Below are 56,699 nucleotides of genomic sequence, written 5' to 3'. Positions count from 1 at the left end.
CTGATGCTTGTTCGGATCGAGTTTCTCGCCCTGTGCCGGCATGATTTCCAGCAGACGGTTCTTCTCGAAAGCGGAATTGAGCTGTTTCAGCGTCATTTCCACGCCTTCCTTGAGCGATTCCAGCGTAGGCGCTTCCACTTTCAGTGCCATTTCCAGGCTGTCCTTCACCGGCACCATGGCTTCGGCGAAGCTTTCTACCGCGAATTTGTGGGCTTTAGCCACATCTTCCTGCGCACGGCGGCGGATGTTCTCGCCTTCGGCTTTGGCGCGCATGAAAGCGTCCTGCATTTCCGCCAAGCGGGCTTCGGCGCTGGCCAGCTGCTCTTCCAGAGATGGCTGGTCAGGAGTCGATGGCGGAACCGGTGCAGCGGCTTCTGCCGCTTCTGGATTAGGTACGGCTTGATTTTCCTGATCTTGCATCTAAAGACTCCTACTATCGTATTTGTTTGACAAAACTTCTAACGGCACTGACCGCAAATGGGGCGCGAGTCCCTGTTTTCAAGGGCGCCAGCGCTGCGGCTATGCCACTAGGACATCGCCAGTGCAGTTTCCGGGAGGAAAAATCACGCGCGCAACGAACTGCGCAACTCCCGACAACTGACTATTTTAACAGGCTAGCACTCACCGACGGCAAGTGCTGATTACGCAGTTGCACGGGAATTGAACTATCATTGCATTTCTCTTAACTATTACAGAAAGCGTAAGAGACTCATATGAAATTCAATCAAGTCATCACCACCCTCGCGTTCTGCTGTGCCGCGAACGCCACGTGGGCGCAGGAAGCTGCGCCTGAACCTGAACAGGACGCCGGACAAGTTCTGGTGCATGGGCAGCGCCCCGGCCCCGGCATGTGGAAAGTCTCGAAAGACGAGCATGTGCTGTGGGTGTTTGGCCGCTACGGTCCGCTGCCCGCGAAAATGGAATGGCGTTCGCACGAAGTAGAAGCGGTGCTGGCCAAGTCGCAGGAATATCTGGCGGAACCCGATGCGTCGGCCAAGGTCGGCATCTGGGGCGGGATTAAACTGGCCGCGTCACTGCCGCAAATCTGGAACATCCAGAAGAACCCGGACGGCGCCGTATTAAAAGATGTGGTGTCGCCGGAGACTTACCAGCGCTGGTCCACACTCAAGGATAAGTACATGAATCAGGACGACGAGGTAGATCGTTACCGCCCGTTTTTTGCCGCGAGCAAACTGTACAACGCCGGACTAAAGCATATAGGTCTGTCGAACAAGGATGAAGTAGGACCGGCTATTAACAAGCTCGCCAAGCAATATAAGCTCAAGTTCACGCCATCCTCGGTAGAAGTCGACTTGTCCGATGCCAGCAAGCTACTCAAGGAATTTAACAAGTCCGGTCTGGACGACGCGGCCTGTTTCTCCAGCACACTGGCGCGGCTGGAGGCCGATATCGACCACATGCGCGTGCGTGCCAACGCGTGGGCGATAGGCGATATCGATATGATCCGCAAGCTGGACTATAACGACCATGAGGGCACCTGCCGTGCCGCCCTCGAAGGCAGCGCGGCCTTCCAGAGCCGCCCCGATCTGCGCGAGGCGCGCACCAAGACGCGCGAGATCTGGCTACACAATGCACAGCAGGCACTGGAAAACAATACCACCACCTTCGCCATGCTGCCCCTGAAGGAGATTCTTTCGCCGACGGGATTACTCACGCAGCTGCAGGCCAAGGGCTACAAGGTGGTAGCGCCCGAATAGGCCAGCAGAACTAGTCGGTCGCGCCCCGCCCCAGCGCGGCGGCGCGGGCTAGCTGCGCATCTTTTTGCTGGGCTTCCCGTTCCGACGCAGCCAGACGGGTCGGCCAGCCGATCAGGTGCGGCTCGATGATATCGGCCATGGCGGCGATCCATGCGGGACTATCGTTCAGGCAGGGAATATAGTGGAACTGCTGGCCACCGGCCTGTTCGAACTCGTGGCGCACTTCCAGCGAAATTTCTTCCAGCGTTTCCAGACAGTCGCTGGTAAAGCCGGGGCACAGCACATCGAGACGCTTGACGCCATCGCGCGCCAGTTGCGCCACGGTAGGTGCCGTGTAAGGCTGCAGCCACTCGGCCTTGCCGAAGCGCGACTGGAAGGTGACCATGTACTGATCGGGCGTCAGTTGCAGCGCTGCCGCCAGCAGACGCGCCGTTTTCAGGCATTCGCAGTGATATGGATCGCCCAGCATCAGAGTGCGCTTGGGCACGCCGTGGAAGCTCAGTACCAGTTTATCGGGCTGGCCATGCTGATCCCAGTGCGCCAGCACGCTGTCGCGCAGCGCGTGGATATACGCTTCGTTATCGTGATAGTTGCGCACGAAGCGCAGCTCGGGGATGTTGCGCACCGTGCCGTAGTGCTGGAACGCGGCATCGTAGATCGAGCCGGTGGTGGTGCCCGAATACTGCGGATAAGCCGGCAGCACGGCGATACGATTGATGCCTTCGGCCTTCAACTGCTTGAGCACTTCCGGCAGCGCAGGCGAACCGTAGCGCATCGCCATCACCACTTTCAGGTCGCGGTGGCCACGCTGGGCCAGCGTCGCCTCCAGCTTTTTTGCCTGCGCGGCCGTGTAGACTTTGAGGGGCGAGCCTTCCGGCGTCCAGATGGTCTGGTACTTGGCTGCCGACTGGCCGGAGCGGAACGGCAGAATGATCAGGTTAAGGATGAACCACCAGACGGCGCGGGGAATTTCCACCACGCGCGGGTCAGACAGGAATTCCTTCAGATAGCGCCGTACGGCAGAACGGGTGGGCGCATCGGGGGTGCCCAGATTGACTAAAACGATGGCACTACGACTAGCACTACCGTGCTGGTAAGAAGGTTCGGTCTGAAAACTCATGGGCCTTGTGCTCGAAATGTCTAGGACAAAATTGGATTATAGTGAAGAAGCGCACTGCCTGTCTGCGGGCGACGCGCCTTTCGCCTCAGGATGCTAGCAGTTCGCGGGCGTGCTTGCGCGTCGTGGCGGTAATTTCCAGCCCGCCCAGCATACGGGCCACTTCTTCCACCCGTGCTTTGGCATCAAGCACTTCGATGCGCGAAGCGGTCTTGCCGTTCTCCAGCGTGCCTTTGGCCACCTGGAAGTGCTGGCCCGCCTGACTGGCCACTTGCGGCAAGTGGGTCACGCACAGCACCTGCCGCTGCTGGCCCAGACGGCGCAGCAAGCGCCCCACCACTTCGGCCACGCCGCCGCCGATGCCGCTATCGACTTCGTCGAAGATCAGCGTCGGCACGGTAGTGGCATTGGAGGTAATCACGGAAATCGCCAGCGCGATACGTGCCAGTTCGCCGCCGGAAGCCACTTTGGCCAGCGAGCGTGGCGCCACACCGGCGTGGCCGGCGACTAGAAACTCCACCTGCTCCAGCCCGTGCGCGCTAGGCTCGCCCGCATGCAGAGCGATGTCGAAGCGCCCGCCCGTCATGCTCAGATCCTGCATGGCCTGCGTCACCGCATCGGACAGCTGGCGTGCCGCCGTGCTGCGCGTGGCCGACAGCTGCTGCGCCTGCGCCATGTACTGTGCCTTGAGCTGCTGCTCCTGCTGGCGCAAGCCATCGATATCGCTAGCGTCGGCCATCTGCGCCAGCCGTGCCGACAGCTGTTCGTATTCTTGCGGCAGCTGGTCTTCGCTGACGCGGAATTTGCGTGCGGCCGAGTGGATCGCTTCCATCCGTGCTTCCACCGACTGCAAGCGCTGCGGATCGAGATCGACCCGATCCAGATAGTCGTTGAGCGCATACACGGCTTCCTGCAGCTGAATGCGCGCCGGTTCGATCAGATCGACGATGGCCTGCAGGCCGCTATCGACACCAGCCAGCTTGCCCAGCTTCTGGTTCAGGCTGGAGAGCTGCGAGATAATCGGCTGCTCGTCGGCTTCCGACAGCAGCGCCAGCGCTTCCTGCGCCCCTTCCAGCAGGCTGGCCGCATGCGACAGGCGGCTATGCTCGTTACTGACTTCGCTCCACTCGCCCGTTTTCACGGCCAGCTTTTCCAGTTCGTTGACCTGCCACTCCAGCCGTTCGCGCTCGTACAGCACATTGGCCGCATTGGTTTCGAATTCCTCGACCTGCTTGGCCAGTGCCCGCCATGCCTTGTAGGCCGCACTGACAGCACGCACCTGCGCATCGGCACCAGCCTGACCATCGAGCAAGCCGCGCTGGGCATCGGTTTTCAGCAGCGACTGGTGGGCGTGCTGGCCATGGATATCCACCAGCAGATCGCCCAGGTCGCGCAACTGGGTAGCAGTAGCGGCGATGCCATTGATATAGGCCTTGCTGCGACCGGCATTGTCGATCACGCGGCGCAGCAGCGCGCCGCCCTCTTCCACCGCAAACTCGTTGGCGGCCAGCCATGCGTCGGCCGCTGCATTGGCCGCGAAATCGGCCGTGATATCGGCCTTGGCCGCACCTTCGCGCACCACCGACGCATCGCCACGGCCGCCCAGCGCCAGCGTCAGCGCATCGATCAGGATGGATTTACCGGCGCCCGTTTCGCCCGTAAAGACCGTAAAGCCGGCGGAAAATTCCAGTTCGATGGAGTCGACAATAACGAAATCACGGATGGACAGGGTGCGCAGCATAGCGATGAATAAAATTAATTGAGTTTGCCGTCGTGCGAAGGATGCTCGTTCCAGTGCAGCTTCTCGCGCAGCGTGTTGTAGTAGCTCCAGTCTTCCGGATGCAGGAAGGTGATGGTGTGCGGCGAACGCCGGATCACGATCTGGTCCTGCCACGCCAGACTGGCGAAGGTCTGCATATCGAAGTTCACGCTGATGTCGCGACCGCGCACGATCTCGACCACGATCTCGCTGGTTTCGGATAGCACGATAGGCCGGTTGGACAGCGCGTGCGGCGCAATCGGCACCATCACGATGCCGCCCAGACTAGGATGCAACAGCGGCCCGCCAGCCGACAGCGCATAAGCGGTAGAACCGGTAGCGGTAGAGATGATCAAGCCGTCGGAGCGCTGGTTGTACATGAAGTGGCCGTCCACATCGACGCGCAGTTCGGCCATGCCGGCACCGGCGCCACGCGCCACCACCACGTCGTTCACGGCCAGCCCCAGATGAATGGTGGCGCCATCGCGTACTACGCGTCCTTCCAGCAGCGTGCGGCGGTCGGCCTTGTAACGGCCGCCCAGTATCTGCGCCAGCACGTCGAGCATGCCATCGAGCGGAATATCGGTCATGAAACCCAGCCGGCCCTGATTGATACCGATCAGCGGCACATCGAACGGCGCCAGCTGGCGCGCAATGCCCAGCATGGTGCCGTCGCCACCCATGACGATGGCGGCATCGCAGTGTGCGCCGATTTCGGCTGCCGTCATCACCCGTACTTGCGGCAGGCTCAGTGCCAGATGCTCGGCCGTCTGCGCTTCGAACACTACGGCATGGCCAGCGTTCTGCAGGAATTCCACCACGCTGCGTACGGGAGCGGCAATACCGTCCGTATTCTGGCGCACGACCAGAGCAATGGTTGGAAAGGCGGCTGGCGTGGCAGTCATAGAAATCTCGGCTAAAAGGTGGGTCGGGGTCGGCGACACGCAGGAGAGTAACCCATATCGCCTGCTTGTGCCATGATCCACCCTGCAACTGTATATTTAAACAGTATTTCGCGCAGTATAGTGTGGCCGCCGCCAGACTGCAAGCCGGGGCGACGGCTCAAGCGTTTTAATGGCCGATGGTCATGATCCCGGCCAGCATGGAACCGCCCACGGCCAGTCCGATCAGAATCGAATAGAAGAACATCAGCAGCAGCCAGCGCACAAACGTCGTGCCGCGCCCGCTGTTGTAGACACGCCGCATGGCCCATGGCAGATAGCCGAGCAGCCAGCACCACAGCACGAAGTGGACGAAGCCCGACGACACCAGCAGCATCACGATGAAGATGAAATAGGCGAAGGCATTGGTATGCAGCGCGAACAGCAAATGATCGCCGAAGCGCCGTCCGGAACCCAGATACAGCACTTTCAGCAGCAGGGCGAACACCGGCATCAGGGCGAAAATCGCATACGGCGCATAGTGATAGAAACCGTTCTGGAACACTTTGATCTTTTCGGCCGATGGCAGCTTATCGAAAGCATCCATCTGATGACGCACCGCAGGCCAGCGCTCCAGATAGACCTGGAGCTTCTCGTTGCCATCGATGTCGATACGGTTGTCATCACTTGCTGGGTCTTTTTCGGCAGCAGCCTGTTTAATGGCTGCCTTCAGAGCCGCCTTCTCGCTCGCTTTGTCCTGCGCTTTGCCGGCCACCGCAGCATGTTCCTGCGACGCTTCGCTGCCTTCCGTCATATTCGGCGAGAACGTACCGGAAAATTTCAGCAGCGCGAAGAACAGCAGACTTAGCGTCAGATACAGGCGCAGCGGCTGGACGAAGCGCACGCGCCGGCCGCGGATATATTCCAGCGTGAGCGCACCGGGGCGAAACAGCAAACGCATTACCGTGCCCCACAGCTTGCCTTCGAGTGCCACGTAATGGCCGATGAATTCGTGCAGGAACTCGCCCACGCTGGCGTGATGGAGGATAGCCTCCTGCCCGCAGTTGGAGCAGAAATGCCCTGTCAGTACGGTGTCGCAATTAGGGCAATTGGCGGGCACCGCGTGGGCGTGCTCGACCGGCGTAACGGCAGTATTCATGCAGGCTATCCAGAAAAGGGAAACGGTAGACCAGAACGGGCTGACACCTGCCATGACAGCAGGCGCCAGTGTGGCCTAAATGATAACCGCATCCCCGCGCGATTGTCACGAAGCAGTCCGCTGCATACGTGGCAAATCAGTGATAGATCACCTGCAGTGCAGGGCGGTAGGCAGCGTTGCTGTTTTCCCGCGTGGCGTATTCCACCTTGCCGTTGGCGTTGTAAGGACTGGTGGACAGCACGGCCAGCGACAGCCGCCCGCTCGCGCCTTTAGCAGCCTGCGCGGCGCTACTGACATCGAGGCTAACAGACGTATTCACCGCCGGTACGGCAAACCCTGCCAAAGACTGCCCCAGTGCGGGAAAGCTACCCCAGTTGACGCTTGCTTCACTCCAGTCATCGGTGCGGGTCTGATAAAGCTGGTGATTCAGCCCCGCCATGCCCACCATCGTTGGCGTCAGCGTCAGGCTGGCGCTATCAACTGTACCGGCTAAGCCGGACAGATCGAACTTGAGCAACCCTTTGCGCGCATAGCGTACTGTGTCGTTTTTCACCGACAGATAACTGCGTCCGCCATTATTCACATCCTGCGTCGCATCGTCCCACACGAAGGTATCCGCCACGGGAGCCAACATCGCCACATTGTTGGCCGTGAAGTGGCAGGCAAACGACTTGCCCGCACTGCCGTTCACGTTGACCGCCAGCTTGATGGTCGGGCTGCGCTGCAGAATCGTAATGGCCGGATCGCAGGACAGCACCGCGCTAGCGCTGCGGTGCAGTTCCAGCCGGATCTGTCCTGTATTGCTCTGGGTCGGATCAGCCACGGCCAGTTGCACATCGGTGCCGCGCTGCTGCACGGTGACCGCGGATTTCTTATCGCTGCTCAGATAAGGCTGGCCCGCCAGCGCCAGCGTCTTGCTGGCATCGGCCCAGAACACCACGCCTGTCAGCCCCTGCTCCTTATCCTGCACAGCACTGGCGCTGACCGAATTCTCCACCACCGTGATGGGATTGGCGCTGGCAAAAGCGGCCGTGGCTGCCACGCTACGGTTGGGCAGCACGATATAGCTGTAACTGCCGGCAGTCGGATTGCTGCCGTGGCTCAATGCCAGCGTCAGATAGCGGTCGTTCACTGTGGCAGTCGGGCCGCCCGTGTTGATCTGGCTCCAGCTGCCAATACGGCTTTCGCGCAGGCCGTTCAATACGGGACTGGCAGGGAACACATAACCAGTATCGGAGCCGCTGGCAGTATTCCCCGCCAGATGCGCCCAGCGCGTCGCCGCCATGCTGGCACGCCAGCCCGTCGTCACGGGTTGGCTGACATCGTTCACCGTCAGCACATTTTCACCGACACCAGCCAGCCGGCGGTTCTCAACAATGGTTTCGATCTCCACGTTATCGCTGCTGCTGATACCCGTACCCAGCGCGATGATGCGGTCGCCGAACAAAAACCACGCCTTCTTGCCGCTCAAACTAGTCCCCGTCACGCCGCTCATGGCAAAGTCCATAGCTAGCGTGGCGAACTGCCGGTTCAGTTCCGCACCGCCTACCAGATTGCGCGTATTCGGATACTTCTTGAAGCCGCCCGGTGTGCCGCTGCCGCTGCGGTCGGTGGTGGTGCCGGCCAGCCGCAGCGGATCGACCGTGGCCCAGTAGCTGCCGCCGTACTGGCCCAGATCAGCGTTATATAGCTGGGTCATGCCTATCCCCGTCCACCAGCCACGCAGGTTCTCGCCATTGCCGTATTCGAAAGCGCTGATACGGGGCGAGAACAGTGCCACCGCATAGGCATAGCCGTCACGCCGCTGCAAGGCGCGATCGGCCGAAGCGAAGATACGGGTCTCTTCCGGCTCCGGTCTGGCCACGATGCTGCCATCGTTGAGAATATCTTTGACCAGCGCCAGATCGAGCGGCGAAATGGTCTGCAGTTTGTTACCGTTACCAGCTACCGGCGTGAAATAGCTGCTGCCAAAACTGCTGTCGCGCTGCGCCCAGCCTTTGATCAGACTTTTCAGTTCGCGCGCGTCGGCCGCGGACAGGCTCTGGGTCAGCTCGGCTAGCGCCATGATGGTGCTGCGTCCTGCCACATGGTCGGTGGCAGCCCAGCGGCTGATGGAACGGCCGCGCTGGTTGTCCATCAGCGCGCCGTTGTAGATGAACGGTGCAAACGAATTGATGGCCCAGTGGTAGGGATTGTTGTACAGCGGCGTACCGTCGATAGGCCAGCTGGAACCGGCCAGCACGTAGTAGAGCCGCGCGATATCGTTGATCAGCACCGAGCCGTAGCCGCCGATGTAGGGTACGTAAGTATGCTGAATAAAGGAACCGTCCGCATAGAAACCATCGCCGCTGGTGACGTCCGGCAGCGCGGCCGGTATCGCATCGCGCCCTGCCCGAACCTTGTCGCCGTTCTTACCGATGATGCCGCGCATGACCACCACAAACGCTTTATCGAGCAGATTCGCGCCCGTTTCCAGCAGCGTCGAGACACTGCCGTTAGGCGCCGTGCGCCGCGTTGGGTCAGGCACATAACGGTCGATGGCAGCACAGACGGCAGCAATGCGCGCCGGCGTGAGCGCATCGTAGGTACTCAGCATCAGTTTGTTCAGTGCTTGCGGCGTGCCGATCTGCCAGTCCCACCAGTTATCGAAAGCCGTCGCCGTGGCGGTGTAGCGGGTGGCGATAAAAGCATCCAGACCGGCCTGCAATTGCTGCATCACGGCAGCCTGATGATAGTAGGGCGAACGGGGATCGGCGTAGGCATCGGCGATGCTCTGCAAGCGCTCCACCGTGCTGGTCAGATTGGCCGATACCTTGTCCAGTGGCAGGTCGCTCCACAACTGCCCTGCCGGCAAGCCCAGCGCAGCCGAACTCTGCAGCGTGGCATAGTGATCGGGCGCGCCCGCCTGCGCGGCCTGCTGCATCAGCAGATCGGGATCATCGGGCGGCAGTGGCGCCACGCTGCTGGTCCGGTTCAGCCAGCGCAAGCGCATATCGTCGAACCCGTCGGCCTGCGCCGTCTGCCAGCCTAGTGCGCATAGCGCTAGCGCCAGCCATTTTCGCTTCATCGTCACCACTGTCTCCTCCCATTATTAGGAAATATTGTGAGTTAACGTTATCACTCAAAAATGCAAGTTGCAACATTTTTTAGCAACGCTGCCCTTTCACCGTATCGGGCGACAGCCGATGCAGCGCAGGACTAGCATCGAATTTCACCGCGCACGAGGAGAACGCCATGCATGACACCAAGATCAACACCCGCGCCAAGCGCCGCAACGATGGCGTGCCGCGTATGCCGCATGAACGCGACGAATCGCCCGAAAGCGAACTGACACCTCACCGCAGCGTGATGCGGCAGGCCGCCAGCGACATCGCAGAAGGATTGGTGGATACCGACCGGCACAACCAGCCCGGTGCGGAAACCACCCGCGCCGAGAGCGGCAAACGGCCGTCGGGGCAGGCACAGCCCCAGCCCGGCAGCAAACGCGACTGAGTCCGGCACGCCTGCGCCAAAACGCATAGAATTCTGTCTTTCCCGCACACCTGAGAAAGACCATTATGCGTATTCTGCACACCATGCTGCGCGTCGGCGACCTGCAGCGCTCGATCGCCTTCTACACCAACGTACTGGGCATGAAATTGCTGCGCACCAGCGATAATCCCGAATATAAGTACACGCTGGCCTTCCTCGGCTACGGCTCCAACCCCGAGCACGCCGAACTGGAACTGACCTACAACTACGGCGTGAGCAGCTACGATCTGGGCACGGCCTATGGCCACATTGCCATTTCGGCGGACAACATCTACAGCGCCTGCGACGCCGTCAAAGCCAACGGCGGCACCGTCACGCGCGAACCGGGCCCCGTCAAAGGTGGCAGCACCGTGATCGCCTTCGTCACCGATCCGGATGGCTACAAGATCGAACTGATCGAACGCAGCTTCGACGGCGCCGGCGCCGGCCTGTAAGCTAATTGGAAGTATTCCCGCAAGGGGCTTGCAAGACCTTCCGCAAGGAAGGCAGGTTTGGGGCAGCTATTGCATGCATCCAGACCTTAGAAAAAAAGGGCGCCTCGGCGCCCTTTTCGTTTCAATGCAGCTAGATCAGTGCACCAGCATGGCATTGATGGTTGCCAGATCTTCTTCCTTGAGCGAACCGGCGGCCGACTTCAGACGCAGACCGTTGACGATGGTGTCGTAACGGGCTTTGGACAGATCTTTCTGGGTCGAATACAGCAGCTTCTGCGCATTCAGCACGTCGATGTTGATACGCACACCGACCTGATAACCGAGCTTGTTCGATTCGAGCGAAGATTTGCTCGACACTTCCGCTGCTTCCAGTGCTTTCACCTGTGCCAGACCGCTGTTCATGCCCAGATAGGCGGCACGGGCGCCCTGCGCGGCAGCGCGCTTGGTAGCTTCCAGATCGTTGCGTGCCTTGTCTTCCAGCGCGATGGTTTCACGCACTTTGCTGGTCACGGCAAAGCCGCTGAAGATAGGCACGCTCCAGCTCACGCCGATGGCGTTGTTGTTGACGGTCTGGCCGGCCGTCTGGTTCTGGTGCGAGGAGCTCGCCACCAGATTCAGCGTCGGCATATGGCTGGCGCGGTTGCGCGAGATTTCGCGCTTGGCGATTTCCACATTCAGATTGGCCGCGACCACACCGTAGTTCTGGGTTTCAGCCGAGCTGACCCATGGTTCCATTGCCGCTGGCGACGGTGGCGTAATCGTCACACCGGTACGCAGCGGTGCCAGTTCACCCGGCATCTGGCCGATGATCACCTGCAGCGCCGCACGCTTGTTATCCAGATCGTTGATGGCGGCATATTCCGCTGCCACCACCAGATCGTAAGCGGCCTGTGCTTCGTGGGTATCGGTAATGGTCTGGGTACCCACTTCAAAGTTACGCTTGGCCGATGCCAGCTGCTCGGTAGTGGCCACTTTCTGCGCGCGGGTCGAAGTCAGGTTGTCCTGCGCCGTCAGCACATCGAAATACGCCTGTGCCACGCGAGTAATCAGATCCTGCTGGGCCTGCGCGAAGGAGGCTTCGGCAGTCGCCGTCGCCAGTTTGCTCTGCTGGTAGCTTTCCCAGTTAGCCCAGTTGAACAGGGGCTGGGTCAGCGATACCGTGTAGGCATTGCTGTGGTAATCGGTATCGTTCTTGGTGCGGATGCCTAAAATATTCGGCGCGGTGACATCACCACTGTTGCGCAGATTGCTGCCGCTGGCCGAAATGCTGGGCAGCAGACCGGCGCGCCCCTGAATGATGCGTTCCTGACCCGCGCTCAGCGACGAGCGGGCGCTGGCATAGGTGGCGTCGTTGGCCAGTGCCTGCTGGTAGATCTGGATCAGGTCAGCCGCCTGTGCCTCGGTCGTAACGTTCAGCGTCAACAGGGCGCTGGTGATCAGCACGGCGATAAGGGGTTTCTGCATTGCTTTCTCCACGGGAGTCATCAAAAAAAGACGGCCTTTCACACCAGTGCTGACGCCGCGCCGGCACTTCAGTATTTTGCCATCGTGCTATCGACCTGCAGCGCCCATGCATGGACACCGCCAGTCAGGTTGTACAGCTTGCCGAATCCATGATGCTCGAGATAGGCGGCCACCTGCAGGCTGCGCGCACCGTGATGGCAGATGCAGACGATGGCTGCATCTTCATCGAGATCATCGATACGGGCCGGAATGGTGTGCATGGGAATCAGCTGAGCCCCGGCAATATGACAGGTCTCGAATTCCCACGGCTCACGCACATCCAGCAGGACGGGATCAGGCCGGCCGCTATCTGCCAGCCAGTCCGCCAGTTCCAGAGCACTCAGATGCTGCATTGACGACTCCGCTCCGCTTAGAACGTGAACTTCGACGGTGCCACAGCCGAAGCCAGTGGTTTCACGTCGGTTTCGAACAGGGTGCGGGTGTCGTAACCAGCTTCACCGGTGCGGGTGATCAGCTGGGCCTTCATCGCTGGCGATGCGCCGATGATGACGACCAGACGGCCACCGATACTCAATTGTTGCAGCAGGGCCGGTGGCAGTTCCGGCAGCGAGCCCGAAACCACGATCACGTCGAACGGTGCGCCAGTGCTCCAGCCCTGGGCCGCATTGCCCAGTTCTACCGTCACATTGCTCACGCCGTTGTCGGCCAGATTCTTTTCTGCCAGCGCTTTCAGCTCTGGCGATACTTCTACCGTCGTCACATGACGCGCTTTGTGCGCCAGCAGCGCCGCCATATAGCCCGAACCGGCGCCGATTTCCAGCACGCTTTCGTGCTTCTTCAGGTTCAGATCCTGCAGCAGACGGGCTTCGATCTTAGGTGCCAGCATGTAAGCACCACCCGGCAGCGGCAATTCCACATCGGCAAAAGCCAGCGCTTTATGGGCTTCCGGCACGAAATTCTCACGTTTCACCACATGCAGCAGGTCCAGCACGTCCGCGGCGAGGACGTCCCATGGACGGATTTGCTGTTCGATCATATTGAAGCGGGCTTGTTCGATATTCATCTTTTGACTCGGGTCTGGATTAAACAAACCGTCATTTTATCGTTGAACTGGCATCGAGGCACATATTAACGATATGACGGGGTTTTCGCGGGAAATTGCGACAGTCTGCAGTTTAAGGGGGTTGAACCTACCAAAATGGCAAGTTTGACGCAGCCACGCCCCCTGCCCATCATGCTGGCGACACTTCCAGACCACGCAGGCTGACCTCGGTAAAGGTGGCCATAAAGGCATCCGGATCGATCGGTGGCATGCCGCAATCCGGCATGTAGGCGTGGGTCCACATCATCAGCATCAGCACGGGTGCCACCAGCACGGGGGTCATCACCAGCGGATCGACGGGGTGGAATTCGCCCCGTTCGATGCCGCGCACCAGCACGCTGGCGATCAGACGGTTGCCGCGCGCCACCACCTCTTCGTTGTAAAACTGCGCCAGTTCGGGGAAATGATTGCCTTCGGCCAGCATCAGCTTGGTGATGCCTGCCAGCGGCGTGGCACAGATCTGGTGCCACCACTTGAACAGGATGGCACGCAGCAGCGCGCCACTGGGGCCGTCGTGCTGGGCTGCTTCCAGTTCTGCTTCACCGATGGGGTGGACGATGTTTTCCCGCACCACGGCTTTGAACAGTTCTTCCTTGTTGGCGAAATACAGGTACAGCGTTCCTTTCGACACGCCGGCACTTTTCGCCACATCTTCCAGTCGCGTACCGGCATACCCCCGTTCGACGAACTGGTTCAGGGCAGCGGCCAGCAATTCCTGCGGCCGTGCATCTTTGCGCCGCTCCCAGCGAGGCTTGGTTTCTTGAGACGCTAGCATGGAGGCTCTTGATTTAACTAACTTTTTTAGGCTGGCGATTAACTTACTTATTGGTCATTAATATAATCGCAAGCCTTGCCAGCGTCAAGGCTAGGGCGGCCGGCAGCAGCGGGGAGCACGATGCAAATAAGTTAAATTGAATACTTTTGAAATAAATTCGATTTATTTGCGATATTTGATCAAATCTGTATAATGCCTGGCATGGGCGGTCTTTCACAGCCGCATTCTTCCCACTAGCGAGGTAAGCATGTCCATACAGCCAGAGATGTCCCGCGAACAGTTAGCCCAGTTGCGCGCCCTGCGCAGCAAGGAAACCCTGCATGACGCCCTTGAACGTGCGCGCAAAGCCTCGTATGCGGCCAACCTGCTGGCCGCACGCGACCGAGCACGACAGGACGCGATCCGCCGCATGCACGCCAAGTAAATCGCCGCATCAGCACAGGGCAACTGGGCTACACTAGCGACACCACCCATCGTGTAGGTCGCTATGCCAGCAAAGAATTTGCCCGAGCTGATCACCCTGAAACGCCTGATCGACGAAGGCGCCGCGCACCTGCAGGTAGCCACCCCCTGCAGCGTGGCCATGGACGGGCGCGACTTCCCCGTCTACACCATCACACTGGGCAATCCCGATCCGCAAGTACCGGCACTGGGCTTTTTCGGCGGCATCCACGGACTCGAACGCATCGGCACCCAGATCGTGCTGGCGTTTCTGGAAAGCCTGCTGGCACGTCTGCGCTGGGATCATAGCCTGCATCAGCAACTGGCTGCGCTGCGGCTGGTCTTCATGCCGCTGGTGAATCCGGGCGGCATGTGGCAGGCCACGCGCTGCAATCCCCAAGGCGTGGACCTGATGCGCAATGCGCCCGTCAGCGCCACCGACCGCGTGCCTTTCCTGCTGGGCGGGCAGCGCTACAGCCGCCACCTGCCGTGGTATCGCGGCGCCGCCGATGCTCCGATGGAAACGGAAAGCCGCGCCCTGTGCGATTTCGTCACGCGCGAACTGCTGCCGCGCCAGTTCAGTCTGGCACTGGATTGCCACTCCGGCTTCGGCCTGCGCGACCGCATCTGGTTCCCCCATGCCCATACCAGCACGCCGATTCCCCATCTGGCCGATGTGGCCGCACTGGAGCAGCTATTTAGCACCAGCTACCCCAACCACAACTATGTGTTCGAGCCCCAGAGCCGGCAATACCGCACCCATGGCGACCTGTGGGACTACCTGTATCTGAATGGCACAGGCAGCAGCGAGCGGGTGTTCCTGCCCCTGACGCTGGAAATGGGCTCATGGTTGTGGGTGAAAAAGAATCCCCGCCAGCTGTTCGACCGCATCGCCATGTTCAACCCCACGGCCCACCATCGCCAGCAGCGCGTGCTGCGGCGCCACCTGACGTGGTTCGATTTCCTTATGCGCGCCACCATCAGCCATCAGTCATGGCTGCCGTCCGGCATGGCGCGCAAGGTGCAGCACAAGCGCGCCCTGACCCAGTGGTACGGCTGATGGAACGCTGGATACTATTACGGGGACTGGTGCGCGAGCAACGCCACTGGGGCGCATTCCCTGCGTTGCTGGCCGCGGCGCTGCCGCAAGCACAATGCATTACGCCTGACCTGCCCGGTAACGGCAGCCGCTACCGCGACAGCAGTCCCGCCAGTGTGGCGCAGATGGTGGAAGCCTGCCGCCAGCAACTGCAGCAGGCCGGCATTGCCCCGCCCTACTCGCTGCTGGCCTTGTCGCTGGGTGGCATGGTGGCGCTGACGTGGGCAGCGCTGTATCCGCACGAGTTGCGCCGCTGTGTACTGGTCAATACCAGCATGCGGCCTTACAGCCCGTTCTACCGCCGGCTGCGCTGGCAGAACTACGGCGCTATCGTGCGCCAGTTGCTGCAGGGCGGGCAACGCGCGCAGGAACAGCTGATTTTGCGCCTGACCAGTCACAGCGGCGAGGCCGCACAACGAGCCGCGCTGGTGGAACAATGGTTAGGCTATCAGCAGGAATGCCCCGTCTCGCGCCGCAATGCCTTGCGCCAGCTATGGGCGGCGGCACGCTTTCGTGCACCGGCGCAGCGACCGGATCTACCGCTGCTGCTGATCGCCAGTGCCGGTGACCAGCTGGTGGACCATCGCTGCACGCTGGGGCTGGCACAGGCATGGCACACGCCCGTGCTGCTGCATCCCAGCGCGGGCCACGACCTGCCGCTCGATGCAGGGCCATGGCTGGCGCAGCAGATTGCTGGCTGGGTGGCCAGCAGCAAAGCAGCGTAAAATACCGCCCCTATGAAAAGTACTCAGCCAAAGCGGTACGCTGCCGCCAGCCAGCCATGAACTGCCGCGACAATTGCGGTGCATGCTGTATTGCCCCGTCTATTACGAGCCCGATACCAGGAATGCCAGATGGCAAACCTGCTGGGGTGAGATGCATACAGCTTGGGGAAGATCATCGCTGCCGCATCTTTGGCATGGCGGAACGCCCTGCCTTCTGTGGTAGTCTTCAACCATCGGCGGAAATGTGCGGAACCAGCCGGGAATATGCCATCCACTGGCTAGCAACACTGGAACGAGCAACTACCCCTGATACTCAAGCACAAAGCTGACGCGGCGCCCGCAAATTGCGCTTGCATACCTGCTGTGGGAGAAAAGTTCTATGAGCATATCCAAAGCCAGAACCAAACTCGCAAGCCCGAAAGGTGAACTCCAGCAAAGCAAGGCTGTACATACCACGCACCACGTGCAGTTCGCAGTTGCTGTAACTTCCATTGCCCAGCGCTACGGAGTGAAAGTAGCATCGCTATCAATACCGACCAAAAATCCGTATGCGATGTCTGCTGAACAAGCCATAAACGTTGCACGCCAAGCCGGTATCATCACGCAGGCCGGTAATCTTGCACGCAAGTTTAAGTGAGTTTAGGTTCTGCCCTCATCGTTTATCACGGATGCGACATCACTACACGTGATGATTTGATCAGCGGCCGCCTGAAACATCTGAGCCATAGCAATAACCAGTACGATTGGTTAGGACCTGGTGCTTACTTTTTCGAGGGCGATGTGGAACGCGCCCTACTATTTGCCCAGGCATCGCAGCGCAATCCGGAAAAACGTTACACCGCCAAACCCATCGCGACGCCTGCAGTCGTTGGCGCCGTTCTGCAAGTACAAAATTGGCTAGATATGACGACCCAGGCGGGTATCAAAGAATTCAGTCTGGCATATCAGACCTTCGCCTATGGTTTTTCTGCCGCCGGGAAACCAGTCCCCGCGAACAGACCCGCCAGCGATTTCGACACCGACGTCATTTATCGCGCGTTGGACAGCGCTGTATTTACCTGGCTCCATAAGGCACGGGAATCGCAAGATCCGCCTCTTCCAGCGTTTCAAGCCGTACGGGCCGCTTTTCACCAAGGGGAGGCGGTTGCTCCTACCTCTGGCTTCCACGCCAATACGCATATCCAGATATCTCTTCGTGACAATACCTGCGTCATCGGCTGGTTCCTTCCTAGCGGCGCCAAATTGCTAACAGAGCGTCAGTATGCCGAGGCAAAAGACCGGCTAACAGCATTTCAAGCGGCAAACAAAAAGCCACGTATTCGTACCGAGAGCCGATAAACCTTTCAGGCAACGACAATCAGCTGCGAGCCAGTTGGGCTAACAGGCGCAACAGTTCAGCACGGAAACGTGCGGCCCAACGATATTCCTGCCGGGCCTTGCAGATAGCAGAATGGGTGCAACTTGCAGCTGAAGTCATGATGTTCCCCTCAAGAAAAACTTGTCTATGGAAATTCGCGAACTGATGGGATATATTCTGCTGCAGCGACTCGGCACGATCAAACGAGTTATTCTCTCCGCATAGATAAGAAAAACTTATTCATGAGCAAACCATTGCGCTCCCTGTCCGGCTTGCTCGATTTCGATTGCGCCGCACGCTGGGGCAGTTTCAAACTGGCCGCGCAGGAGCTGCACAAGACGCCCGCCGCCATCAGCCTGCAGATCCGCCAGCTGGAGGAAGCGCTGGGCTTCGATCTGTTCGTGCGCCATCCGCGCCAGATCACGCTGACGGAAAAAGGCCAGGAACTGGCCACCACGGTACGCCGCACGTTGAGCGAACTGCAGGGCAAAGTGGCGTCGCTGCAGGATGGCGACGAAGAAAAAATCCTGCGCCTGTCGACCACCCACTCGCTCGCCATCAAATGGCTGGTGCCGCGTATCGCCCGCTTCACCCAGCGCTATCCGGAAATCGACATCCGCATCGACTCCAGTGATCGCATCGCCAATATGGAGGACGGCAGTACCGACATCGCGCTGCGTACCTCCGTTGTCTCGCCGGGCGACCACGACCTGCTGTTCTGCGACCGGCTGGTGGCCGTGTACAGCCCGGCCCTGCTGCGGCCCGGCGCCAGCGAGATCACGCTGGCCGAGCTGGAACACTATCCGCTACTGCACGAATTCACCACCGATACTTGGATCGCCCTGCTGCGCCAGAATCATGTACTACACGGACGCTACAATTTTGCCCGCAGCTATTCCAACTTCGCCGTGATGGTGCAATCCGCACTGGCCGGACAGGGCGTGGCACTGGTGTCCTACGCCATCGCCTGCGAGGATCTGCGCAGCGGTGCCCTGAAAATGATGCGCTGCGAGAGTCCGCCCTACCAGCGCGGCTATTACATCATCATTGCGCCCGATAAGAAGTGCACAAGCAAAATCCGGCATTTCTGTGACTGGCTGCACGCCGAAGTGGCCGACATGCAGACCATCTGCACTGATAATTAATTTACATTACGCTTGCGTGAGATTCAGGTCGCAGGCGTTCCGGCATGGTAAGCTTCGACCCCGGCATGACTAGCCCACCGTTCCACTCTTACTCACATTTTTCTACCTCATGGATATCGTTCTCGCACTCAAAGCCCTGATCATGGGTCTGGTTGAAGGTTTCACGGAATTTCTGCCGATTTCTTCCACGGGCCACCTGATTCTGACCGAGCATCTGCTGGGTTTCCAGGGCATGGAAGAAAAAATGAAAGTGTTCGAAATCGTGATTCAGGCTGGCGCCATCTTCGCCGTCTGCTGGGAATACCGCGCCCGCATCGCCGCCCTGCTGACGGGGCTGGGCGATCCCAAACAACAGCGTTTCGCCATCAATGTGCTGATCGCTTTCCTGCCGGCCGCCGTGCTGGGCGTACTGTTCAGCAAAGCCATCAAGGCATCGCTGTTCGCGCCCGTGCCGGTCGCGCTGGCCTTCATCATCGGCGGTCTGGTGATCCTGTGGGTGGAAAAACGCGAACGCGATAATCCGGCCATGGTGCGCATCCATTCGGTCGACGACATGACGGCGGTCGATGCCATCAAGATCGGCATCGCCCAGGCTTTCGCGCTGATTCCGGGCACCAGCCGTTCCGGCGCCACCATCATGGGCAGCATGCTGTTCGGCCTGTCGCGCAAAGTAGCCACCGAATTCTCCTTCTTCCTCGCCATCCCTACCCTGCTGGGTGCGACAGTGTATTCGCTGTACAAGGAACGTGCGCTGCTGTCGGCCGCCGACCTGCCGCTGTTCTCGGTCGGCACCGTGGCGGCCTTTGTCTCGGCCTTCCTGTGCGTGCGCTGGCTGCTGCGCTACATCAGCACCCACACCTTCACCGTCTTCGCGTGGTACCGCATTGCCTTCGGCCTGCTGGTACTGGTCACCGCCTATACCGGCATGGTGGTGTGGGCGGACTAAACCCAAGCAGTAAAACCTTTCTGTCTCAATGAATCAAGCGCAATACCAGCAACAAGCTCTCCACCTGCTGCAAACCGTGTTCGGCTATCCGGCCTTCCGCGGCCAGCAGGAGGACATCGTCGGCCACGTGTGTGCAGGCGGCGATGCGCTGGTACTGATGCCTACCGGCGGCGGCAAATCGCTGTGCTACCAGATTCCTGCACTGGTGCGCGACGGCGTGGGCGTGGTGATCTCGCCGCTGATCGCGCTGATGCAGGATCAGGTGGACGCGCTGGCAGAAGTGGGCGTACGCGCCGCCTTCCTGAACTCCACCCAGACTTACGAAGAAGCCAGCCGCATCGAACGGCTGGTGCGTACCGGCCAGCTCGATCTGGTCTACGTGGCGCCGGAACGGCTGATGACGGAGCGCTGCCTGAACCTGTTTCAGGATTCGAAGATCGCCCTGTTCGCTATCGACGAGGCGCACTGCGTCTCGCAATGGGGCCATGACTTCCGGCCCGAATACATCCGCCTGTCGGTGCTGCACGAGCAGTTCCCCGATGTGCCGCGCATCGCGCTGACGGCGACGGCCGATCCGCAGACCCGCGCCGAAATCGTCCACCGCCTGCAGCTGGACGACGCCATGCAGTTCGTCTCCTCGTTCGACCGGCCGAATATCCGCTACCAGATCGTCGAGAAAACCAATGGCCGCAAGCAGTTACTGGATTTCATCACTAGCGAACATGGCGGCGATTGCGGCATCGTCTACTGCCTGTCGCGCAAGAAGGTAGAAGAGACGGCCGAATTCCTCAACGAGAACGGCGTGCGCGCCATGGCCTATCACGCCGGCATGGAGCACGCCAAACGGGCTGCCAATCAGGCCCGCTTCCTGCGCGAAGAAAACATCGTGATGTGCGCCACCATCGCCTTCGGTATGGGCATCGACAAGCCCGATGTGCGCTTCGTCTGCCACCTCGATCTGCCCAAGAGTATCGAGGGCTACTATCAGGAGACGGGACGGGCGGGCCGCGACGGCGCGCCGGCCAGCGCGTGGATGGCTTACGGCCTGCAGGACGTGGTGCTGCAGCGGCGCATGATCGACGAGTCCGAAGCCGACGAAACCTTCAAGCGCGTGCTTGGCACCAAGTTAGATGCCATGCTGGGCCTGTGCGAAACCCTCAGTTGCCGGCGCGTGCGCCTGCTCGACTATTTCGGCGAAAAGGCCGGCCCTTGCGGCAATTGCGATACCTGTCTGATACCGCCCGTGTCGTTCGACGGCACGGTGCCGGTGCAGAAGCTGCTGTCGGCCATCTACCGCGTCGACCAGCGCTTTGCAGCCGGCCATGTGATCGAAGTGCTGCGCGGGATGGAGACAGAACGCATCAAGACGTGGCATCACGATTCGCTATCCGTGTACGGCATAGGCGCTGACCGCAGCGAGCAGGAATGGCGCGCCATTCTGCGTCAGGTCATCGCACTGGGTCTGGTGACGGTCGATCACGAACAATACAGTTCACTCAAACTCACCGATGCGGCCCGCCCCGTACTCAAGGGCGGACAGAAGGTGCAGCTGCGCCAGTACCAGAAGCCAGTCAAGCAGAAGAGTTCCAGCCGCAGCAGCAAAGGCTATGTGGAGAGCGACCTGTCGCCACGCGAACAGGCCATCTTCGACAAGCTGCGCTGGTGGCGGGTGGAGACGGCGCGCGCGCACGACGTGGCGGCCTACATCATCTTCAACGACGCCACCCTGCGCGAAATCGCCAAAGCCCGCCCCACTACGCTGGCCGACATGCGCGGCATTTCCGGTGTGGGCGAAAAAAAGCTGGCCTCCTATGGCGACGAAATTGTCGCCATCATCCGCGACATGGAATAACGCTACAGAACTGCGCTTCCACGGTATCATGCAGCATCGGGCGACTGTCGTCGCCATGCCCTAATGGAGCCGGTCAGATGATCAAGTTCAGTCTTAGCGCAGCACTCGCACTTTGTTTTTCCAGTTACGTACAGGCCGCGCCCGCGCCGGCCGACACCATCTACCGCAACGGCTACGTCTACACGGTAGACGCCAAAGATAGCGTACAGCAGGCGCTAGCCGTACGCGCCGGCCGCATCGTGTATGTGGGCGATGACGCCGGCGCACAGGCGCTGGCCGGCAAGAAAACCCGCGTGATCGATCTGCAGGGCCGCATGCTGATGCCAGGCCTGATCGATGGCCATATGCACCCGCAATCTGGCGGCAGCCGCCTGCTCAACTGCAGCCTCGATTACGAAAACCTCACCGTGCCGCAGTTTCAGGCGCGCATACAGTCTTGCCTAGACAAGGACAAGAAATCCGACAGCAAGCGCTGGCTGGTGGTGGTCAACTGGTTCCAGCAGGGGATGCAGCCGGAAGGCATAGAAACCAGCGCCGCCACGCTCGATGCGCTGAAAACCGAACGCCCCATCATCGTACGTTCCTCGTTCGGCCACTCCTCGCTGCTCAACTCCAAAGGCATCGCGCTAGCCGGCATCAAGGACGACACGCCCGATCCGGTCGGCGGCAAGATCGTACGCGATGCGCAAGGCAAGGCCACTGGCCTGCTGGAAGATGCAGCGCAGGACGCCGCCATGAATCTGCTGCCGCCGCTGACGGTGGCAGAAAATCTGGCTGCCTCGAAAGCGGCACTGGCAGCCATGCGCAAGCAGGGCATCACCAGCTTCCTCGATGCCTACACTGACCCCGAGACCATGACGGCCTTCAGCACGCTGCAGAAGCAGGGCAAGCTGACGGCACGCGGCCACTTCGCCGTGCTGATCGATCTGGACAAAGGCGCCACGCCGAAAAGCGCCGTGGCCGAGCTACTCAAACAGCAGAAGCAGTTCGATCAGGGCGCAACCCGCGTGGCACCATCCATGCAGGTACGTCACGCCAAACTGTTCATGGATGGCGTGATCTCCGCCCCGGCCTTCACCGGTGCCATGCTGGAACCGTATCTGGTCAATCAGGGCACAGCGCAGCAGCCTAACTGGCAACCGGGTCCGCATAACGGCCCGGCCAACTACTTCTCGCCAGAAGCACTGACGGCAACCCTGAACGAACTGGCAGCGGCCCGCATCGATCCGCACATCCACGTCGATGGCGACCGCGCCGTGCGTGCCTCGCTCGACGCCATCGCTGCGCTGCGCGCCACACCGGCCGGTGCACTAGTCCGTCCGGCGCTGGCACACGATGAAATCGTCGCACCGGCCGACTTCGGCCGTTTCGCCCAGCTCGATGTCACGCCTGTGCTGTCGCTACAGTGGGGCAAACCGGCGCCGGATACGGTGGGCGCCCTGAAGGACTATATGGGGCCGCAGCGTTACGCCATCGTCGAACCGCAGTCGCTGCTACTCGACGCCGGTGCGCGCATCGCCTATGGCAGCGACTGGCCGGTCGATCCGCTGGATATCTGGTTTGCCCTCAAGGTGGGTGTGACCCGCACGGCGGCACCAGACGCCGGCAAGGAATACGCCGGTACGCTGGGCACGCAGGCCGGCATGCCGCGCGCCGCCGTGCTGCGCGCCGCCACCATCAACGCTGCCTACACCTTGCGGCAGGAAGCGCTAACGGGCTCGCTGGAAGTGGGCAAGCTGGCTGACCTGATCGTACTGGATCGGAACTTCTTCCGTATCGAAGCGGAAGATATCGCCAACATCCGCGTGCTGCAAACCATGGTGGGCGGCAAGATCGTGTATCAGGCCGAAGGCATGCACTGATCCGCGCTGCCGCGCATGGGTTAAGATGTCGGCCTTTAATTGAATGGCATAGTCATGGAAATTGCACTCACCCTGCTGATCATCGCTGCGGCGGCTTACGCCATACGCAAGATCATCGCGACCAATCCGGCCCAGCCCATGGTGCTGCCGCCTATGCCAGCAACGCCGTACGAACCCACGCTGCCAGCCGTGCCGGCCGCGCTGCACTGGTCCGATGACGGCCGCTATCTGGTGGAAGTGGTGACGGAATCGCGCTACCAGCCCACCCTGAAGGAACTGGCAGGCGAGCATGGCGAGCAGGCGGCCGCCGCGCCCTATCTGGCCACGCTGCTGCCCGATGATGTGAATCCGTATGAGAGTGCGGCAGTCGCGGTATTTCTGGCGGGCCGCATGGTGGGCTATCTGTCGCCCAAGGCCGCCGTGGCCTTCCGCGAACATCTGAAACGCAAAGAGGTGGAAGGCCAGATCACCACCTGCGACGCGCAGGTGCGCGGCGGCGGCAAGTGGCAGAACGGCCGCCTTGCCTATGTGGTGGTGCTGGATATGGAGCCGCTGGAACGCTAGCTCCGGCCGACCGGACACGCAGTCCGGTCCTCAGCCAGTCCGGCACAGCGGCCGGTCGGGCTTACTTCTTGGTGAACACCAGATCCCATACGCCGTGGCCCAGTTTCAGGCCGCGGTTCTCGAACTTGGTCAGCGGACGATAAGCCGGTTGCGGCGCATAGCCGTCCGCCGTATTCTGCAGGCCCTGTTCCGCGCCCAGCACTTCCAGCATCTGTACCGCGTAGTCTTCCCAGTCGGTGGCGCAGTGCAGGTAGCCGCCCACTTCCAGCTTCTTCACCAGCAGTTCCACGAACGGGCCCTGAATCAGACGGCGCTTGTTATGGCGCGCCTTGTGCCACGGGTCGGGGAAGAAGATGTGCACGCCATGCAGCGAGCCATCGGGAATCATCTGGTTCAGCACTTCCACCGCATCGTGCTGGATGGCTTTCAGGTTGGTCAGGCCCTGCTCGCCGATCAGCTTGAGCAGACTGCCAACACCCGGCGTATGTACTTCCACGCCGATGAAATCCTTGTCCGGCATCGCGGCAGCGATGTGCGCCGTGGTGCCGCCCATGCCGAAGCCGATCTCCAGCACTACCGGCGCCTTGCGGCCGAACGCTTGCGTATAGTCGAGCGGCGCCTTGCTGTATTCGATCAGGAACTGGGGACCCAGTTCTTCCAGCGCACGCGCCTGCGCCGTCGACAGGCGACCGGCACGGGTGACGAAACTGCGGATGCGGTATTCGGTCGGGTCGTACAGCATAGGCCGCGCTGGGCCGTCTTTTGGAGTATCGGAAGACATGGAATAAACGGGCAGAAATTCAGTGAGGGCGCATTATATCAGGCGGCGCCGGCCATATCCCGCGTAGTTTTCAGCAAAAGATTGACACCCTGACGCAGTTCGGGTTTAATCGCAACAGGAGATATGAAAACGTTTTCAAACGTTGGACTAGACCGTAAGCACCCATGTTCACCCACAAAACGGCACAAAAATGACCGAGTTCACCCAATTCCCGCCCGATTTTCTCTGGGGCGTAGCCACCAGCGCCTTCCAGATCGAAGGCGGCGCCAGTGCCGACGGCAAAGGCCCGTCCATCTGGGATACCTTCAGCCACCGCAACGGCACCGTCATCGACGGCAGCAATGGCGATATCGCCTGCGACCACTACCACCGCTACCCTGAAGACGTGGCCATCATGGCGGGACTGGGCGTGGATGCCTACCGCTTCTCGATGGCGTGGTCGCGCGTGCAGCCCGCCGGCAAAGGCGACTGGAACGAAGCCGGTTTCGCCTTCTACGACAGACTGCTGACGGAACTCGACAAGCACGGCATCAGCGCCCACATCACCCTATACCACTGGGATCTGCCACAAGGCCTGCAGGACGAAGGCGGCTGGCTCAATCGCGCCACGGCCTACCGTTTTGCCGACTATGCCGCCGAAGTCGCGCGCCGTTTTGGCAATCGCGTGAAAACGATTTCAACTCATAACGAACCATGGTGCACAGCCAACCTCGGTTATGGCAATGCCCAGTTCGCGCCCGGCGTGGCCGACCTCAAACAATCGATTCAGGTATCGCACCACCTGCTGTTGTCGCACGGGCTGGCAATGCAGGCCATGCGCGCCGTCGGCAGCAGCGCCCAGCTGGGCATTGTGCTCAATCAGTGGACCGCCGATCCTGCCACCGATAGCGCCGCCGACAAGGCCATGGCCGAATTCGAATATGCGCGTTCGGTGCAGTGGTTTATGGACCCTATCTTCAAAGGCCGCTATCCGGCACTGGCCCTGCAGGGCCATGGCGAAAATGCACCCGAGGTGCATCCGGAAGACTTCAAGGATATCCAGCAGAAGATCGACTTCCTCGGCGTGAACTACTACTTCCGCGCCTACTGCAGCGCCGAAACGCCGCCGCGCCAGCCGGAATGCAAACTGGGCAAGACCGACATGGGCTGGGAAATCTACCCGGACGGTCTGACCGAACTGCTGCTCAAGCTGAAAGCCGAATACGATCTGCCGCCCATCTACATCACGGAGAACGGCATGGCCAGTCCGGACAGCGTCGTCAACGGCGAAGTACCCGATACGGCGCGTATCGATTTCGTCGAGCGCCATCTGAAAGCGCTCAAGGACGCCATGCAGCAAGGCGTGAACGTGCAGGGTTACTTCCTCTGGAGCCTGCTCGATAACTTCGAATGGAATTCCGGCTACGCCAAGCGCTTCGGCATCGTGCACGTCGACTACGCCACCCAGAAGCGTACGCTCAAGCACAGCGCCCACTGGTACCGTGCCTACCTCCAGCAGCAGCGCCAGCGCGCCGCCTGACGCCACCCTGTTTTCACCACGCCGGCTTGCACGCCGGCGTTTTCCATTCAACAGACCGCAGAGTCTGTGCTATATATCTGACCAGTTTCCTGAGGACGACACCATGCCCACTGCCCCATCCACCCTGCCGCCCGCCGCCGAGGCGCAGCAGCCCCCATCTCTGCTGCGCGCCATGTTCGCGCGCGGTACGCCCATGCTGTGGGTACCGAGCGGCTATTTCACCATGGCCCTGACCTACATGATGCTCACCAGCGTCACCTCCATCATGTTCAAAAACCTCGGCATGGATAACGGTCAGGCCGCGCAGTACGCCAGCTATCTGATACTGGCCTATACCATCAAGCCGCTGTTCGCGCCGTTCGTGGAAATGTACCGCACCAAAAAATTCTTCGTGCTGTGCAGCCAGCTGATTATTGCGGCCGGCTTTGCCGGTGTGGCGCTGGCCATGTCGCTGCCCGACTACATGGCCATCATGGTGTTCCTGTTCGGCGTGCTGTCGCTGGTAGGTGCCACGCAGGACATCGCCTCGGACGGCGTGTATGTAACCTCGCTCGATGCGCCCACCCAGTCGCTGTTCTGCGGCATCCAGAGCCTGAGCTGGAATATCGGCCCCATCGTCGCTTCGGGCGGCATGGTGTACCTGAGCGGCTGGCTGCACACGCAGTACTTCCATCACGCCGCCGGCAGCTTCGGCGCCGAATGGATAGACGCATGGCGCATCATCTTCTTCCTCGTCGCCGCCATCATCGTGGTGGCCGCGCTGTGGCATGCGCGCGTGATGCCCGATGGCGCCAAGGCAGAGAATGCCCCCACCTCGGTAGCGCAGGCAGCCTTTCTGCTCAAGGACTCCTTCGTCACCTTCTTCCAGAAGCGCGATGTGTGGCTGATGATAGGCTTCGCCTTCCTGTTCCGTCTCAGCATAGGCATGCTGGAAAAGATCGGCCCGTTCTTCATGGTCGATCCCGTGGCGCAAGGCGGGCTGGGGCTGTCGAATGAAATGCTAGGCCTGATCTACGGCACCTACGGCCTGATCGCCGTGCTGGTGGGGTCGCTGCTGGGTGGCATGTTTGTCGCCAAGCGCGGTCTGAAATCCACCCTGTTCGTGCTGTGCTGCGCGGTCAACATCCCTAACGTCACCTTCCTGCTGATGAGCATCTGGCAGCCGGAGAATCTGGTCGTGATCTGTGCCGGTGTGGCGATCGAAAAATTCTTCTTCGGCTTCGGCTCGGTGGGCTTCATGATCTACCTGATGCAGCAACTGGCACCGGGCAAATACACCACCACCCACTACGCTTTCGGCACCGGCCTGATGGGCTTGTGCATGATGGTCACGGGCGTGGTCAGCGGCCATTTGCAGCAGGCGCTGGGCTATGTGCACTACTTCTGGCTGGTGATGGCCGCCACCATCCCGTCGTTCCTGATCACGTGGTACGCGCCGTTCCACCAGAAGAGCTAAATCTCTGCACGACCCACAAGGCAGCCGCAGGCTGCCTTTTTTTTGCGCGTCCCATGCAAGTGAAATTGTCCATCGAGAATTTAAAGGCACTCGCGCTGCTGAAGAATTGCGCCACTTGCCTGCGCGCTCAGGCTAGCGCAGTGTCCGGCGAGTCGTACCAGATGCCGTGCTTGTCTCCCAGCCACGTCAGGAAGCTGAACAGATAGGCATGGGCCAGCATGATGAGGCCGCCAACCAGCGCGGCCTGGTTCATCAGGCCAAGCAGGCAAAACAAAAACCCGCTGACGTGGGAAATGATAGTGATCCGGCGCGAGGTGGTACGTGCGATATGAATCTCGAGGAAGTTCAGGGAAAACATGCACTTGAGCCAAAGCGGCAGTTTTTTCCAATTTTCCGTATGCTTATCCATCACGAATTTCTCCTGTTCCAAGGTGGGGATATCAACTTCGAGCGCAGCAGCCAGACACTTCAACGACTCAACACTAGCCTTCTGTCCACTTTCTATCCGCTGGATAGTCCGTACGTTCAGGCCCGACATCTGGGCCAGCTGCTCCTGCGACAGGTGACGGCTAAGCCGTAATTGCTTGAGTATCATGCGTATGCTCCATTGCTCGAGAACCTAGAGTTTCGACGGAAATTCGTGCTGTCGGTGACGAAAACGACCCGACAGTGACACGACAGCATAGCAAATCATCATTTTTAGGGGCCTGCCCCCGCCATAAAAAAACCCCCGGCCTTTGCAGGACGGGGGTGTCGAGAGGGAGAAGTACTACGGTTAGAAAGTCTTGCCGACGTTGATGCCGAAAGTACGCGGCGGCAGGTATTGCGCTTGCCATGGGCCGTTGGCATTCATGGCGCTGGTCTTGATCTTGCCATCTTCCAGGTTACGGACATAGGCGTCGAAGTACCAGTCGGAATGAGCTTCATAGCGCAGACCCAGATCGGTGCGGGTGTACGATTTCTGCTTGTCCGGTTCACCCAGATTGAACACGCTCAGCCAGCTGGCGGTTTCGTAGTGGGCGCTGATACGCGGCGTCAGCGTGCCGTTGGCCAGTGCGATACGGTGCTGGTACATCACTTGCGCGGCAAACTTCGGCGAGTGCGGCATGGTGTTGCCCGTCACGTCGAGGCAGGTGCTGATACCGGCTACCGGGCAGGCTGGCAGCGCATAGTCGTTACTACCGCCGATCAGGTGCTTGAGGGTGGCGTTGGTGTAGGCAGCCGTCAGCTGAATACGGTCATCCGCAGTGATCTTGGCAGCGATTTCCGTTTCCAGACCCCAGACCTTGGCGCCTTCTGCATTGCTGGTGGCCAGACCGCGCGTACCATCGGGATTGGTCACCGGTGCGCTGAACTGGAAGCCTTTGAACTTCTCGTAGTAGGCCGAGTTGTTCATGCGTACCGCGCCGCCGAGGAAGGTGCTCTTCGAACCGATCTCGTAGTTGGTCAGGGTTTCGGAACCGTATGGTTTGCCGCCATCCTGCAAACCGCCCGACTTGTAGCCGGTCGAAACGCTGGCGTAAATCATATTGTTCTTGTCGATGTCGTAGCCCACGCGTACCAGACCGGTCAGCTTGTGGTCGTTGAAGGTGGCATCGTTATGCTGGTAGGTCGAGAAGCCCGAGCCGGGAGCCAGCGGATTCATCGACGGATTCACCGGTACTTGCGGTGCATTCGAATCGCTCCAGCCATTGTTGGTGCCGCCGATGTTTTTGCGCTCGTCCGAGGTGTAGCGCAGGCCGCCCGTTACGTGCAGCGCATCGCTGGCATTCCACGTGGCCTGACCGAACACGGCTTTGGAATCCACGGTTTCTTTCGGCTGGATGAAGGAACCCTGCCAGCCCACAGTGCCCTGCTCGGTACCGTTCATGATCGGAATGTCGAAGCGGATGCCGTTGTCTTCGTTCGCGTAGTACAGACCCAGCAGCCAGTCCACATCGCGCTTGCCGGTCGACTGGATTTCCAGTTCGTGGCTGTAGTTTTTGTACTTCGACCAGACCGTGTTATTGGCCTGGAAGTTGCCGCCCGTGGTGAAGCTGGTCGGCAGGTTGGCGCCGCCATCCTGATCGAAGGTGGACGAGCCGTTGAAGCGCGCGTAGCCGGCGATGTAGGCAAGGCTGATATCTTTATTGATGTTGTAGTCAACGCGGCTGCGTACCGAGTGCGAATCACGGTTGACGTTCGGTGCAGTATCGATCAGCGCGGACCAGAAGTCCTGACCGGCGCGCGGCGTCTGCATCAAATTCATGCTCGGCGTACCGCGATCCATATAGTGTTCGTAAGCGATGTTCCATTTCAGGTCGGACGATGGCTGCCACAGGAAGCTCAGACGGGCTGCGCTCTGATCCTGCGCGCTATATTTCTGGCCATTGCTGACGAACAGATTCGGGTTGATCGGCTGGAAGCCGATCGGGTTGCCCGGATGGGCTTTGTTCCATGCTGCGATCACAGGATCGGCTGCCGCATGCTGGGCCGCCAGCGAGACGTCCGGCGCACGCTGATAGTCGACATAGCCATTGTGCTGTTCGTGCACGACGGCCACGCGCATCGCCATGGTGTCGCTCAGCGGAATATTCACTGCACCACGTGCACCCAGACGGCCGTAGCTGCCATAGCCCGCTTCGAAATTACCGGCCTTGCTGCCGATTTCCGGCTTCACGGTCTGCATGTTGACCGCGCCGACGGTGGAGTTACGACCCCACAGCGTACCTTGCGGGCCGCGCAGCACTTCGATCGCTTCCAGATCGAACAGCAGCGCAGTAGCGCCTTCCGGACGTGGCGAGTACACGCCATCGACGAAGGTGGCCACTTCAGGATCGGCGTATTCGGTCTTGGCACTATCGTTACCGATACCGCGCAGCGTCATGGTGATCACACCGTGGTCGCCCTGACCGGTAGCAGCGAAGCCCGGCACCAGATTCACCACGTCCTGCAGAGTCTGCACGTGGTTGTCATCAAGGGCGGCGGCATTGATTGCGGTCACGGCAACCGGCGTTTTCTGCAGCGAGGTGGAACGCTTGGTAGCGGTTACATACACCTCGGTGATGGTGGTGCTGATTTTTTCAGCAGCGGCCGCTTCTTTGGCTGCCACTTCGGCGGCAGCATCGGTTGCAGCGTGGGCGGAGCCAGCCATCAGAGCGAGGATAGCCAGCTGGATCGGGGACGACAGGCGCTTCCCGGTGCGCGGTACGTGGACGTTCATAAGTCTCCTTAGTCGTAGCAAACGCTACGGGGGCGTCGCTACATTTATCGTATAAAGTACGATCTCATGTTGTATGAAAACGTTTTCAAACGTTGTGAAACCGTTTTCGTTCTTTGTGAAATCGTTTTCATGGTACATAATTCAAATCACGGATGTCAAACGAAAAATATTCGAAGCGTTGTTTCCGCAACATCGGCCAGCGCGCCGCTGCGGAACACAGCCTCACCTTGGAGACCACCAGCATGTCCATCAGCAGCCCTGCAGCCATGGCGCACAGCGCCACCCCGCGCCCTGTCCAACACGTAATGATTGTCGGCGGCGGCAGCGCCGGCTGGCTCACTGCCGCCTTTCTGGCCCGTACTCTGGGCACCGGTGCCGATGCACAGAGTGTGCGCATCACCGTGGTGGAATCGCCCGACATCGGCATCATCGGCGTGGGCGAAGGCAGCTTCCCTTCCATCCGCGGCACGCTGGCCGCGATCGGCATCGATGAAGCGCGCTTTGTGCGCGAATGCGATGCCACCTTCAAGCAGGGCATACGCTTCAACGACTGGGTGCGCGCACCGGGCAGCGCCGGTAACGACCACTACTTCCATCCGTTCAGCCTGCCCAGTCAGCGGCCCGGCGGACCGGAGCTACTGCCCTACTGGCTGCAAGGCATGGCGCCTGCAGGTAAAGGCTTTGCGGCCGCTGCCACGATGCAGAAGACTGTTGCCGATGCGTGCCACGCGCCCAAGCGCCCGACCGATGCCGACTTCATGGGGCCGCTCAATTACGCCTACCATTTCGATGCCGGCAAATTCGCTACGCTGCTGGCCACTCATGCGCGCACGCTGGGCGTGCAGCACATTGCGGCCACGGTAGAGCGGGTGGAACTGGGCGCCGATGGCGCCATCGCCGCCGTGCACACGGCGCAGGCTGGCCGCCTGATGGCCGATTTGTACGTCGATTGCACGGGCTTCCGCGCCAGCCTGATCGGCGCCGCCATGGGTACGGAGTTCCACAGCCTGAGCGACACCCTGTTTGTCGACCGCGCGCTGGCCATGCAGGTGCCTTACGCACAGGCCGACGCGCCCATCCCGTCCTACACCATCTCCAGCGCACACGCCGCAGGATGGACCTGGGATATCGGCCTGCAGCAGCGGCGCGGTATAGGCTATGTGTATTCGAGCCGGCACATGGATGCGGCGCGTGCCGAGCAGGTGCTGCGCGATTACATCGGCCCCGCCGCCAACGGGCTGGAACCGCGCCAGCTCACGCTCAATCTGGGCTACCGCAAGCAGCACTGGGTGCACAACTGCGTGGCCATCGGTCTGTCCGGCGGCTTCATCGAACCGCTGGAAGCTTCCGGCATCGGCCTGATCGAAACCGCCGCCTATCTGCTCGGCTATCTGTTCCCCCATGACGGCGAACTGGCAGCGCCAGCGCGGCTCTACAACGAGATGATGACGGCGCGCTACGAGCGCATCGCCGATTTCGTCAAGCTGCACTACTGCCTGAGCCAGCGCCAGGACAGCCAGTTCTGGATCGATAACACTGATCCGGCCAGCATCCGCCCGGCACTACGCGACAAGCTGGCCATGTGGCGCACGCGCGCACCGCACCGGCTGGACTTCGTGGTGGATTACGAGATGTACCCACCCTCTAGCTGGCAGTACGTGCTCTACGGGATGGAGTATCCGACCGCGCTATACGCCAATGCACGCACGCTCGGCCGCGCCGACGAAGCACGCGAAGAATTCCGCATGATCGAACAGGTCGCACAAAGGGCGCTGGCCGATCTGCCCACGCATCGCGCGCTGATCGAACACATGCTACGAAAAAAATAAGGGAGGTAAAACAGGAAGGTTGTGGAGCGGGTGAAGGGAATCGAACCCTCGTATGAAGCTTGGGAAGCTGCCGTTCTACCATTGAACTACACCCGCGTAGCCGTTATTTTACGCGGGTTCTGGCGCTGCTGACAACCTTGCCTGTCACAGCGCCCCCCCGTGCTGCCGGAATATCAGTCGAAGAAGGCTTCGACTTCCTTGCGCCGCCCCAGCATGAAGGCATCGGCCACGTGCCGCAGCGGTGCCAGATCAACCTCGCTACGGCCGGCTTTCACCAGCTCGGCAAAGCGCTGGTACAGCGACGGATATTCGGCTTCCTTGGGCAGCGCCTGCTCGGCGCCGTTCAGCCACAGACGTGCACCGCCATCGCTGAGACGGACTTCGCCAGCGCTGGTCTGTACCACGATATCCCAGCTTTGCTTGCCGGTCTGGCGCCAGTCGAACTGGGCGTGCACAGGCATGCCGCCCGCGCTCTGGAAATGCAGATCGGCGGCGATCGGCGCATCGCGGTTGGCTGGGAATTCCAGCGTGGCGCGGTTGAGGAAGATCCCGGCCGGCAGGATCTCGGTAACGATAGACAGCGCATTGATGCCCGGATCGAACACACCCAGCCCGCCTGCCTGCCAGATCCATTCCTGATTCGGATGCCACTGGCGCACGTCTTCCTTCCAGATCACTTCCATCGCCGTGGGCGCGTGGGCCGCGAGGTAAGCCTTGGCTGGCTGCACAGCCGGCGCAAAGCGCGAATGCCAGCTAGTGAACAGCGTCACACCCTTGGCGGCAGCCAGCGCTTCCAGATCAGCCACTTCGGACAGCGTAGCGCCGGGCGGCTTTTCCAGAAACACGTGCTTGCCTGCCGTCAGCGCCACTTGTGCAGCCTGATAGCGGTACTGCGGTGGCATGCACAGCGATACGGCTTCGATTTCCGGTACGGCCGCCAGCATGGCCTCGATCGACGAGAAGCCGGGCAAGCCTGCCACCGTATTGTGACGGCTGGCCGATGCCACCAGCTGGTAGTCGGGATTTGCCGCAATCGCCGGCAGGTGCTGGTCGTGGACGATCTTGCCGACGCCTACGATGGCGAGTCTTATTGCTGACATCTTAAGTCTTTCGTTAAAGAGGTAATTGTGCGCCACCATGCTACGACGAACCCGCCCCCTAGCACCAATCACTTTTAATGCGCGATACATACCGAAATCGGATATCGGCGCGTGCGGCGTGGCTAACCGCAACGGTTTTAGCGGCATTCCCGCCACAGCGTGCCCAAGCTGATGCAGAATGATACGGCCTGTTAAAAATCTGCGAGGAAGCCTATGAAATCCCTGATAGCCCTGAGCGTGGCACTGGCCTGTGCGGCCCCGCTGGCACACGCGCAAAGCGAAGCCGCCGATCCCGTCAGCACGCTGGTCGGCCAGCTGAAGCTGGAACAATATAAAGCCACCATCAAAAGCCTGACCCGTTTCGGCGACCGCCGGCAGGGCACCCAGCGCAACCGCGATGCGCTGGACTGGATCGAAGCCCAGCTCAAAGCCTATGGCTGCAGCAACGTGGAGCGCCTGCAGTACATGTACACCCAGCCCGCACCCGATGCGCCGCCGGCCAAACGCGCAGCCGGCCTGCCTAGCGGCGGCGCTGGCGGTCCGCCGGGGCAAGGCGGCAGCACCCTGTTCGGCAACCGTGCACCAATCGGCGTGAACACCGATCCGCTGCGCCAGCCCGATGAAAAGCTGCGCGCCCTGAACGCGGAGCCGACACCGGTGGGCACGTCGCAGCGCGAGAACGTCTACTGCACCAAGATCGGCACGACCCATCCCGAAGAAATGTACATCGTCAGCGCCCACATGGACGGCATCGGTTTTGGCGAAGCGGCCAACGATGACGGCTCCGGTACGGCACTGGTGATGGAACTGGCGCGCATCTTCAGCGCGCCGGAAGTGCAGACCGAACGCTCGATCCGCTTCGCGCTGTGGAACAACGAGGAGACGGGGCTGAATGGTGCCACTGCCTACGCCATGCAGCGTAAGGATCTGCAGGGCATCGAATCGCCCGCCGGTTCGGGGCGCTATCCGGAGCCGCGCTGGCTGGGCATGATCCAGCACGACATGATGCTGTGGGATCACGGCATGCCGATCCCGCTACGCGACGCACAGGGCAAGCTGGTGCTCGATGCCAAAGGCCAGACCCAGTATGTCTCGCCGCCCGAACAGCGGCTGGAAGCGGACGTGAATATCGAATACCAGAGCGTATCGAAATTTGCCGACGCCTCGGCCAAGCTGGCATGGGCGCTGCGTGCCGCCAACGATAAATACGCCACCCATTATCCAGCCACCGTGGGCTTCCACATGACCAATACGGATTCCATGCCCTTCATGGATCTGGTACCGGCTGTGTCGCTGCGCGAAAACGAACGGGGCCAGCAGATCGGTGCCGGCTGGGACCCTAACTGGCATCAGCCTTCCGATGTCTACGCCACCTATTCGGATAAAGACTTTCTGCTCGGGCTGAATGCCGCGCAGACCACGCTGGCCGGGGTGGCACGCCTGACTGGCGCCACGCTGAAAGCCCAGCCTAAGGCTGCGCCGAAATAGTGGAAACCGGGTGGCCGCAACGCGCGGCCACTAGCGCAGCAGTTGCAGCGCGCGGCGCGGCTGGGTGTTGGCCTGTGCCAGCATGGAGGTGCTGGCAGCACGCAGGATGCGCGAACGGGTCAGCTGGGCCGTTTCGCTGGCATAGTCGGTATCGACGATACGCGAGCGTGCTGCCGCCAGGTTGGTGGCGCCATTGTCGGCATTGGCGGCGGCCTGACTCAAGCGGTTGCTGAGCGCGCCGATCTCGGAACGGATGGTAGTAATCTGGTCGATCTTGCCATCGAAATAGTCCATCGCATCGCTGGCACCGCTGAAGGTCAGCATATCCTGCAGCGGCTCGCCGCCGATATAACTGTCTTTGGGCTGCAGGTCGACTGGTCCCACCCGTACCGAAGCCTGTACGCCGGCACTCAGGCCCGCCACGGACGGATTGGTGCCGCCTATGCGCATTGAATGCAGGCCTGCGCGCGGCGCCTCCGTCACGGTCACGCTGCCGCGCTGCTGGCCCAGCGTCAGGCCCAGCGAAGCAGCAGCACCGGCATTGGCTTCGCTGATGATTATGTTGCGACCATCGGCGGCCGTCAGCGTTAGCGTGCCACCATCTGAACTGGCCGTCACGCCGCTGCTACCTGCTGCTGCGCTAATCGCACCCGCAGCGCTGGCGGCACGGGCGGCAGCCGAATTGCCACTGATGGCACCGACATTGACGCCATTGATAATCAGATCACCATCGGCCAGTGCGCCGCTATTGCCGACCGCACCACTGAGCGTGGTGCTCGCTGTAGCGCTGACATTGGCGACATTAGAGTTGTTGATGGCGGTGGCAATGGCATAAGCACTATCGGCGCTCTGTCCTACCTTCACATCATCCACCGAAGCCTGTACCACCGAGTTATTAATCACCAGATCGCCGTAGCGCATGGCGCCCAGCACCGTGCTGCCGGCAGCGCTTGCCTGCTGCTGCGCCATATCCACCAGACCGCGGTTATAGCCATCTTTGACCAGCGCGGCACTGATCGCCACCAGCAAGGTCTGATCAGCTTCCGAGCCGATCTGCAACTGGGTAGAAAAGCTACCGTCCAGCAGTGCTGCATTGTTGTAGCGCGCAGCGGCCACAATGTCGCGATTGGACACGGCCAGCGCATTCACTTCGGTCTGGATGGCCTGACGGTCAACGGTGGAATTGATGTCATTGGCAGCCTGCACGGCCAGCTCGCGCATGCGCTGGAAGTTATTCAGTAGCTGGCCCGCTGCACCATCGGCCACCTGCAGCAGCGAGATGCCATCATTGATGTTCTGCCGCGCACGGCGCAAGCCGTTCACGCTGGAGGTCATACGTTCGCCGATGGCCTGTCCGGCTGCATCGTCGCGCGCCGAGTTGATGCGCTGGCCGCTAGCCAGCTTCTGATAGCGCACGAGCATATCCTCGCCCGCAGCATTCAGCTTGCGTTGTGCATTCAGTGCGGAGAGGTTGGTGTTGAGCTGCATGCCGGTTCAAAGTCGCGCCACCACGGATTGGCGGCAGTCGCTAACTATAACGGCAAAATCCGGCGCGACTTGAGCGCGCCGGCAGCAACAGTGCAAGGCAACTGCTGGAAGAAGGGTGAAAAGCCTAGTTGGTGCCAGTACTGCTGCTACGGCGGGTAGGCAGACGGCTGCCGGTGGTAGGTTCGTCGTATTGCGGTTTTTCGCGCACGCTGGCGGTGCTGTCGGAACCTTCCATGGAGGCGCAGCCGGTCAGAGACAGAACAGCCAGTGCCAGTGCGGTGCCCAGTAACGATTTCATAGAAACTCCTCAGGATATTAAGTGCCAAATAATATCAAGAAGTAAATGTTAATATCTATGAATGTTACAAATTAATTGGGCAGTAACTCCAGCCGTTCGCGCGCCTGCGCCAGCTGGCTGCTATCGAGCGAGGCCGCGACATTTTTCAGATAACGGCTGGCCGAGCTGAAGCCATTGCGTTCGGCCAGCGCCAGCCATAGCCACGCCTGTGCACTATCGGCCTGCACGCCCTGCCCGCACATGAACATCAGCCCCAGATTGAACTGCGCACGGGTATGGCCCTGCGCCGCCGCTTTCAGATACCAGTGGTACGCCAGCGCATAATCCTGCGCCGTGCCCAGCCCGTTATCGAAGCGCAGCCCCAGCGTGAACTGGGCCTGCACGTGGCCCTGCTCGGCCGCCTTGGCATACCACAGGTTGGCCTGCACGCAGTCGGGCTGCGGACCGTCGTCCTTATCGTACAGCAGCGCCAGCGCATACTGGGCCGCCATATAATCCTGTTCGGCCGCACGGCGGTACCAGTGCAGCGCCTTCTTCTCGTCGCGCGGCACACCGCCGCCTGTTTCGTAGCGCAGACCCAGATCGAACTGGGCGCGCAGATGGCCCTGATCGGCCGCCTTGCGGTACCAGAACACCGCTTCCTGCTGATCCTGCGGCACGCCATGGCCCGCGTCGTACAGATTACCCAGCTGGTACTGGGCACCGGGGAAGCCCTGTTCGGCCGCTTTCAGATACCACTGCTGCGCCTGCGCATAATCCTGCGCCACGCCCTGTCCGTGCTCGTAGCGCAGCCCCAGATTATTCTGCGCCCCGGCATGCCCCAGACCGGCCGCCTTGCGGTACCAGTCCAGCGCTTTCTGCTCGTCGCGCGGCACGCCCTGTCCGTTATCGTAGATCAGGCCCAGATTGAATTGCGAACTGGCGTGATCCTGTTCAGCTGCGCGGCGATACCACAGAATGGCTTTCTGGCTATCCTGCGCCACGCCGTCGCCCTTGTCGAAGCGCAGCGCCAGATTGAACTGCGCCGGCGCATAACCCTGATCGGCGGCCTTGCGGTACCACGACATGGCCTGTCCCACATCCTGCGGCACGCCCTGTCCGTGGTCGTAGCGCAGACCCAGATTGAACTGGGCCCGTGCATAGCCCTGCTCGGCCGCCTTGCGGTACCACGCGATGGCCTGACGGAAGTCCTGCGGCACACCTTTACCGGTGTCGTACATCATGCCCAGATTGTTCTGCGCACCAGCGTCGCCCTGCTCGGCCGCCTTGCTGAACCAGTACATGGCCTGCTGGGTATCGGCCTGCACGCCCTGTCCTTTGGCATACAGCCAGCCCAGGTTGTACTGGGCTGCCGCATAGCCTTGCTCGGCCGCCTTGCGATACCATGCCGCCGCTTCCTCGAAGCTCTGCTGCACGCCCTGCCCCTTCTGGTACATCACGCCGAGGTTGTACTGCGCGTGCTCCAGTCCCGCCTGCGCGGCCTGACGGTACCACACCACGGCCAGTTCGTAGCTCTGCACCACGCCCTGCCCGTTAAAATACATAAAGCCCAGACTATGCTGGGCATTGGCGACGCCGCGTTCGGCCAGTCCTTTGACGCGCAGGAATTCGGCGGTGTAGGTACTGCCGTTTTTCGCGTCGGCTTCGTTGGGACTATATTTCGTCATGTGATCATACGGCTCAGGCTTGAATCGCAATCATCGGCGCCGTGGCGGGAACCGCATGCAGCATGCGCGCAGCGGCCGGCGCACTGGCGCGGTTCTGCTCATTGAGCACATCGATAAAGGTGGCCAGCGCCAGCGGGCGATGGTACAGATAACCCTGCATGGTGCTGCAGCCATTGGCCTGCAGGTAGCGCGCCTGCACTTCCGTTTCGACCCCTTCCGCCACCAGATGCAGCCCCAGTCCGCGCGCGATCGAGATAATCGCCAGAATCACCGGATAGTGGCCATTCTCGTCGTGGATCTCCTTGACGAAGGACTGGTCGATCTTGATGGTGTGAATCGGGAAGCGGTGCAGATACGACAGCGAAGAATAGCCGGTGCCGAAATCGTCGATCGCCACGGACACGCCCAGCTGACACAGTTTGTTCAGCTGTTCGATGGCGTACTGCGGATTGCGGATACAGATGTTCTCGGTGATCTCGACTTCGATCTGGGCTGGCGAGATGCCGTAGCGGGTCAGCGCGCCGCGCATTTTCTCGAAGAAGTCGCCGCGGTCCAGATACTGCGGCGACAGGTTGAGCGAGAGGCGGATATTGTCGCCGCCCGCCGCATTCCACAGCAGCATATCGCGGCACAGCGCGCCCAGCATCCAGTCCGAGATCGGCAGCATCAGGCCATTCTCTTCTGCGAACGGCAGGAATTCGCCGGCCGACAGCAGGCCGCGCTGCGGATGGTTCCAGCGCATCAGCCCTTCCGCGCCGATGATGCGGCCGGTGGCCATATCGATCTGCGGCTGGTAATACATTTCCAGTTCGTTCAGCTCCAGCGCCTTGCGCAGGCTCTGCTCCAGCGCGATCTTCTGGTGCGACACATCGAGCATGGAGTTGTGATAGAAGCTGTGGCCGTTCTTGCCCAGCGCTTTCACCTGATACATGGCGATGTCGGCATGGCGCAGCAGTTCGTCGATGGTCTCGCCATCGCCCGGATAGATGGCGATGCCGATCGAGGCCGAGATATGTACTTCATGGCCATCCAGATCGAACGGACGGTGCAGACTTTCGAGGAATTTATCGGCAATCGCCTTGGCATCCTGACGGTCGCGCAGCTCCGGCAGCACGATGGTAAATTCGTCGCCGCCCTGCCGCGCCAGCGTATCGCCACGACGCAGACAGTCTTTCAGGCGCTGGGCTACCTGCTGCAGCAGTTCGTCGCCCTTGACGTGACCCAGCGTATCGTTGACCAGCTTGAAGCGGTCGAGATCGACAAACATCACGGCCAGTTCCGTCAGCTTGCGCTTGGCCTGTATCACGGCCAGACCCAGCCTGTCCTTGAACAGCATGCGGTTCGGCAGATCGGTCAGAATGTCGTGATAGGCCTGATACGAAATCACTTCCTCGGCACGTTTGCGGTCGGTGATATCACGCGCCACGCCGTAGGTGCCGAATACTTCCTGCTTCACTTCCTGCTCCGGCACGTGCATGCCGATGGCATTCAGCGAAATCGTCATCAGCGTATTGCTGAAGGTACGTTCGATACCGCTACCAAGGTTGGACTTCAGGCGCAGTTCTACATTACGCGAGGCGCGCTCCTCGCCACGGCGGTCGTTGAACGCGTAGCGCGCCCGTTCCAGATCTTCCTCGTGCACCAGCACCGAGTAGTGCTTGCCGATCAGCTCTTCGCGGCTGAAGCCCAGCAGCTGCTGCACACGGTCGTTGACAAAGGTGATCTTGCCTTCGTGGTTGAGGGTGTAAATGATATCGGGCGAACTATCTACCAGCGAGCGATACATACGCTCCGAGTTTTCCAGCTGCGAAGCGATGCGCTGGTTGTCGTTGGCCAGCCGGCGCTTCTGCAGTGCGTTCTCCACCGTCTTCAGCAGCTCCTCGCGGCTGTACGGTTTGCGCAGATAATCGTAGGCGCCGCGTTTCAGCGCACCAATGGCCGCCTCGATACCCACATCGCCACTCATGACGATGATGTCACCCTCGATGCCGCGGGTATTGATGAAGTCCATGATCTCGTGCCCGCTCATATCGGGCAGACGCAGATCGAGCAGGATCAGATCGAATTTCACCCGCGTCAGCTGGGCCAGTGCTTCCGCGCCATTGGTGGCGGTAATCAGCTCGTAGTCGCGATCACGCAGCAACTCGTACAAAGAGGACAGCAGGCGCGGCTCGTCATCGACCAGCAACAGGCGCGGGCAATAATCTTTAGCGACGGTGACATTGGTCGGAGTCACCGCATTCAGGCTGGCGGGGCTGATGTTCATCATGACCTTACACGGAATCCATCGCACGGGTATTCACGCCGGCGACTTGGCTGGTACTGCCACGGGCGGGCAGCAGAATTTCAAAAGTAGTACCGGACTTGCCGGAGCGGCAGGTAATCATGCCCTGCATCTTCTTCACCAGACTATGCACTATCGACAGGCCCAGACCATGGTGGGCACCATCTTTGCCGCTACGGACCGGCGAGAACAGATTGGCCAGCACGTCGGTCGACAGACCGGGGCCGGTATCGCTCACCACCAGTTCCAGATACAGCTTGCGCTCGCGGTTCACATGACCGCGGTTGGATATCTCGATTTTCCCGCCCCCTGCCAGCGCCTCGATGGCGTTCTTGATCAGGTTGACGAGGATCTGTTTCAGCATGTCCGCATCGCCGTCGATTTCGGCCGGCTCTTCCTGCATGCGCACCACGATCTGCACGGACGCGGGCACAAAGTCGGTGGCGCGGAACAGGCGCAGCACGTCTTCCACCACGCGCCCCACATCGGTCACACGGGCCGCTTCGGTCGGCTGCAGATCGGCCAGACCATTAATCAGCTGGCCAACGCGGTCGATCTCTTCGTTCAGGATGGACATCTCGCCCACCACCGGCTCGCGCTTGGCCAGCTTACCGTCCAGCACCGACAGATAGTTCTTGATGATGGACAGCGGGTTATTCACTTCATGCACCACGCGGCGCGACGCTTCGCGGTATTCTTCGGCCACATGGGCAATCTGGCGTTTGGTGTAACCCCGCTCGCTGATGGCAGTTTCCAGCGCCACGGCAGCCTGCGTACCGAACGACTGCAGGAAGCGTTCGCGCTTGCTGTAGCCGGCCATCTGCCAGTTCGGGGCGCCGCCGATCAGCAACGCCAGACAGTTATGGTTGGTCACCAGCGGCAGGCACACCATGCCTTCGCTACCGAGCATACGGAACAACTGTTCTTCCGCCACGTTCAATTCAGGCGACTGCCGGCTCACATAGGTCAGCTTGGCGTTCAGCGCCGCTGCCGCCACCACCCCGCCCTTATTCAGCGGGATGCTGAATTCGGCCAGCCGCTGCTGCTGTTCGCCCGTCGCCACGCCATGCAGTGCATGGCCGGTAGGATCGGCCAGCAGCACTACCGCATTTTCGAAATCGAACAGAATGCGCGCCGAGCGGGCGATGGATTCCAGCAGCCCAGCTTCGCCCTGTTGACGGGCAAAGGTCTGGCCCATTTCCGACACCAGCACCATATTGCGCACTTCTTCGGACAGGCGCTGCTGCACGGGATCGACCACCGGCGGCGCATACGCAGCCGGGGTAGGAATATCGTCGGCACCGGCCAGATCGATGCCCAGATAGGCGGCCGCCTTCTCTACCTGACGGGCAGCACTAAGGCTGATCTGCTCGAGCACTTCGCCATCGAGGCCGCACAACTGGGCGGCATCGTCGATAGCCGGATCTTCATCACGGTGGAAGCACAGCAGGTGCGCGAGGCGCACGGCGCGGATCAGCGGGTGGGCCGATTCCAAGCGCGCCAGCGGCTCGTGGTGATACAGCACGCTATCGGCCAGGAAGGAATCCAGATGCCAGCGTTCGATCAGCCATGCACCCGCTTCCGAGTGGGTAATCTGCAGCGTGCGCTGTTCGACGGCGCACAGCGCTTCATCGTCGCGCGCCATGAAGTTGTAGGCGTATTCTTTCGGCGCCGTGGCCAGCAGTGCAAGCCGGCCGACGTTGTGCAGCAGACCGGCCAGATAGGCTTCCTCCACATGGGGGTATTCCATCTGCTTGGCGATCTCGCGCGCGATCACAGCGGTGCTAAGGGAACCTTTCCAGAAGCCGCGTAAATCAGTGCTGCCCGAATGGGGGAAACTGTTAAAGGTCTGGAATACGGACTCGCTGATGACCAGCGTCTTGATCATGTCCGTGCCCAGCGCCACCAGCGACTGCTCCAGTCCCACGGCACGGTTGCCGCGGTGGTAGGCCGAGCTATTGGCCACGGTGAGAATCTTGCTGGTCATCGCCGCGTCTTTGGCGATTAAGGCAGCTAACTCCGGCATACCCGCATCATCTGCCTGCAAGTGCTCGATCAGCTTGATCAGTATCTGCGGCATCGCCGGCAGACGCGCGATCAGCAGTCGATTGCGTATATCTTGGTCAGGTTGATGCATCGTATCGGGCGGTTGTTTGGGCCGAAGAAATATTATCTAAAAAAATTATACTAACATAAAGCTATGGTAAAAATTTACCATCGGTAAGATTTCTGGTTCAACTATTTGAATTTCCTGCCGATAACCATTAATGCCATTGTTGGCGTAGTAGCATGCTCCGGTAATTGTGTGCCGTCAACCACAAAACGAGAGCACACATACTAAATGCTGTCTGTCCTGCGGCTAGCCAGAATACCGACTGTGATAAGACGGGTGCGACCACGCCCGCCACAATCGCGCCCAGTAAAGTAGTGGCAAAAGATTGACAGGATGCCACCGTCCCACGGATATGCGGGAACAGATCCAGTGCCAGCAAGGTGGCCGCCGGCGCCACCACCGACATGCCGAAGGTGTAGAAGAACAGCGGCAGCACCGACCATGGCAGCGCGGGCAGACACCAGTAGTGATAAACCAGATTAACAAGTGTGGACGAAATCATCACACTGAAGCCCAGCGCGATCTGTCGCGAAAAAGCCATACGTCCGGCGATGCGGTTGGCCGTCAGCGCGCCACAGAAAATCCCGCTCACGGCAGGAATGAAGAGCCAGCCAAATTGATGTGGTCCCAGCCCCAGATGACGGGGCAGGAACAAGGGCGCCGACGAGATATACACGAACAGGCCGGCAAAGTTCAGCGCCACGATGCCGGACTTCAGATGGAATAATGGCGAGCGCAGTATCTCGCTGTAATTGCGCAGCAGCTGACGCGGGTGGAAGGGCTGACGCTGCTCCGGTGCCAGCGTTTCCGGCAGGCGCAGATAGCAGTACAGCCACAGCGCCAGACTGTAGACCAGCAGACCGATGAAGATGGCGCGCCAGCCAAACTGCGTCACCACCAGCCCGCCCAGCACGGGTGCAATGGCCGGTGCAATGGAAAAGATCATGGTGACCATGGACAGCAGCCGCGCTGCGGCAGCGTCGCTATGCAGGTCACGGATAATCGCACGCCCCACCACCACACCGGCGCCGGACGATACGCCCTGCACAATGCGCCAGAACCACAGTGCATGCACGCTCTGCGCCATGGCACAACCGGCCGTGCCGACAGCAAACGCCAGCAGCGATAGCAGGATCACACGGCGCCGGCCGAATGCATCGGACAGCGCGCCGTGCCACAGCACCATGCAGGCAAACGAGAACAGATACAGCGCCAGACTTTGCTGCACTTCGATTTCGCTCGCTTGCAGGCTAGTCTGTATTGCGGGGAAGGCTGGCAGATAGGCGTCGATAGAAAAGGGCCCCAGCATCGACAGGGCAGCCAGCAAGGCTGCCAGCGCCGTAGCGCCGGGGATGGCGCGCGCAGGCGCGGGCAGCTTGAACGACATGGGTGTGCTTTACTCCGCTTTCGGCTTGGCCGCTTCACGGCGATTGAAACCGGCCACCATATCGAAGCGGAACAAACGGCATTCCAGCGCACCATTGAAGAATGGCGTCTTGCGCGATTCTTTCAGGCGCAGCATTTTCGGCAGACCCAGATCGGCCGTGAACAGGAATACCGTCCAGCCGGTGAAGCGCTGCTTGAGCGTCGAGCTGAACGCCGAGTAGAAGCTGGTGGCCAGTTCGTCTTCAGGCAGGGTGCTATCGCCGCGCACGCCGATACGCTCGCCGTATGGCGGGTTGGTCAGCAGGATGCCCGGCTGCTCGGTCGGCGCTTTGACTTCCTGCGCTTCGATCTGCTTGAGCGGTACGTCGAACAGAATGCCGGCGCTGCGCAGATTGTGACGCGTCATGGCCACCATATCGCCCGAAATATCGGAACCGAAAATGGTCGGCTCGCTCGGCAGCGGATTCGGTTTGATGGCGGCCTTCATGGCCTGCCACGGGGCTGGATCAAAATCGTTGAAAGCCTCAAACGCAAAGCGGCGGCGCGCGCCCGGTGGCACACCCTGCACCATCTGGGCCGCTTCGCACAGAATCGTGCCGGAACCGCACATAGGGTCGAACAGCGGCATGCCCGGCTTCCAGCCCGACACGCGCAGCAGACCGGCAGCCAGATTTTCGCGCAGCGGTGCATCACCCGTTTCGGTACGCCAGCCGCGCTTGAACAGCGCTTCGCCCGAGGTATCCAGATAGATGATGAACTGGGTCTTGTCGAGGAAGCCGACAATGCGCATATCCGGCTCGCGGGTGTCCACCGACGGACGCTTGTTGAACTGGTCGCGGAAGCGGTCGCAGATCGCATCCTTGATTTTCAGCGTGGTGAATTCCAGACTTTTGAGTGGCGACTTCACGGCCGTCACGTCGACACGGATGGTGTGGTCGTAGGTGAACCAGTCTTCCCACGGCTGGGCCAGCACCAGATCGTAGATATCGTTTTCGTTCTGGTAGCCGCTCACGCCCATGCGCATCAGCACGCGCGACGCAATGCGCGAATGCAGGTTGATGCGGTAGGAGTCCAGCAGGTCGCCCGAGCAGTGCACGCCGCCCGGAACTTGGTTGTGCACTTTCATCGTGCGGCTTTGCTGGGCGATTTCGCCCAGTTCTTCAGCGAGTGCTGCTTCCATGCCGCGTGGGCATGGGCAAAAATAGGATGCCATAGGTGTACCTTTTGTCCGTTGAAAAAAACTGCGCCGTCCCAGCCGGCGCTATGCTGTCTTACCTTGCCGTTCTCACTCAGAACGGCTTGAGCACTACCAGCAGCACGATGGCCAGCATCATGAATACAGGCAGTTCGTTAAACACGCGGAACCACTTGTGGCTGCGCTGGTTGGTGCCGTTCTCGAACTTGCGCAACAGCGGGCCACAAGCGTGGTGGTAGCCGACCAGCAGCGCCACGAAGAACAGCTTGGCGTGCAGCCAGTGCGGCATCTGCCAGCCGTACTGCATATAGATCAGAATCGCGCCCGCCGTCACGGCAAACACGGCGATCCACATCGAGAAGCGATACAGCTTGCGCGCCATGGTCAGCAGGCGCTGGGTCGCCACATCGTTGGTTTCCATCGCCAGATTGACGAAGATACGGGGCAGATAGAACACCCCTGCCATCCACGAGATCACGAAGAATATGTGCAGCGCCTTAAACCAGAGCATAAGCGTTTCCTAGTTACGTACTTCACCGTGGCCGAACACCACGTATTTCAGCGAAGTCAGTCCTTCCAGTCCGACCGGGCCGCGTGCATGCAGCTTGTCGTTGGAGATCCCGATTTCCGCCCCCAGACCATATTCGAAACCATCGGCAAAGCGGGTCGAAGCATTCACCATCACGGACGAGGAATCGACTTCGCGCAGGAAGCGCATGGCGTCGCTGTAATTCTCCGTAATGATGGCTTCCGTGTGCTTGGACGAATACTGATTGATGTGCTCCATCGCCTCGTCGATATCGCCGACGATCTTCACCGACAGAATAGCGGCCAGATATTCGGTCGCCCAGTCTTCTTCCGTCGCCGCTACCAGATGCGGGTAATTAGCCGCCTGCAGGATGGCCAGCGCTTCCGCATCGGCGCGCAGTTCCACCTGCTTGGTGGCATACAGTTGCGCCAGTTGCGGCAGCACGGTCGCCGCAACGGCGCGGTGCACCAGCAGAGTTTCCATGGTGTTGCAGGTGCCGTAGCGGTGGCACTTGGCGTTGAAACCTATCTTCAGCGCTTTCTCGATATCGGCCTGCGCGTCGATATACACGTGGCAGATGCCGTCCAGATGCTTAATCATCGGCACGGTCGCTTCCGCCATCAGGCGCGCGATCAGGCTCTTGCCGCCGCGTGGCACGATCACGTCCACATACTGCGGCATGGTGATCAGCGCGCCCACAGCCGCGCGGTCGGTGGTATCGACCACCTGCACGCCATCGGCTGGCAGGCCGGCGCCCTGCAGGCCTTCCTTGACCAGCTTGGCCAGCGCGCGGTTGCAATGGATCGCTTCCGAACCGCCGCGCAGAATGGTGGCATTGCCGCTCTTGATGCACAGACCGGCCGCATCCACCGTCACGTTCGGACGCGACTCGTAAATGATGCCGATCACGCCCAGCGGTACGCGCATCTGGCCTACCTGTATGCCGCTAGGGCGGAACTTCATGCCCGAAATTTCACCGATAGGGTCAGGCAGCGCGACGATCTGGCGCAGCCCTTCCACCATGGTGGCAATCGCCTTGTCCGACAAAGCCAGCCGGTCCAGCATGGCCGGTGCCAGCCCGTTGGCGGCAGCGGCGTCCATATCCATCTGGTTGGCAGCGCGCAGTTGTGCTGCATCGCGCTCGATCGCGTCGGCAATCAGCGTCAGAGCGTGATTGCGGGTGGCGCTATCGGCGCGGGCCATGGCGCGCGATGCGGCGCGCGCCTGCTGGCCCAGTTGTTCCATGTAGTGCTTGATATCCATCGTGATTGCTTTCGCTGTGCTAACCGCGCGCGACGTTTAATGCCAGCTGCAGCATCGCATCCCACGCGTCGCCGGCATGCGCTTTGGCGCGCAAGCCTTTGATCATCTTGTCTACCTGCGCTGCGTCCTGCATTGCCGCTTCCAGCGTAGCGAGCGAAATGCGGCGCAATGCCGGCTCCATCATGCGTTCCTTCGGCCCCCAGATGCGGTACTCCTTGAGCAGCGCACCCAGTGGCCGCCCCTGCGCCATGCCCGCCTTGAGCTTGAGCAGCGTGCGGATTTCTTCCGACACCGCCCACAGCACCAGCGGCAATGCTTCGCCTTCACCCTGCAAGCCTTCCAGCATGCGCACCAGCCGCGCCGGATCACCGGCCAGCATCGCTTCACTGAGTTTGAACACGTCGTAACGCGCCACGTTCAGCACAGCATCGTGCACTTGTTCGTAGGTCAGCTTACCCGGCTCGTGCAGCAGGGCCAGTTTCTGAATTTCCTGATGGGCCGCCAACAGATTGCCTTCCACGCGATCGGCGATGAAATCTATGCTCTGCCGGTCAGCGCTCTGCCCTTGTGCGGCAAGGCGCTGGCCTATCCAATTGGGTAATTGAGTCCGTTCTACCTGCGGGATGTCGATATACACGGCAGCCTGCTGCAGGCTGGCCACCCACGCCGCCTTCTGCGTCTGCCAGTCCAGCTTGGGCAGGGTAATCAGCGTCAGGTTATCGGGACTCAGGTCTTGCACATAACTTTGTAGTGCGGCGCCGCCATCCTTGCCCGGCTTGCCGGTGGGGATGCGCAGCTCGATCAGCTTCTTATCGCCGAACAGCGAGAGCGCCTGATTGGCCGCCAGCAGTTCGCCCCATTTGAAGCTGCGTTCTACCGTCAGCACGTCGCGCTCGGAATAGCCTTGCGCGCGCGCCGTGCGGCGGATCTTGCACGCCGCTTCCAGCGCCAGCAGATGCTCGTCGCTGGTAATCACATACAGTGGCGCCAGCGCCTTGCTTAAGTGGCCGTCCAGTGCCTCTAGCCGCAGTTGCATGGTGTGCCCTAGCGGCTGGCCGGCACGGAGATCTGTGGCGGCTTGATGGCAGCGATACGGCGCATCATCTGCTGCACCAGATCGGTCTGCATGTCCTTGTACAGCAGGGCTTCTTCCTGCTCTTTCGCCAGCAGCTGGGTTTCGTTGAAGTCGATCGGGCGGGTCAGCAGAATCTGCGTCGGCGCCAGCAACTCGTTACCCTGCCGGTCCAGTACCCGGAACACGATGTTGTACGACAGCAGATACTGTCGCACACGGCCATTGCTGTTCAGCGACAGAATGGTTTTGGTACGGGTCTTTTCCGGATTGGTCAGCACCTCGATCACGCCATCCGCGTCTTTGGCAGCGGCCACCACGGTGGTGCCGCCATTGGCGCGGATATTACGTTTGAGGTCGATCGCCAGTGGCGATGCATCCGGCAGTCCCACATACATAGTGGGGAAAGGCAGGGTGTAATGCCCGCCTTCGCCGCGCAGGTGGAAGCCGCAGGCCGATAGCGTCAGCAGCAGCGACAGGCCGATCAGACTCGCCAAACGGCGCCATGCCAGATTCATCGTCATAGTTATCCCAGCTTAGACTACGATGTTGACCAGTTTGCCCGGTACCACGATCACCTTCTTCGGTGTACCTTCGATGAACTTCTGCACCGCTTCGCTCGCCAGTGCAGCCGCTTCGATGGCCGCCTTGTCGGCGCCTTTCGGTACCACCACGCTGCCGCGCAGTTTGCCGTTCACCTGAATCATCATTTCGATTTCCGACTGTTCCAGCGCGGCCGGATCCACTTGCGGCCAAGGCGCGTTGAGCAGATCGCCGAACTTGCCGGCATAGCCCAGTTCCTGCCACAGCACATGGGTGATGTGCGGTGCAACTGGATTGAGCAGGCGCAGGAAGATCGAGAAGCCTTCGGCGATCAGTGCGTCCGATGCAGCGCTGTCATCGAGCTTGGCCGATTCCAGCGTGTTCAGCATCTTCATGCAGGCCGATACCACGGTGTTGTACTGAATGCGCTTCAGGTCATAGTCAGCCTGTTGCAGCAGCTTGTGTAGCTCGCGGCGCAGGGTTTTCTGCGCGTCGGTCGCCACTGGTGCGTCTGCGCCTTGCAGGGCTTTGCCGATGCGGCCAGATTGCGCGTAGCCATAGGCCCACACGCGTTTCAGGAAACGGTTAGCACCTTCCACACCGCTGCCCGACCATTCCAGCGTTTGCTCCGGTGGCGAAGCGAACATGGTGAACAGACGTGCCGTATCGGCGCCGTACTGCTCGATCTGTGCCGCAGGGTCGATACCGTTATTCTTCGACTTGGACATCTTCTCGGTGCCGCCGATCTGTACCGGCTGGCCGTCGGCTTTCGCCACGGCGCCTTGCGGACGGCCTTTGTCGTCCAGCGTCAGATCCACGTCGGCCGGATTGAACCAGACCTTCTTGCCCGCTGCGTCTTCACGGTAGTAGGTTTCGTTCAGCACCATACCCTGAGTCAGCAGGTTGACGAACGGTTCGTCGAACTTGACCAGACCCAGATCGCGCATGATCTTGGTCCAGAAACGTGCGTACAGCAGGTGCATCACGGCGTGTTCGATACCGCCGATGTACTGGTCCATCGGCATCCAGTAGTCATTGCGTGCATCCACCATGGCGTCGGTCGAGCCCGGCGAGGTATAGCGCATGTAGTACCACGACGAATCGACGAAGGTATCCATGGTGTCGGTTTCGCGACGGGCTGGCTTGCCGCATTTCGGGCAGTCGCATTTCAGGAAAGCTTCGTGCTTGTTCAGCGGGTTGCCCGTACCATCCGGTACGCAGTCTTCCGGCAGTACCACTGGCAGATCTTTTTCCGGTACCGGCACGGTGCCACAATCGGCGCAGTGAATCATCGGAATCGGCGTGCCCCAGTAACGCTGGCGCGATACGCCCCAGTCACGCAGACGGAAGGTGATTTTCTTCTCGCCCAGACCTTGGGCCACCATGTCGGCGGCCACGGCATCGACTGCGGCAGCGTAGTTCAGACCATCGTATTTGCCCGAGTTGGTGACGATCGAAACTTCTTTGTCGCCATACCATTCCTGCCATGCGTCGGTGGAGAATTCCTTGCCTTCGGCCTTGATCACTTGCTTGATCGGCAGATTGTATTTTTTGGCGAACGCGAAATCGCGCTCGTCGTGCGCCGGCACGCCCATCACGGCGCCGTCGCCGTAGGTGATCAGCACGTAGTTACCAACCCAGACCTCTACCTGTTCGCCCGTCAGCGGATGGGTCACGAACAGGCCGGTCGGCATACCTTTCTTTTCCATGGTGGCCATGTCGGCCTCGATCACGGAACCCAGTTTGCACTCGGCGTTAAAAGCAGCCAGCGCAGGGTTGGTCTTGGCAGCGTGGATCGCCAGCGGGTGCTCGGCTGCTACGGCGCAGAAGGTCACGCCCATGACCGTATCCGGACGGGTGGTGAACACATACATTTTGCCGTCGCCGATCAGCGCGCCCGTTTCATCCTTGATCTCGTGCGGGAAAGCGAAACGCACACCGGTCGATTTGCCGATCCAGTTGGTCTGCATGGTGCGCACGCGCTCCGGCCAGCCCGGCAGTTTGTCGTCCACGTAGGACAGTAACTCGTCGGCGTAGTCGGTGATGCGGGCGTAATACATCGGGATTTCGCGCTTTTCGATCAGCGCGCCGGAACGCCAGCCGCGGCCATCAACCACCTGCTCGTTAGCCAGCACGGTCTGGTCGATCGGGTCCCAGTTCACGGTACCGGTCTTTTTGTAGATGATGCCTTTTTCCAGCATCTTCAGGAACATCCACTGGTTCCATTTGTAGTATTCGGGTTTGCAGGCCGTCATTTCGCGCGACCAGTCAATCGCCAGACCCATGGACTCCATCTGCTCGCGCATGTGGGCGATGTTGGAGTAGGTCCACTGCGCTGGCGGCACGTTGTTGGCCATGGCTGCATTCTCGGCAGGCATACCGAAAGCATCCCAGCCCATCGGCATCAGCACGTTGTAGCCGTTCATGCGCAGATAGCGGTACATCACATCGTTGATGGTGTAGTTACGCACGTGGCCCATGTGCAGCTTGCCCGATGGGTAAGGCAGCATCGAGCAGGCATAGTATTTACCCTTGGGGAAGCGCGGGTCATTTTCGACGGCTTTATAGGCGTCGATGGCTTTCCAGTGCGATTGTGCGGCTTTTTCTACGTCAGCGGGACTGTATTTATCTTGCATGATGGTCAACGGCCAGAATTGTCTAAGAACCGAACATTATACCGTCCCCAGCCCCTCCTGCGCGGCTTCGCCTGCGCGCATGGCATACTGACGCCATGTATTATCGCGAATACCCTCCCCAGCCGGCGCTGGCCTCCTATGTGGACTGCCTGTGGGCAGCGCAGGCGCCTGCCCACACCAGCCAGCACCGGGTATTGCCGGACAACTGCGTGGACATCCTCTGGCAGGATGGTGGCCAGTCTGGCCGCACACCCCACAGCGCCTTTGTGGTCGGCATGATGAGCAGCCCGATACTGGCAGCCGGCAGCGATGCGCGCCGCACGCTGGCCGTACGTTTCAAGGCGGGAGCGGCAGGGCTCTTCCTGCGCGCGCCCCTGCAGGAACTGAACGACCAGCGCGCCGAGATTGATCTACTTTGGGACGACAGCGATGCAAGCCGCCTAGCCGATGCCCTGTGGGAGCGCGAGCGGCCGGAGCGCCAGCGCCTCGCCCTGATCGAAGCCTATCTGCTGCAGCGCCTGCGCGCCGCACAGGCCGCGCCCAAGGCTGCCGTACTGGCCGAGCAGCATGCGGCTGGCCTGATCGGCTATGCGCTGGCTGCGCTCGAGCACAGCGACGGCAGCTTGCGCATCGAAGATCTGGCGGCACGGCTAGGCGTCTCGCGCCAGCATCTGGCCGCCCTGTTCCGCCAGCGCGTGGGGCTGACACCCAAGCTGTATGCGCGCATCTGCCGCTTCCGCCGCGCCACCGCCGCCCTGCGCCAGACCAGCGCGCCCGACTGGAGCGAACTGGCACTGGCTTGCGGCTATTTCGACCAGTCCCACCTGATCCACGATTTCCAGCAGTTCGCGGGCACGGCCCCGCAGCGCTTCGTGCTCAGCGCCTGACACCGCCGCCGGCCATCCCACTTTCCATTTTTCCAATCGCGCGCACTGCACTTGTGCCAAGATGGTGTTTTCGACATCTCACGGGAGTACAGCATGATCAAAGGTTTGCGCACCGCCATCTATCCGGTAGCCGATCTGGCCGCCGCCAAAGCATGGTATGAAAGCGTGTTCGGCGTGGCGCCGTATTTCGACCAGCCGTTCTACGTCGGCTTCAGCATCGGAGGCTTCGAACTGGGCCTGATCCCGGATGGCAGCACGGGCACCAGCGGCAGCATGGTCTACTGGGGCGTGGATGATATCGACGCCGAAGTGGCACGCATCACGGCGCTAGGCGCGGCCATCCATGGCGCTATACAGGATGTGGGCGGCGGCATCCGCACGGTAGAACTGGCTGACCCGTTCGGCAATCTGCTTTGCCTGATCGACAACCCGCATTTCGATCCGGCAGCGGTACGCTGAGGCTTGTGGCAGAATATCGGCCTTATCTGAAAAAGAAGGCCCCTCATGTCCCGCCGTAGCCCCACCAACCATAACAAGACGCCAGAACAGATCGCCCAGGCCCGCGTGGCCGCCCAGCTGGCGGCCGATGTGCTGACCATGATAGGCCCGCACATCCGCGCTGGTGTCAGCACGGCCTATCTGGACCGCCTGTGCAACGAGTACATCGTCAATGTGCAGCAGGCGATTCCGGCCAACGTGGGTTATGGCGGCTTCCCTGCCACCGTGTGCAGTTCGGTCAACCACGTGGTGTGCCACGGCATTCCGTCGGAGACCCAGATTCTCAAAGACGGCGACATCATCAACATCGATGTGGCCGTGATCAAGGATGGCTGGTTCGGTGACACCAGCCGCATGTATTACGTGGGCGAACCGTCCAAGGCCGCACGCAAGCTGGTGGAAACCACCTATGCAGCCATGTGGGCCGGCATCCGTGCCGTCAAGCCGCGCGCCACGCTGGGCGATGTGGGCTTTGCGATCCAGACGATTGCGGAAAAAGCTGGTTATAGCGTGGTGCTGGACTACTGTGGCCACGGCATCGGCACCATCTACCACGACGAACCGCAGGTGGCGCACTATGGACGCCCCGGTCAGGGCGTGGTACTGAAACCGGGCATGCTGTTCACCATCGAGCCGATGATCAACGCGGGCAAGGCGCCTACGCGCGAACTGGCCGATGGCTGGACGGTGGAGACGCGCGACAAATCGCTGTCGGCGCAGTGGGAGCACATGGTGCTGGTGACGGAAACGGGTTACGAGGTGCTGACGCTGGCACCGGGCGAAACGGGCGCCAAGGCGCAGATTCCGAATGCCGTACCAGCGGGTGCCGCAGTTTAACGCAGGGTCAGTTTCAGGGCCGGCTTCTCGCCGTAGTCTTCGTAGCGTTCGTTGATGCCGGCCACGCAGTAAGTCACTTCTTCCAGAATATCGGGCACGGCGGCCTGCATGGCAGCGCCGTCCTTGATGACGATTTCCAGCACTTCATTCGGCTTCAGACGGAACTTGCTCATGCTATCTTCGTCGCGCAGATAGCTCAGACAGTCCACCCACGCATCCATGCTATTGCCATACGTATCAGGGAAGCCCAGCGCAGCCTTGCAGGCAGCGTGGAAGCTGGCGAAATCGGTGATCGCGGCACCATTCAGTTCGGCGGTAGCCATATTATTTCTCTTTCTTGGGCGCGGTAACGAAGCCCAGTTTGGTTAAGCCCTGCTGCTGCGCGGCGGCCATCACCTGCGCCACCACTTCATAGCGCGTGTTCTTATCGGCGCGCAGCTGCAGTTCCGGTTGCGGCGACAGCGTCGCGGCCTGTTCCAGCCGCGCTTCCAGTGCCGCACTATCAACCGGATCATTGTTCCAGTAAATCTGTCCTGCGCCATCGATGGCCAGCAGCACGCTGGCCGCCTGCTGACTGCTGGCACCTGCGTCGGCGCTAGGCAGTTCCAGCTTGACGGCATTGCTCAGCATGGGCGCGCTCAGAATAAAAATCACCAGCAGCACCAGCATCACATCCACCATGGGGGTGACGTTGATGTCGGCCATAGGGCCGGGATTGCGGTGGTGATTGAATGCGCCGAAGCTCATGCCGTGCTCCTCGTGAGGTCTGTTGCTTGCTGCGCTTACTCGGGGCTGCGCGACAGATAGGCTTGCAGGTCGTAGGCAAAAGCATCGAGTTCGGCCAGCGTGAGGCGATTGACGCGGTTGAAACCGTTATACGCCAGTACCGCAGGAATCGCTACCGTCAGGCCGATGGCCGTCATGATCAGCGCTTCGCCCACGGGGCCGGCCACTTTATCGATCTGCACCGTGCCGTGCGCCGACACATTGGCCAGCGCATGGTAGATGCCCCATACGGTGCCCAGCAGGCCGACAAACGGTGCGGTAGCGCCGATCGAAGCCAGTACCGTCAGGCCGCTTTCGAGTTTATTGGTGGCGCGCTGAATCGCATCGCGCAGCATGCGCGTGCTCTGCGCCGCCGGTGCCAGTTCGGCACTCAGCGAGCGGCTGCCCGCCTTGGCCGCCTGCAGCAAGGCGGCGCCCTGCTGCGCCAGCGGCGCGTAGATCTGTTCGGGATCGGCCGCGTTCAGCGCCGCCACGCCGTCACTGAGCGTGGGCGCCTGCCAGAACTGCTGCACGGCTGGCGCGCTGCGGCGAATACGCCACGCGGCCAGCGTTTTGGATAGGATAAAAAACCAGCTCACCAGCGACATCGCCAGCAACACCAGCGCCACGAAGTGGCTGATGGCGTCGCCCTGTTCCCAGTAACTGGTCAGGGTGAATTGGTTGGGCATCATCCGTTCAGCGCCAGCACGTCGTACATGTCATACAGACCGGTGCTCTTGTCCGCGAGGAAGCGGCAGGCGCGCAGCGAACCGTGCGCATAAGTCACGCGGCTGCTGGATTTGTGGCTGATTTCGATGCGCTCGCCCGTACCGGCAAACAGCACGGTATGGTCGCCCACGATGTCGCCGCCACGGATGGTGGCAAAGCCGATCGAGGAAGGATCACGCTCGCCCGTCACGCCTTCGCGCGCGTACACGGCGCAGTCTTTCAAGTCGCGGCCCAGCGCACCAGCCAGCACTTCGCCCATTTTCAGCGCCGTGCCCGAAGGTGCATCAACCTTGTGGCGGTGGTGTGCTTCGATCACTTCGATGTCGTAGCCCACCGACAGCGCCTTGGCAGCCTGCTCCAGCAGCTTGAGCGTCACGTTCACGCCCACGCTGAAGTTAGGCGAGAACACGATGGCGGTTTTCTTGGCCGCTTCGGCAATTGCAGCCTTGCCCGCTTCGTCAAAGCCGGTGGTGCCGATCACCATCTTGATGCCATGCTCGGCGCAATAGGCCAGATGTTCCAGCGTGCCTTCCGGACGGGTGAAGTCGATCAGATACTGCGCACCGGCCAGACCCTGCGCCAGTTCAGCCGCTACGGCCACACCGGCTGGCTGGCCGAGAAACGCCGCCGCGTCGCTGCCGATATTGCTACCGCCGGCACGATCGAGCGCACCGGCCAGACGCGCATCGGGCGCTGCCAGCACGGCTTCGATCAGGATACGGCCCATGCGGCCACCAGCGCCAGCAATGGCGATATTCATGTCACTCATGTATTCCTCTGTTATTTGTCGGCGGATTTGCTTTGCGGCGCAGGGCCGGCAATCCGGGCGATGTATTCTTTTTCCGTCGGCAGATTGCCGCCTTCCCAGCGTTCCACGCGGCCGTCCTTACCGAAGAACACGATCACGCGGCTGGTGGTCAGCTCGCCGTTACCCTTGGCCATGCGGAACGGGTAGTCCCAGCGATTGCCATGGAAAGGATCTTCCAGCAGCGAGCTGCCGAAGATGAAACGCACCTGATCGCGCGTCATGCCCACCTTGAGCTGGGCCAGCATTTCTTCCGATACGAAGTTACCTTGCTGAATGTCGGGACGATACGGCGAGAAGAACCACATGAACTTCTGCAACTGGGTGATAGTCGTCGTCTGCGCACCCTTGCTGGCGTCCAGCGTGGCGCCGGTCTCTTTCACTTCGGTCGATTTCTC

General features: G+C 60.7%; 52 protein-coding genes and 1 tRNA gene (2 of these 53 only partly in view). 21 read left to right on the top strand and 32 right to left on the bottom strand.

Annotation, left to right across the window (positions count from 1 at the left end):
• Positions 1-420: the 5' portion of a nucleotide exchange factor GrpE gene (gene grpE, locus ABNT42_RS03310; RefSeq protein ID WP_155432700.1), read on the bottom strand. The gene continues 123 nt to the left of window position 1, outside the view; 420 of the gene's 543 nt are visible here — the first part of the coding sequence; the start codon lies at positions 418-420; the stop codon falls past the left edge of the window.
• A gap of 293 nt (positions 421-713) precedes the next feature.
• On the opposite strand from grpE, the gene ABNT42_RS03305 reads away from it, so the two are divergent.
• Positions 714-1,718: a TraB/GumN family protein gene (locus tag ABNT42_RS03305; protein ID WP_348693962.1), complete on the top strand. Its 1,005-nt coding sequence runs from the start codon at positions 714-716 to the stop codon at positions 1,716-1,718.
• A 10-nt stretch (positions 1,719-1,728) separates the two neighbouring features.
• On the opposite strand, the gene hemH is transcribed toward ABNT42_RS03305, so the two are convergent.
• The 5 genes from hemH to ABNT42_RS03280 all read right to left on the bottom strand — a co-directional run bounded on the left by hemH (position 1,729) and on the right by ABNT42_RS03280 (position 9,701).
• Complete coding sequence (gene hemH, locus ABNT42_RS03300; RefSeq protein ID WP_348693959.1) at positions 1,729-2,838, bottom strand: ferrochelatase; 1,110 nt, start codon at positions 2,836-2,838, stop codon at positions 1,729-1,731.
• Between the two features lie 85 nt (positions 2,839-2,923).
• The gene (gene recN / locus ABNT42_RS03295; RefSeq protein ID WP_348693957.1) at positions 2,924-4,576 is read right to left on the bottom strand and encodes a DNA repair protein RecN; all 1,653 of its coding nucleotides are present in this window, start codon (positions 4,574-4,576) and stop codon (positions 2,924-2,926) included.
• A 14-nt stretch (positions 4,577-4,590) separates the two neighbouring features.
• Positions 4,591-5,499, bottom strand: coding sequence for an NAD kinase (locus ABNT42_RS03290; protein WP_348693955.1), 909 nt, complete (start codon positions 5,497-5,499; stop codon positions 4,591-4,593).
• 166 nt (positions 5,500-5,665) lie between these two features.
• Entirely contained in the window at positions 5,666-6,634 is a 969-nt protein-coding gene (locus ABNT42_RS03285) for a DUF3667 domain-containing protein (protein WP_348693952.1), read from the bottom strand.
• 136 nt (positions 6,635-6,770) lie between these two features.
• Entirely contained in the window at positions 6,771-9,701 is a 2,931-nt protein-coding gene (locus tag ABNT42_RS03280; RefSeq protein WP_348694024.1) for a polysaccharide lyase family 8 super-sandwich domain-containing protein, read from the bottom strand.
• 167 nt (positions 9,702-9,868) lie between these two features.
• On the opposite strand from ABNT42_RS03280, the gene ABNT42_RS03275 reads away from it, so the two are divergent.
• Positions 9,869-10,126: a hypothetical protein gene (locus ABNT42_RS03275; protein WP_348693950.1), complete on the top strand. Its 258-nt coding sequence runs from the start codon at positions 9,869-9,871 to the stop codon at positions 10,124-10,126.
• A gap of 65 nt (positions 10,127-10,191) precedes the next feature.
• Positions 10,192-10,599 carry a lactoylglutathione lyase gene (gene gloA, locus ABNT42_RS03270; RefSeq protein ID WP_348693948.1) on the top strand — a complete coding sequence of 136 codons (408 nt, stop codon included), beginning with the start codon at positions 10,192-10,194 and terminating at the stop codon, positions 10,597-10,599.
• Positions 10,600-10,734: 135 nt separating this feature from the next.
• Here the strand turns inward: gloA and ABNT42_RS03265 are convergent, their stop codons facing one another.
• The 4 genes from ABNT42_RS03265 to ABNT42_RS03250 all read right to left on the bottom strand — a co-directional run bounded on the left by ABNT42_RS03265 (position 10,735) and on the right by ABNT42_RS03250 (position 13,940).
• The gene (locus ABNT42_RS03265; protein WP_348693946.1) at positions 10,735-12,063 is read right to left on the bottom strand and encodes a TolC family outer membrane protein; all 1,329 of its coding nucleotides are present in this window, start codon (positions 12,061-12,063) and stop codon (positions 10,735-10,737) included.
• 68 nt (positions 12,064-12,131) lie between these two features.
• On the bottom strand, positions 12,132-12,455 hold the full coding sequence (locus ABNT42_RS03260; protein ID WP_155432689.1) for a rhodanese-like domain-containing protein: 324 nt from the start codon (positions 12,453-12,455) through the stop codon (positions 12,132-12,134).
• Positions 12,456-12,472: 17 nt separating this feature from the next.
• Positions 12,473-13,126: a protein-L-isoaspartate O-methyltransferase gene (locus ABNT42_RS03255; RefSeq protein WP_348693942.1), complete on the bottom strand. Its 654-nt coding sequence runs from the start codon at positions 13,124-13,126 to the stop codon at positions 12,473-12,475.
• 169 nt (positions 13,127-13,295) lie between these two features.
• Complete coding sequence (locus ABNT42_RS03250; protein ID WP_348693939.1) at positions 13,296-13,940, bottom strand: TetR/AcrR family transcriptional regulator; 645 nt, start codon at positions 13,938-13,940, stop codon at positions 13,296-13,298.
• A gap of 247 nt (positions 13,941-14,187) precedes the next feature.
• Between ABNT42_RS03250 and ABNT42_RS03245 the strand changes: the two genes are divergently transcribed.
• The 11 genes from ABNT42_RS03245 to ABNT42_RS03195 all read left to right on the top strand — a co-directional run bounded on the left by ABNT42_RS03245 (position 14,188) and on the right by ABNT42_RS03195 (position 23,931).
• Positions 14,188-14,364 (top strand): hypothetical protein, encoded by a 177-nt coding sequence (locus ABNT42_RS03245; protein ID WP_348693936.1) that lies wholly within the window; start codon positions 14,188-14,190, stop codon positions 14,362-14,364.
• A gap of 63 nt (positions 14,365-14,427) precedes the next feature.
• Complete coding sequence (locus tag ABNT42_RS03240; protein WP_348693933.1) at positions 14,428-15,441, top strand: M14 family zinc carboxypeptidase; 1,014 nt, start codon at positions 14,428-14,430, stop codon at positions 15,439-15,441.
• Positions 15,441-16,205 (top strand): alpha/beta hydrolase, encoded by a 765-nt coding sequence (locus ABNT42_RS03235; RefSeq protein ID WP_348693930.1) that lies wholly within the window; start codon positions 15,441-15,443, stop codon positions 16,203-16,205. Before ABNT42_RS03240 ends, ABNT42_RS03235 begins: the two co-directional genes overlap by 1 nt.
• A gap of 56 nt (positions 16,206-16,261) precedes the next feature.
• Positions 16,262-16,534, top strand: coding sequence for a YkgJ family cysteine cluster protein (locus tag ABNT42_RS03230; protein WP_348694021.1), 273 nt, complete (start codon positions 16,262-16,264; stop codon positions 16,532-16,534).
• A 50-nt stretch (positions 16,535-16,584) separates the two neighbouring features.
• On the top strand, positions 16,585-16,842 hold the full coding sequence (locus tag ABNT42_RS03225) for a hypothetical protein (protein ID WP_348693927.1): 258 nt from the start codon (positions 16,585-16,587) through the stop codon (positions 16,840-16,842).
• A complete protein-coding gene (locus tag ABNT42_RS03220) occupies positions 16,839-17,543 on the top strand; it encodes a hypothetical protein (RefSeq protein ID WP_348693925.1) in 705 nt (234 codons plus the stop codon). The genes ABNT42_RS03225 and ABNT42_RS03220 overlap by 4 nt, the downstream gene beginning before the upstream one ends.
• A 261-nt stretch (positions 17,544-17,804) precedes the next feature.
• Positions 17,805-18,707 (top strand): LysR substrate-binding domain-containing protein, encoded by a 903-nt coding sequence (locus ABNT42_RS03215; protein ID WP_348693922.1) that lies wholly within the window; start codon positions 17,805-17,807, stop codon positions 18,705-18,707.
• 109 nt (positions 18,708-18,816) lie between these two features.
• Positions 18,817-19,653: an undecaprenyl-diphosphate phosphatase gene (locus ABNT42_RS03210; RefSeq protein ID WP_348693919.1), complete on the top strand. Its 837-nt coding sequence runs from the start codon at positions 18,817-18,819 to the stop codon at positions 19,651-19,653.
• 28 nt (positions 19,654-19,681) lie between these two features.
• A complete protein-coding gene (gene recQ / locus ABNT42_RS03205; protein WP_348693917.1) occupies positions 19,682-21,505 on the top strand; it encodes a DNA helicase RecQ in 1,824 nt (607 codons plus the stop codon).
• Positions 21,506-21,582: 77 nt separating this feature from the next.
• Positions 21,583-23,367 (top strand): amidohydrolase, encoded by a 1,785-nt coding sequence (locus ABNT42_RS03200; RefSeq protein ID WP_348693914.1) that lies wholly within the window; start codon positions 21,583-21,585, stop codon positions 23,365-23,367.
• A 54-nt stretch (positions 23,368-23,421) separates the two neighbouring features.
• On the top strand, positions 23,422-23,931 hold the full coding sequence (locus ABNT42_RS03195) for a hypothetical protein (protein ID WP_348693912.1): 510 nt from the start codon (positions 23,422-23,424) through the stop codon (positions 23,929-23,931).
• 61 nt (positions 23,932-23,992) lie between these two features.
• Here ABNT42_RS03195 and trmB read toward each other — a convergent pair whose 3' ends face one another.
• Positions 23,993-24,673, bottom strand: coding sequence for a tRNA (guanosine(46)-N7)-methyltransferase TrmB (gene trmB, locus ABNT42_RS03190; protein WP_348694019.1), 681 nt, complete (start codon positions 24,671-24,673; stop codon positions 23,993-23,995).
• Between the two features lie 229 nt (positions 24,674-24,902).
• On the opposite strand from trmB, the gene ABNT42_RS03185 reads away from it, so the two are divergent.
• Together ABNT42_RS03185 and ABNT42_RS03180 are read left to right on the top strand one after the other, a co-directional pair.
• On the top strand, positions 24,903-26,231 hold the full coding sequence (locus ABNT42_RS03185) for a GH1 family beta-glucosidase (RefSeq protein ID WP_348693910.1): 1,329 nt from the start codon (positions 24,903-24,905) through the stop codon (positions 26,229-26,231).
• Between the two features lie 103 nt (positions 26,232-26,334).
• On the top strand, positions 26,335-27,687 hold the full coding sequence (locus ABNT42_RS03180; RefSeq protein ID WP_348693907.1) for an MFS transporter: 1,353 nt from the start codon (positions 26,335-26,337) through the stop codon (positions 27,685-27,687).
• A 127-nt stretch (positions 27,688-27,814) separates the two neighbouring features.
• Here ABNT42_RS03180 and ABNT42_RS03175 read toward each other — a convergent pair whose 3' ends face one another.
• Together ABNT42_RS03175 and ABNT42_RS03170 are read right to left on the bottom strand one after the other, a co-directional pair.
• Positions 27,815-28,282 (bottom strand): helix-turn-helix transcriptional regulator, encoded by a 468-nt coding sequence (locus ABNT42_RS03175; protein ID WP_348693905.1) that lies wholly within the window; start codon positions 28,280-28,282, stop codon positions 27,815-27,817.
• Between the two features lie 180 nt (positions 28,283-28,462).
• Positions 28,463-30,889 (bottom strand): TonB-dependent receptor, encoded by a 2,427-nt coding sequence (locus tag ABNT42_RS03170; RefSeq protein ID WP_348693902.1) that lies wholly within the window; start codon positions 30,887-30,889, stop codon positions 28,463-28,465.
• A gap of 242 nt (positions 30,890-31,131) precedes the next feature.
• Between ABNT42_RS03170 and ABNT42_RS03165 the strand changes: the two genes are divergently transcribed.
• On the top strand, positions 31,132-32,718 hold the full coding sequence (locus tag ABNT42_RS03165) for a tryptophan halogenase family protein (RefSeq protein ID WP_348693899.1): 1,587 nt from the start codon (positions 31,132-31,134) through the stop codon (positions 32,716-32,718).
• Between the two features lie 22 nt (positions 32,719-32,740).
• Here the strand turns inward: ABNT42_RS03165 and ABNT42_RS03160 are convergent.
• Both ABNT42_RS03160 and ABNT42_RS03155 read right to left on the bottom strand, forming a co-directional pair.
• A tRNA-Gly gene (locus ABNT42_RS03160) sits at positions 32,741-32,814 on the bottom strand.
• A 77-nt stretch (positions 32,815-32,891) separates the two neighbouring features.
• Entirely contained in the window at positions 32,892-33,818 is a 927-nt protein-coding gene (locus tag ABNT42_RS03155) for a Gfo/Idh/MocA family oxidoreductase (RefSeq protein ID WP_348693896.1), read from the bottom strand.
• Positions 33,819-34,031: 213 nt separating this feature from the next.
• Here ABNT42_RS03155 and ABNT42_RS03150 point away from each other — a divergent pair, with 213 nt between their 5' ends.
• Complete coding sequence (locus ABNT42_RS03150; RefSeq protein ID WP_348693893.1) at positions 34,032-35,306, top strand: M28 family peptidase; 1,275 nt, start codon at positions 34,032-34,034, stop codon at positions 35,304-35,306.
• Between the two features lie 30 nt (positions 35,307-35,336).
• On the opposite strand, the gene ABNT42_RS03145 is transcribed toward ABNT42_RS03150, so the two are convergent.
• The 12 genes from ABNT42_RS03145 to leuS form a co-directional block, all read right to left on the bottom strand.
• Positions 35,337-36,794: a flagellin gene (locus ABNT42_RS03145; protein WP_348693890.1), complete on the bottom strand. Its 1,458-nt coding sequence runs from the start codon at positions 36,792-36,794 to the stop codon at positions 35,337-35,339.
• Positions 36,795-36,918: 124 nt separating this feature from the next.
• Positions 36,919-37,092, bottom strand: coding sequence for a hypothetical protein (locus ABNT42_RS03140; RefSeq protein WP_348693888.1), 174 nt, complete (start codon positions 37,090-37,092; stop codon positions 36,919-36,921).
• Between the two features lie 71 nt (positions 37,093-37,163).
• On the bottom strand, positions 37,164-38,759 hold the full coding sequence (locus tag ABNT42_RS03135) for an SEL1-like repeat protein (RefSeq protein ID WP_348693885.1): 1,596 nt from the start codon (positions 38,757-38,759) through the stop codon (positions 37,164-37,166).
• 13 nt (positions 38,760-38,772) lie between these two features.
• Entirely contained in the window at positions 38,773-41,025 is a 2,253-nt protein-coding gene (locus ABNT42_RS03130) for an EAL domain-containing protein (protein ID WP_348694016.1), read from the bottom strand.
• A 7-nt stretch (positions 41,026-41,032) separates the two neighbouring features.
• A complete protein-coding gene (locus ABNT42_RS03125; protein ID WP_348693883.1) occupies positions 41,033-43,180 on the bottom strand; it encodes an HDOD domain-containing protein in 2,148 nt (715 codons plus the stop codon).
• Between the two features lie 127 nt (positions 43,181-43,307).
• Entirely contained in the window at positions 43,308-44,543 is a 1,236-nt protein-coding gene (locus ABNT42_RS03120) for a multidrug effflux MFS transporter (protein WP_348693880.1), read from the bottom strand.
• Between the two features lie 9 nt (positions 44,544-44,552).
• Positions 44,553-45,722, bottom strand: a complete 1,170-nt coding sequence (locus tag ABNT42_RS03115; RefSeq protein ID WP_348694013.1) for a class I SAM-dependent RNA methyltransferase — start codon at positions 45,720-45,722, stop codon at positions 44,553-44,555.
• A gap of 109 nt (positions 45,723-45,831) precedes the next feature.
• Positions 45,832-46,248: a CopD family protein gene (locus ABNT42_RS03110; RefSeq protein WP_348693877.1), complete on the bottom strand. Its 417-nt coding sequence runs from the start codon at positions 46,246-46,248 to the stop codon at positions 45,832-45,834.
• 9 nt (positions 46,249-46,257) lie between these two features.
• Positions 46,258-47,529 (bottom strand): glutamate-5-semialdehyde dehydrogenase, encoded by a 1,272-nt coding sequence (locus ABNT42_RS03105; RefSeq protein ID WP_348693874.1) that lies wholly within the window; start codon positions 47,527-47,529, stop codon positions 46,258-46,260.
• A 19-nt stretch (positions 47,530-47,548) separates the two neighbouring features.
• Positions 47,549-48,565 (bottom strand): DNA polymerase III subunit delta, encoded by a 1,017-nt coding sequence (gene holA, locus ABNT42_RS03100; RefSeq protein ID WP_348693871.1) that lies wholly within the window; start codon positions 48,563-48,565, stop codon positions 47,549-47,551.
• A gap of 8 nt (positions 48,566-48,573) precedes the next feature.
• Positions 48,574-49,125 (bottom strand): LPS assembly lipoprotein LptE, encoded by a 552-nt coding sequence (gene lptE, locus ABNT42_RS03095; protein WP_348693868.1) that lies wholly within the window; start codon positions 49,123-49,125, stop codon positions 48,574-48,576.
• Positions 49,126-49,137: 12 nt separating this feature from the next.
• Positions 49,138-51,780 carry a leucine--tRNA ligase gene (gene leuS, locus ABNT42_RS03090; protein ID WP_348693865.1) on the bottom strand — a complete coding sequence of 881 codons (2,643 nt, stop codon included), beginning with the start codon at positions 51,778-51,780 and terminating at the stop codon, positions 49,138-49,140.
• 95 nt (positions 51,781-51,875) lie between these two features.
• On the opposite strand from leuS, the gene ABNT42_RS03085 reads away from it, so the two are divergent.
• From ABNT42_RS03085 to map, 3 genes are all read left to right on the top strand, one after another.
• Positions 51,876-52,667: a helix-turn-helix transcriptional regulator gene (locus ABNT42_RS03085; RefSeq protein ID WP_348693863.1), complete on the top strand. Its 792-nt coding sequence runs from the start codon at positions 51,876-51,878 to the stop codon at positions 52,665-52,667.
• Between the two features lie 93 nt (positions 52,668-52,760).
• Positions 52,761-53,126, top strand: a complete 366-nt coding sequence (locus tag ABNT42_RS03080; protein WP_348693861.1) for a VOC family protein — start codon at positions 52,761-52,763, stop codon at positions 53,124-53,126.
• 45 nt (positions 53,127-53,171) lie between these two features.
• On the top strand, positions 53,172-54,002 hold the full coding sequence (gene map, locus ABNT42_RS03075; RefSeq protein ID WP_348693858.1) for a type I methionyl aminopeptidase: 831 nt from the start codon (positions 53,172-53,174) through the stop codon (positions 54,000-54,002).
• Here map and ABNT42_RS03070 read toward each other — a convergent pair.
• The 5 genes in view from ABNT42_RS03070 to ABNT42_RS03050 are tightly spaced (at most 35 nt apart) and all read right to left on the bottom strand, a layout consistent with a single transcriptional unit that may run on beyond the window.
• On the bottom strand, positions 53,999-54,325 hold the full coding sequence (locus tag ABNT42_RS03070) for a barstar family protein (protein WP_348693855.1): 327 nt from the start codon (positions 54,323-54,325) through the stop codon (positions 53,999-54,001). The two genes, map and ABNT42_RS03070, sit on opposite strands and share 4 nt — an antisense overlap.
• A gap of 1 nt (position 54,326) precedes the next feature.
• Positions 54,327-54,749, bottom strand: coding sequence for a biopolymer transporter ExbD (locus ABNT42_RS03065; protein ID WP_348693853.1), 423 nt, complete (start codon positions 54,747-54,749; stop codon positions 54,327-54,329).
• 35 nt (positions 54,750-54,784) lie between these two features.
• The gene (locus ABNT42_RS03060; protein WP_348693851.1) at positions 54,785-55,459 is read right to left on the bottom strand and encodes a MotA/TolQ/ExbB proton channel family protein; all 675 of its coding nucleotides are present in this window, start codon (positions 55,457-55,459) and stop codon (positions 54,785-54,787) included.
• Complete coding sequence (dapB, locus tag ABNT42_RS03055; RefSeq protein ID WP_348693848.1) at positions 55,456-56,265, bottom strand: 4-hydroxy-tetrahydrodipicolinate reductase; 810 nt, start codon at positions 56,263-56,265, stop codon at positions 55,456-55,458. The genes ABNT42_RS03060 and dapB overlap by 4 nt, the downstream gene beginning before the upstream one ends.
• Positions 56,266-56,276: 11 nt before the next feature.
• Positions 56,277-56,699, bottom strand: partial view of an outer membrane protein assembly factor BamE gene (locus tag ABNT42_RS03050; RefSeq protein WP_348693845.1) — the 3' portion only. It continues 123 nt past the right edge of the window; 423 of the gene's 546 nt are visible here — the last part of the coding sequence; the start codon falls outside the window, past its right edge; it ends in the stop codon at positions 56,277-56,279.

This window comes from Duganella fentianensis (genome assembly GCF_964031615.1).
GTDB classification, from domain to species: Bacteria; Pseudomonadota; Gammaproteobacteria; order Burkholderiales; family Burkholderiaceae_D; genus Rugamonas; species Rugamonas fentianensis_A.
This window is presented reverse-complemented; position numbering and strand designations above follow the sequence as displayed.

What these genes read in the sequence shown, in the direction of transcription:
- ABNT42_RS03305 (WP_348693962.1), top strand. Translation starts at nt 714, where the DNA reads ATGAAATTCAATCAAGTCATCACCACCCTCGCGTTCTGCTGTGCCGCG.
- hemH (WP_348693959.1), bottom strand. Translation starts at nt 2,838, where the DNA reads ATGAGTTTTCAGACCGAACCTTCTTACCAGCACGGTAGTGCTAGTCGT.
- recN (WP_348693957.1), bottom strand. Translation starts at nt 4,576, where the DNA reads ATGCTGCGCACCCTGTCCATCCGTGATTTCGTTATTGTCGACTCCATC.
- ABNT42_RS03290 (WP_348693955.1), bottom strand. Translation starts at nt 5,499, where the DNA reads ATGACTGCCACGCCAGCCGCCTTTCCAACCATTGCTCTGGTCGTGCGC.
- ABNT42_RS03285 (WP_348693952.1), bottom strand. Translation starts at nt 6,634, where the DNA reads ATGAATACTGCCGTTACGCCGGTCGAGCACGCCCACGCGGTGCCCGCC.
- ABNT42_RS03280 (WP_348694024.1), bottom strand. Translation starts at nt 9,701, where the DNA reads ATGAAGCGAAAATGGCTGGCGCTAGCGCTATGCGCACTAGGCTGGCAG.
- ABNT42_RS03275 (WP_348693950.1), top strand. Translation starts at nt 9,869, where the DNA reads ATGCATGACACCAAGATCAACACCCGCGCCAAGCGCCGCAACGATGGC.
- gloA (WP_348693948.1), top strand. Translation starts at nt 10,192, where the DNA reads ATGCGTATTCTGCACACCATGCTGCGCGTCGGCGACCTGCAGCGCTCG.
- ABNT42_RS03265 (WP_348693946.1), bottom strand. Translation starts at nt 12,063, where the DNA reads ATGCAGAAACCCCTTATCGCCGTGCTGATCACCAGCGCCCTGTTGACG.
- ABNT42_RS03260 (WP_155432689.1), bottom strand. Translation starts at nt 12,455, where the DNA reads ATGCAGCATCTGAGTGCTCTGGAACTGGCGGACTGGCTGGCAGATAGC.
- ABNT42_RS03255 (WP_348693942.1), bottom strand. Translation starts at nt 13,126, where the DNA reads ATGAATATCGAACAAGCCCGCTTCAATATGATCGAACAGCAAATCCGT.
- ABNT42_RS03250 (WP_348693939.1), bottom strand. Translation starts at nt 13,940, where the DNA reads ATGCTAGCGTCTCAAGAAACCAAGCCTCGCTGGGAGCGGCGCAAAGAT.
- ABNT42_RS03245 (WP_348693936.1), top strand. Translation starts at nt 14,188, where the DNA reads ATGTCCATACAGCCAGAGATGTCCCGCGAACAGTTAGCCCAGTTGCGC.
- ABNT42_RS03240 (WP_348693933.1), top strand. Translation starts at nt 14,428, where the DNA reads ATGCCAGCAAAGAATTTGCCCGAGCTGATCACCCTGAAACGCCTGATC.
- ABNT42_RS03235 (WP_348693930.1), top strand. Translation starts at nt 15,441, where the DNA reads ATGGAACGCTGGATACTATTACGGGGACTGGTGCGCGAGCAACGCCAC.
- ABNT42_RS03230 (WP_348694021.1), top strand. Translation starts at nt 16,262, where the DNA reads ATGAACTGCCGCGACAATTGCGGTGCATGCTGTATTGCCCCGTCTATT.
- ABNT42_RS03225 (WP_348693927.1), top strand. Translation starts at nt 16,585, where the DNA reads ATGAGCATATCCAAAGCCAGAACCAAACTCGCAAGCCCGAAAGGTGAA.
- ABNT42_RS03215 (WP_348693922.1), top strand. Translation starts at nt 17,805, where the DNA reads ATGAGCAAACCATTGCGCTCCCTGTCCGGCTTGCTCGATTTCGATTGC.
- ABNT42_RS03210 (WP_348693919.1), top strand. Translation starts at nt 18,817, where the DNA reads ATGGATATCGTTCTCGCACTCAAAGCCCTGATCATGGGTCTGGTTGAA.
- recQ (WP_348693917.1), top strand. Translation starts at nt 19,682, where the DNA reads ATGAATCAAGCGCAATACCAGCAACAAGCTCTCCACCTGCTGCAAACC.
- ABNT42_RS03200 (WP_348693914.1), top strand. Translation starts at nt 21,583, where the DNA reads ATGATCAAGTTCAGTCTTAGCGCAGCACTCGCACTTTGTTTTTCCAGT.
- ABNT42_RS03195 (WP_348693912.1), top strand. Translation starts at nt 23,422, where the DNA reads ATGGAAATTGCACTCACCCTGCTGATCATCGCTGCGGCGGCTTACGCC.
- trmB (WP_348694019.1), bottom strand. Translation starts at nt 24,673, where the DNA reads ATGCTGTACGACCCGACCGAATACCGCATCCGCAGTTTCGTCACCCGT.
- ABNT42_RS03185 (WP_348693910.1), top strand. Translation starts at nt 24,903, where the DNA reads ATGACCGAGTTCACCCAATTCCCGCCCGATTTTCTCTGGGGCGTAGCC.
- ABNT42_RS03180 (WP_348693907.1), top strand. Translation starts at nt 26,335, where the DNA reads ATGCCCACTGCCCCATCCACCCTGCCGCCCGCCGCCGAGGCGCAGCAG.
- ABNT42_RS03175 (WP_348693905.1), bottom strand. Translation starts at nt 28,282, where the DNA reads ATGATACTCAAGCAATTACGGCTTAGCCGTCACCTGTCGCAGGAGCAG.
- ABNT42_RS03170 (WP_348693902.1), bottom strand. Translation starts at nt 30,889, where the DNA reads ATGAACGTCCACGTACCGCGCACCGGGAAGCGCCTGTCGTCCCCGATC.
- ABNT42_RS03165 (WP_348693899.1), top strand. Translation starts at nt 31,132, where the DNA reads ATGTCCATCAGCAGCCCTGCAGCCATGGCGCACAGCGCCACCCCGCGC.
- ABNT42_RS03155 (WP_348693896.1), bottom strand. Translation starts at nt 33,818, where the DNA reads ATGTCAGCAATAAGACTCGCCATCGTAGGCGTCGGCAAGATCGTCCAC.
- ABNT42_RS03150 (WP_348693893.1), top strand. Translation starts at nt 34,032, where the DNA reads ATGAAATCCCTGATAGCCCTGAGCGTGGCACTGGCCTGTGCGGCCCCG.
- ABNT42_RS03145 (WP_348693890.1), bottom strand. Translation starts at nt 36,794, where the DNA reads ATGCAGCTCAACACCAACCTCTCCGCACTGAATGCACAACGCAAGCTG.
- ABNT42_RS03140 (WP_348693888.1), bottom strand. Translation starts at nt 37,092, where the DNA reads ATGAAATCGTTACTGGGCACCGCACTGGCACTGGCTGTTCTGTCTCTG.
- ABNT42_RS03135 (WP_348693885.1), bottom strand. Translation starts at nt 38,759, where the DNA reads ATGACGAAATATAGTCCCAACGAAGCCGACGCGAAAAACGGCAGTACC.
- ABNT42_RS03130 (WP_348694016.1), bottom strand. Translation starts at nt 41,025, where the DNA reads ATGAACATCAGCCCCGCCAGCCTGAATGCGGTGACTCCGACCAATGTC.
- ABNT42_RS03125 (WP_348693883.1), bottom strand. Translation starts at nt 43,180, where the DNA reads ATGCATCAACCTGACCAAGATATACGCAATCGACTGCTGATCGCGCGT.
- ABNT42_RS03120 (WP_348693880.1), bottom strand. Translation starts at nt 44,543, where the DNA reads ATGTCGTTCAAGCTGCCCGCGCCTGCGCGCGCCATCCCCGGCGCTACG.
- ABNT42_RS03115 (WP_348694013.1), bottom strand. Translation starts at nt 45,722, where the DNA reads ATGGAAGCAGCACTCGCTGAAGAACTGGGCGAAATCGCCCAGCAAAGC.
- ABNT42_RS03110 (WP_348693877.1), bottom strand. Translation starts at nt 46,248, where the DNA reads ATGCTCTGGTTTAAGGCGCTGCACATATTCTTCGTGATCTCGTGGATG.
- ABNT42_RS03105 (WP_348693874.1), bottom strand. Translation starts at nt 47,529, where the DNA reads ATGGATATCAAGCACTACATGGAACAACTGGGCCAGCAGGCGCGCGCC.
- holA (WP_348693871.1), bottom strand. Translation starts at nt 48,565, where the DNA reads ATGCAACTGCGGCTAGAGGCACTGGACGGCCACTTAAGCAAGGCGCTG.
- lptE (WP_348693868.1), bottom strand. Translation starts at nt 49,125, where the DNA reads ATGACGATGAATCTGGCATGGCGCCGTTTGGCGAGTCTGATCGGCCTG.
- leuS (WP_348693865.1), bottom strand. Translation starts at nt 51,780, where the DNA reads ATGCAAGATAAATACAGTCCCGCTGACGTAGAAAAAGCCGCACAATCG.
- ABNT42_RS03085 (WP_348693863.1), top strand. Translation starts at nt 51,876, where the DNA reads ATGTATTATCGCGAATACCCTCCCCAGCCGGCGCTGGCCTCCTATGTG.
- ABNT42_RS03080 (WP_348693861.1), top strand. Translation starts at nt 52,761, where the DNA reads ATGATCAAAGGTTTGCGCACCGCCATCTATCCGGTAGCCGATCTGGCC.
- map (WP_348693858.1), top strand. Translation starts at nt 53,172, where the DNA reads ATGTCCCGCCGTAGCCCCACCAACCATAACAAGACGCCAGAACAGATC.
- ABNT42_RS03070 (WP_348693855.1), bottom strand. Translation starts at nt 54,325, where the DNA reads ATGGCTACCGCCGAACTGAATGGTGCCGCGATCACCGATTTCGCCAGC.
- ABNT42_RS03065 (WP_348693853.1), bottom strand. Translation starts at nt 54,749, where the DNA reads ATGAGCTTCGGCGCATTCAATCACCACCGCAATCCCGGCCCTATGGCC.
- ABNT42_RS03060 (WP_348693851.1), bottom strand. Translation starts at nt 55,459, where the DNA reads ATGATGCCCAACCAATTCACCCTGACCAGTTACTGGGAACAGGGCGAC.
- dapB (WP_348693848.1), bottom strand. Translation starts at nt 56,265, where the DNA reads ATGAGTGACATGAATATCGCCATTGCTGGCGCTGGTGGCCGCATGGGC.